This window comes from Austwickia sp. (genome assembly GCA_016699675.1).
GTDB lineage: Bacteria > Actinomycetota > Actinomycetes > Actinomycetales > Dermatophilaceae > Austwickia.
The window spans coordinates 1,324,976-1,382,646 of sequence record CP064985.1 but is presented as its reverse complement, the minus strand read 5'-3'; the positions used below and the strand labels follow the sequence as shown (position 1 = coordinate 1,382,646).

Annotated in this window: 44 protein-coding genes and 2 pseudogenes (1 of these 46 cut by a window edge); 21 read left to right on the top strand and 25 right to left on the bottom strand. The window is 71.9% G+C overall.

Annotated elements, in window-relative coordinates:
• Nucleotides 1-1,066: 1,066 nt before the first annotated feature.
• The 6 genes from IPK37_06370 (at nucleotide 1,067) to ligD (ending at nucleotide 8,602) form a co-directional block, all read left to right on the top strand.
• Nucleotides 1,067-1,543 (top strand): hypothetical protein, encoded by a 477-nt coding sequence (locus IPK37_06370; protein QQS01996.1) that lies wholly within the window; start codon nucleotides 1,067-1,069, stop codon nucleotides 1,541-1,543.
• Nucleotides 1,544-1,728: 185 nt separating this feature from the next.
• Nucleotides 1,729-2,442 carry a response regulator transcription factor gene (locus IPK37_06365; GenBank protein ID QQS01995.1) on the top strand — a complete coding sequence of 238 codons (714 nt, stop codon included), beginning with the start codon at nucleotides 1,729-1,731 and terminating at the stop codon, nucleotides 2,440-2,442.
• The gene (locus IPK37_06360) at nucleotides 2,439-3,581 is read left to right on the top strand and encodes a HAMP domain-containing protein (GenBank protein QQS01994.1); all 1,143 of its coding nucleotides are present in this window, start codon (nucleotides 2,439-2,441) and stop codon (nucleotides 3,579-3,581) included. The genes IPK37_06365 and IPK37_06360 overlap by 4 nt, the downstream gene beginning before the upstream one ends.
• A 277-nt stretch (nucleotides 3,582-3,858) precedes the next feature.
• A complete protein-coding gene (locus IPK37_06355) occupies nucleotides 3,859-4,365 on the top strand; it encodes a permease (GenBank protein QQS02712.1) in 507 nt (168 codons plus the stop codon).
• 327 nt (nucleotides 4,366-4,692) lie between these two features.
• Complete coding sequence (locus IPK37_06350; protein QQS01993.1) at nucleotides 4,693-7,503, top strand: GNAT family N-acetyltransferase; 2,811 nt, start codon at nucleotides 4,693-4,695, stop codon at nucleotides 7,501-7,503.
• A gap of 88 nt (nucleotides 7,504-7,591) precedes the next feature.
• Nucleotides 7,592-8,602, top strand: coding sequence for a non-homologous end-joining DNA ligase (gene ligD / locus IPK37_06345; protein QQS01992.1), 1,011 nt, complete (start codon nucleotides 7,592-7,594; stop codon nucleotides 8,600-8,602).
• 310 nt (nucleotides 8,603-8,912) lie between these two features.
• Here the strand turns inward: ligD and IPK37_06340 are convergent, their stop codons facing one another.
• From IPK37_06340 to IPK37_06285, 12 genes are all read right to left on the bottom strand, one after another.
• Nucleotides 8,913-9,773, bottom strand: coding sequence for a 3-hydroxybutyryl-CoA dehydrogenase (locus tag IPK37_06340; GenBank protein ID QQS01991.1), 861 nt, complete (start codon nucleotides 9,771-9,773; stop codon nucleotides 8,913-8,915).
• 164 nt (nucleotides 9,774-9,937) lie between these two features.
• Nucleotides 9,938-10,528, bottom strand: coding sequence for a nucleotidyl transferase AbiEii/AbiGii toxin family protein (locus IPK37_06335; GenBank protein ID QQS01990.1), 591 nt, complete (start codon nucleotides 10,526-10,528; stop codon nucleotides 9,938-9,940).
• Nucleotides 10,525-10,746, bottom strand: a complete 222-nt coding sequence (locus tag IPK37_06330) for a hypothetical protein (GenBank protein ID QQS01989.1) — start codon at nucleotides 10,744-10,746, stop codon at nucleotides 10,525-10,527. Before IPK37_06330 ends, IPK37_06335 begins: the two co-directional genes overlap by 4 nt.
• 109 nt (nucleotides 10,747-10,855) lie before the next feature.
• A complete protein-coding gene (locus IPK37_06325; GenBank protein ID QQS01988.1) occupies nucleotides 10,856-12,148 on the bottom strand; it encodes a hypothetical protein in 1,293 nt (430 codons plus the stop codon).
• Entirely contained in the window at nucleotides 12,141-15,554 is a 3,414-nt protein-coding gene (locus IPK37_06320; GenBank protein ID QQS01987.1) for an AAA family ATPase, read from the bottom strand. The genes IPK37_06325 and IPK37_06320 overlap by 8 nt, the downstream gene beginning before the upstream one ends.
• Nucleotides 15,544-16,320, bottom strand: a complete 777-nt coding sequence (locus IPK37_06315; protein QQS01986.1) for a DUF4194 domain-containing protein — start codon at nucleotides 16,318-16,320, stop codon at nucleotides 15,544-15,546. Before IPK37_06315 ends, IPK37_06320 begins: the two co-directional genes overlap by 11 nt.
• The gene (locus IPK37_06310) at nucleotides 16,317-17,816 is read right to left on the bottom strand and encodes a DUF3375 domain-containing protein (GenBank protein QQS01985.1); all 1,500 of its coding nucleotides are present in this window, start codon (nucleotides 17,814-17,816) and stop codon (nucleotides 16,317-16,319) included. Before IPK37_06310 ends, IPK37_06315 begins: the two co-directional genes overlap by 4 nt.
• Nucleotides 17,817-17,908: 92 nt before the next feature.
• Nucleotides 17,909-18,412 (bottom strand): hydrogenase maturation protease, encoded by a 504-nt coding sequence (locus IPK37_06305; GenBank protein ID QQS02711.1) that lies wholly within the window; start codon nucleotides 18,410-18,412, stop codon nucleotides 17,909-17,911.
• Between the two features lie 26 nt (nucleotides 18,413-18,438).
• Entirely contained in the window at nucleotides 18,439-19,905 is a 1,467-nt protein-coding gene (locus IPK37_06300; protein QQS01984.1) for a Ni/Fe hydrogenase subunit alpha, read from the bottom strand.
• 42 nt (nucleotides 19,906-19,947) lie between these two features.
• Entirely contained in the window at nucleotides 19,948-20,493 is a 546-nt protein-coding gene (locus tag IPK37_06295; GenBank protein ID QQS01983.1) for an NADP oxidoreductase, read from the bottom strand.
• Complete coding sequence (locus IPK37_06290; GenBank protein QQS01982.1) at nucleotides 20,490-21,272, bottom strand: (2Fe-2S)-binding protein; 783 nt, start codon at nucleotides 21,270-21,272, stop codon at nucleotides 20,490-20,492. The genes IPK37_06295 and IPK37_06290 overlap by 4 nt, the downstream gene beginning before the upstream one ends.
• A gap of 28 nt (nucleotides 21,273-21,300) precedes the next feature.
• On the bottom strand, nucleotides 21,301-23,085 hold the full coding sequence (locus IPK37_06285; protein ID QQS02710.1) for an NAD(P)H-dependent oxidoreductase subunit E: 1,785 nt from the start codon (nucleotides 23,083-23,085) through the stop codon (nucleotides 21,301-21,303).
• A gap of 379 nt (nucleotides 23,086-23,464) precedes the next feature.
• Between IPK37_06285 and bioB the strand changes: the two genes are divergently transcribed.
• Nucleotides 23,465-24,565 (top strand): biotin synthase BioB, encoded by a 1,101-nt coding sequence (bioB, locus tag IPK37_06280; GenBank protein ID QQS01981.1) that lies wholly within the window; start codon nucleotides 23,465-23,467, stop codon nucleotides 24,563-24,565.
• A 34-nt stretch (nucleotides 24,566-24,599) separates the two neighbouring features.
• Here the strand turns inward: bioB and IPK37_06275 are convergent, their stop codons facing one another.
• Nucleotides 24,600-26,651: an NADPH-dependent 2,4-dienoyl-CoA reductase gene (locus IPK37_06275; protein ID QQS01980.1), complete on the bottom strand. Its 2,052-nt coding sequence runs from the start codon at nucleotides 26,649-26,651 to the stop codon at nucleotides 24,600-24,602.
• Nucleotides 26,652-26,897: 246 nt separating this feature from the next.
• Between IPK37_06275 and IPK37_06270 the strand changes: the two genes are divergently transcribed.
• From IPK37_06270 to IPK37_06260, 3 genes are all read left to right on the top strand, one after another.
• Nucleotides 26,898-29,654 (top strand): glutamate--cysteine ligase, encoded by a 2,757-nt coding sequence (locus IPK37_06270; GenBank protein ID QQS01979.1) that lies wholly within the window; start codon nucleotides 26,898-26,900, stop codon nucleotides 29,652-29,654.
• A 2-nt stretch (nucleotides 29,655-29,656) separates the two neighbouring features.
• Nucleotides 29,657-31,438, top strand: coding sequence for an N-acetylglutaminylglutamine amidotransferase (locus tag IPK37_06265; GenBank protein ID QQS01978.1), 1,782 nt, complete (start codon nucleotides 29,657-29,659; stop codon nucleotides 31,436-31,438).
• Between the two features lie 89 nt (nucleotides 31,439-31,527).
• Nucleotides 31,528-33,351 carry a S9 family peptidase gene (locus tag IPK37_06260; protein ID QQS01977.1) on the top strand — a complete coding sequence of 608 codons (1,824 nt, stop codon included), beginning with the start codon at nucleotides 31,528-31,530 and terminating at the stop codon, nucleotides 33,349-33,351.
• 51 nt (nucleotides 33,352-33,402) lie between these two features.
• Here IPK37_06260 and IPK37_06255 read toward each other — a convergent pair whose 3' ends face one another.
• Nucleotides 33,403-33,540: a hypothetical protein gene (locus IPK37_06255; GenBank protein QQS01976.1), complete on the bottom strand. Its 138-nt coding sequence runs from the start codon at nucleotides 33,538-33,540 to the stop codon at nucleotides 33,403-33,405.
• A 239-nt stretch (nucleotides 33,541-33,779) separates the two neighbouring features.
• Between IPK37_06255 and IPK37_06250 the strand changes: the two genes are divergently transcribed.
• Nucleotides 33,780-34,229, top strand: a complete 450-nt coding sequence (locus IPK37_06250; GenBank protein QQS01975.1) for a hypothetical protein — start codon at nucleotides 33,780-33,782, stop codon at nucleotides 34,227-34,229.
• Nucleotides 34,230-34,454: 225 nt separating this feature from the next.
• Here IPK37_06250 and IPK37_06245 read toward each other — a convergent pair.
• Both IPK37_06245 and IPK37_06240 read right to left on the bottom strand, forming a co-directional pair.
• Nucleotides 34,455-35,847 (bottom strand): annotated as a pseudogene (locus IPK37_06245) (IS1380 family transposase).
• A gap of 164 nt (nucleotides 35,848-36,011) precedes the next feature.
• On the bottom strand, nucleotides 36,012-36,968 hold the full coding sequence (locus IPK37_06240) for a Fic family protein (GenBank protein ID QQS01974.1): 957 nt from the start codon (nucleotides 36,966-36,968) through the stop codon (nucleotides 36,012-36,014).
• Nucleotides 36,969-37,192: 224 nt separating this feature from the next.
• Here IPK37_06240 and IPK37_06235 point away from each other — a divergent pair.
• The 3 genes and pseudogenes from IPK37_06235 to IPK37_06225 all read left to right on the top strand — a co-directional run bounded on the left by IPK37_06235 (nucleotide 37,193) and on the right by IPK37_06225 (nucleotide 41,226).
• A pseudogene (locus tag IPK37_06235) lies at nucleotides 37,193-37,968 on the top strand (alpha/beta fold hydrolase).
• Nucleotides 37,969-38,140: 172 nt separating this feature from the next.
• Complete coding sequence (locus IPK37_06230) at nucleotides 38,141-39,427, top strand: citrate synthase (protein ID QQS01973.1); 1,287 nt, start codon at nucleotides 38,141-38,143, stop codon at nucleotides 39,425-39,427.
• 113 nt (nucleotides 39,428-39,540) lie between these two features.
• Nucleotides 39,541-41,226 carry an AarF/ABC1/UbiB kinase family protein gene (locus IPK37_06225; GenBank protein QQS01972.1) on the top strand — a complete coding sequence of 562 codons (1,686 nt, stop codon included), beginning with the start codon at nucleotides 39,541-39,543 and terminating at the stop codon, nucleotides 41,224-41,226.
• Nucleotides 41,227-41,241: 15 nt separating this feature from the next.
• Here the strand turns inward: IPK37_06225 and IPK37_06220 are convergent, their stop codons facing one another.
• Together IPK37_06220 and IPK37_06215 are read right to left on the bottom strand one after the other, a co-directional pair.
• Complete coding sequence (locus IPK37_06220; protein ID QQS01971.1) at nucleotides 41,242-42,108, bottom strand: hypothetical protein; 867 nt, start codon at nucleotides 42,106-42,108, stop codon at nucleotides 41,242-41,244.
• A gap of 201 nt (nucleotides 42,109-42,309) precedes the next feature.
• Nucleotides 42,310-43,323 carry a hypothetical protein gene (locus tag IPK37_06215; GenBank protein QQS01970.1) on the bottom strand — a complete coding sequence of 338 codons (1,014 nt, stop codon included), beginning with the start codon at nucleotides 43,321-43,323 and terminating at the stop codon, nucleotides 42,310-42,312.
• Nucleotides 43,324-43,567: 244 nt separating this feature from the next.
• On the opposite strand from IPK37_06215, the gene IPK37_06210 reads away from it, so the two are divergent.
• Nucleotides 43,568-45,436, top strand: a complete 1,869-nt coding sequence (locus IPK37_06210; protein QQS01969.1) for a long-chain fatty acid--CoA ligase — start codon at nucleotides 43,568-43,570, stop codon at nucleotides 45,434-45,436.
• Nucleotides 45,437-45,439: 3 nt separating this feature from the next.
• Here IPK37_06210 and IPK37_06205 read toward each other — a convergent pair whose 3' ends face one another.
• The gene (locus IPK37_06205; GenBank protein QQS02709.1) at nucleotides 45,440-46,039 is read right to left on the bottom strand and encodes a response regulator transcription factor; all 600 of its coding nucleotides are present in this window, start codon (nucleotides 46,037-46,039) and stop codon (nucleotides 45,440-45,442) included.
• Between the two features lie 238 nt (nucleotides 46,040-46,277).
• On the opposite strand from IPK37_06205, the gene IPK37_06200 reads away from it, so the two are divergent.
• From IPK37_06200 to IPK37_06175, 6 genes are read left to right on the top strand one after another with little or no spacing between them, the layout of a single operon-like run.
• The gene (locus IPK37_06200; GenBank protein QQS01968.1) at nucleotides 46,278-47,348 is read left to right on the top strand and encodes an acyl-CoA dehydrogenase; all 1,071 of its coding nucleotides are present in this window, start codon (nucleotides 46,278-46,280) and stop codon (nucleotides 47,346-47,348) included.
• Nucleotides 47,345-48,784, top strand: coding sequence for a bifunctional PIG-L family deacetylase/class I SAM-dependent methyltransferase (locus IPK37_06195; protein ID QQS01967.1), 1,440 nt, complete (start codon nucleotides 47,345-47,347; stop codon nucleotides 48,782-48,784). The genes IPK37_06200 and IPK37_06195 overlap by 4 nt, the downstream gene beginning before the upstream one ends.
• 8 nt (nucleotides 48,785-48,792) lie before the next feature.
• Nucleotides 48,793-49,608 carry a glycosyltransferase gene (locus tag IPK37_06190; protein ID QQS01966.1) on the top strand — a complete coding sequence of 272 codons (816 nt, stop codon included), beginning with the start codon at nucleotides 48,793-48,795 and terminating at the stop codon, nucleotides 49,606-49,608.
• Nucleotides 49,608-50,732, top strand: coding sequence for an iron-containing redox enzyme family protein (locus tag IPK37_06185; GenBank protein QQS01965.1), 1,125 nt, complete (start codon nucleotides 49,608-49,610; stop codon nucleotides 50,730-50,732). Before IPK37_06190 ends, IPK37_06185 begins: the two co-directional genes overlap by 1 nt.
• A complete protein-coding gene (locus tag IPK37_06180; GenBank protein QQS01964.1) occupies nucleotides 50,729-51,004 on the top strand; it encodes a CDGSH iron-sulfur domain-containing protein in 276 nt (91 codons plus the stop codon). The genes IPK37_06185 and IPK37_06180 overlap by 4 nt, the downstream gene beginning before the upstream one ends.
• 48 nt (nucleotides 51,005-51,052) lie before the next feature.
• Nucleotides 51,053-53,425 (top strand): glycogen-debranching protein, encoded by a 2,373-nt coding sequence (locus IPK37_06175; GenBank protein QQS01963.1) that lies wholly within the window; start codon nucleotides 51,053-51,055, stop codon nucleotides 53,423-53,425.
• A gap of 146 nt (nucleotides 53,426-53,571) precedes the next feature.
• Here the strand turns inward: IPK37_06175 and IPK37_06170 are convergent, their stop codons facing one another.
• The 6 genes from IPK37_06170 to IPK37_06145 form a co-directional block, all read right to left on the bottom strand.
• Complete coding sequence (locus IPK37_06170) at nucleotides 53,572-54,123, bottom strand: hypothetical protein (protein ID QQS01962.1); 552 nt, start codon at nucleotides 54,121-54,123, stop codon at nucleotides 53,572-53,574.
• Nucleotide 54,124: 1 nt separating this feature from the next.
• Nucleotides 54,125-55,879, bottom strand: coding sequence for an NAD(P)H-binding protein (locus IPK37_06165; GenBank protein QQS01961.1), 1,755 nt, complete (start codon nucleotides 55,877-55,879; stop codon nucleotides 54,125-54,127).
• 104 nt (nucleotides 55,880-55,983) lie between these two features.
• The gene (locus IPK37_06160; GenBank protein ID QQS01960.1) at nucleotides 55,984-56,124 is read right to left on the bottom strand and encodes a hypothetical protein; all 141 of its coding nucleotides are present in this window, start codon (nucleotides 56,122-56,124) and stop codon (nucleotides 55,984-55,986) included.
• Nucleotides 56,117-56,284, bottom strand: coding sequence for a hypothetical protein (locus IPK37_06155; GenBank protein QQS01959.1), 168 nt, complete (start codon nucleotides 56,282-56,284; stop codon nucleotides 56,117-56,119). The genes IPK37_06160 and IPK37_06155 overlap by 8 nt, the downstream gene beginning before the upstream one ends.
• 148 nt (nucleotides 56,285-56,432) lie before the next feature.
• On the bottom strand, nucleotides 56,433-57,161 hold the full coding sequence (locus IPK37_06150) for a DUF72 domain-containing protein (GenBank protein QQS01958.1): 729 nt from the start codon (nucleotides 57,159-57,161) through the stop codon (nucleotides 56,433-56,435).
• A 21-nt stretch (nucleotides 57,162-57,182) separates the two neighbouring features.
• Nucleotides 57,183-57,671, bottom strand: partial view of a glutathione-dependent formaldehyde dehydrogenase gene (locus IPK37_06145; protein ID QQS01957.1) — the 3' end only. It continues 708 nt past the right edge of the window; 489 of the gene's 1,197 nt are visible here — the last part of the coding sequence; the start codon falls outside the window, past its right edge — the gene reads right to left on this strand; its stop codon occupies nucleotides 57,183-57,185.

Sequence of the window (57,671 nt, the reverse complement as noted above, 5' to 3'; positions counted from 1 at the left end):
CCCGCCCGAGGGACCGGCCGGCATACCCGGTCGGGCCGGCGTCGCCTGGTGGCGGTCACCGCCCTCTGCGCTGCGGCCCTCGGGGCCTGCCTCGGCGCGCCGGCCGGGAGGGGTCCCTCCGCCGCGACGGCCCATGCGCCGGCTGCCGGGGGGTGGGAGTGGGAACGGGTGGGCCTGCCCGGCGAGGGTGTGGTCGTCACCGTGACCGCCGTGACCGCCGTGACCGCCGTGCCGCCGGGGCTGCTCATCGGCCGGTACGCCGGGGACACGGCCACGCCCGTCGGCCTGACCTGGTGGACCGATGAGTCCCGGCGGGACGGCACCAACCCCGCCGGACCCGCCGGGTCCGCCCGAGCTCGACAGAACGCGCCCGCGCGTCCGACGTCGCTCCCGCCGGTCCCGCTGCAGGCCATCTCCGGGCATGCCCCACAGGCCCGCTGGCAGGCCATGGCCGCCGCGGCCGGCGACGTCGTCGCGCTCGGGGGCGCCCGGGGCGGCGCGCACGGCAACGTCCGCTGGACCGTCTGGCGCGGCAGCACCGCCGGCCTGGTGGAGCAGCCGCAGCCCTTCGAGACGTTCGGTGGTCAGCAGGCGGTATCGATGAGCGGGATCGGTGTCCCCGCCGGAGCAGCGCCCCTGCTGGTCGGTACGTGGGAGGGTGCGGGCGGGCGGGGCAACGACATCGCACTGTGGCACCCCGAGGGAGCCCGGTGGGTCCGGGAGGAGCCGACCCGGCCGGCCCTGGCCGGCACGCCGACCGTGCTGCCCACGCCGGAGGGCGTCGCCACGTCAGGCGCCGCGGTCGTCATCGCCGGGTGGGTCACGGACCTCACGGACGGGGTGCGCAACCGGCCCGTTGCCTGGCTGCTCGTGGGGGCCACCGCCCGCGCGGTGCCGCTGCCGTTCGCGTCGCTGGAACGCAGCGGGGGGCCGGGGCCGGCGGCGGAGCGCGCGCAGGTCGATGGTCAGGCGCTGGCGGTGGGATGCAACACGGCGGCCTGCCTCCTGGTCGGCCGGGTCGGGGCAGGCCCGGCCGCATGGTGGCTGGACCTCGGGGGCGCGGTGGGTGTCTTGGGGGGGTGGAGTCGGCCCCCTGTCGGGCGGGGTCGGTGCCCCCGCGGTTGGGTCCGGCCTCGCGACCGGCCCCACGCCCGGCCTCTCGACCGGCCTCTCGACCGGCCTCGCGACCAACCTTTCGCCGGGGGCGCGAGCGCCGATCGTCCTGCCCGGCCTCGCGACGGATCGTGGGCCGGTCGCGGCGGCGGTCGCCGGAGCCGACACGGCGTACGCGCTCGTCCCCGGCGACGGCACCTCGGGCAGCGCGCTCTGGCAGGTGAATCGACGCTCCGCGGCGGTCGTAGGACGGTTTCCCGGCGCGCCGGTCGCCCTGGCCATCGTGGGCGACGGCGACGGCGACGGCGACGGCGACGGCGACGGCGACGGCGACGACGTGGTCGTGGCGACGGACGGCTCGGGCGCCGGCGTGTGGCGGGCCGCCCGGCCGCGGCCCGGCGACATCGCGGGACCGGCGGCGACACCCTGACCTGTCCAGCCGACGGGTTCATCTGACGGTTCATCCGATAGTTCATCCGAGGGGCCAGCCGACGGGGCCAGCCGACGGGTCCAGCCGACGAGGCCCAACCCGATGGGTCGAGCCGATGGGGTTCGGCCGCGCGCCGCCGACGGACCCGATGCCCGCCGGGGCCGGCCAGATGGCCACACTGGGGCATGACCGTCCCCACGCCCTCCCCGGCCCGGGTGCTCGTCGTCGACGACGAACCGGTCCTCGCCGGCACCGTCGCGGCCTACCTCGACCGGGCCGGATTCGTCACACGGACCGTGGCCGACGGGCCGGCGGCCGTGCGCGGCGCCCGCGAGTTCGCCCCGGATGTGGTCGTCCTCGACCTGGGCCTGCCGGGCCTCGACGGGGTCGAGGTGTGCCGCCAGATCCGCACCTTCAGCGACTGCTACGTGTTGATGCTCACGGCCCGCGACGGCGAGCTCGACACGTTGGTGGGGCTGTCCGTGGGCGCAGACGACTACGTCACCAAGCCGTTCAGCCCGCGGGAGCTGGTCGCCCGTGTGCAGGTGCTGCTGCGCCGCCCGCGGCGCGAATCCGCCGGTGCGGACGAGCAACCAATCCGGCGGTTCGGGGCGCTGTGCATCGACCCGGCTGCCCGCCGCGTCGAGGTGGACGGCCGGCCCGTCGAGCTGACCCGCACCGAGTTCGACGTGCTCGCCATATTGTCGGCCCGGCCGCGACTGGCCTTCGATCGTCGCCGGCTCGTGGCGGAGGTCTGGGGCCCAGAGTGGGTCGGCGACGAGCACCTCGTGGACGTTCATGTCGGCCACATCCGCCGCAAGCTCGGCGATGACCCCGCGCGCCCGCGGTACATCGTGACGGTCCGCGGGGTGGGCTACCGCATGGGGTCCGCGTCGTGAGTGCCCCCGACGCCTCCGCGGCCCGGCGCACCGACGGGCGGCCGCAGGTCACCCTCGCCGCTCGGCTCTTGGCCGGCCAGGCCGTCACCATCACGGCGACGGCGGTGACGATAGTGCTCACCGCTCTCGTCATGGGTCCGCCGATCTTCGACGATCACCTGCGCCGGGCCGGCCACGGAGACCAGCCCCTGGTGGTGCTGCACGCTGCCGAGGCCTTCCGCTCGGCCGGGCTTATCTCGTTGCTGGTGGGGCTGGTCATGGCGGGGGCGGGAGCGCTCGGTCTGGGGCTGTTCGTCTCGCGTCGGATCGCCGCGCCCTTGCGGGACTGCGCGCGGGCGGCCGCGCGCGTGGCCGCCGGCGACTACTCGGCCGCCGTCGCCGTGGCGCATCCCACCGCCGAGGTGGCCGTCGTGCAGCGAAGCCTGAACGACATGGCAGCGCAGCTCGCGCGCACGGAGGCGGTCCGAGCCCGGATGCTCGCGGACCTGGCGCACGAACTGCGCACCCCCATCGCCTCGCTGCGGGCGTTGCTGGAGGCCATCGAGGACGGGGTGTCGCGCCCCGACGGGCCGACCCTGGCCGCGTTGCGCCGGCAGACCGACCGCCTGGAGCAGCTCGCCCGGGACGTCGCCGAGGTGTCGGCCGCCGAACAGGGCCATCTGAACCTGCGGCCGACCGCCATGGACGTGGCCAGCTGGCTCGACGGCGTGGCGGTCGCCGCGCGAGAACGGGCCCGCGGCACCGGCGTACGCCTCGTTCTCGAGCTCGCTCCGGGGCTTGCCACCCTCCACGGCGATCCGTCTCGACTGACCCAGGCCCTCGACAATCTCCTGGCCAACGCGGTGCGGCACACGCCCGCGGGGGGTCAGGTGGTGCTGCGCGCGACGCGGGGCAGCGCGGGTCTGCGGCTCGAGGTGGTCGACACCGGGGACGGCCTGGCCGCCGAGCAGCTGCCCCACGTCTTCGACCGGTTCTACCGCACCGACGCCGCGCGCGACCGGGACCACGGCGGCGTGGGGATCGGCCTCACCATCAGCCGCGCCATCGTCCGCGCGCACGGCGGGGACGTCACGGCCTCGTCCGCCGGCCTCGGCCGGGGTGCGACGTTCGCGGTGTCCCTGCCGGCGCTGCCGCCCTGACGCGCATCTTCATCGTTTCTTCAGGGTTTGCCCGCCCCTACGGCCGGGGCCGGCCGGGGAGCCTGGGGACCGTATCCGCATCTGGCATCCCGCATCCACATGTCCCGGCTTGGAGGAACCCGCCATGACCGTCACCAGCCCACCCCAGGCGCGTCCAGCGACCGTGTCGCGCCGGGACTCGGGGCGCACCCGACTCGCCGTGGCGGTGGTGGCCCCCGTCGCGCTCGCGGTCGGGCTGCTGGCGCCCGACCGGACCGTCGGCGCCGGCGACGGTGGGATGCCCATGACGCACTACATGGGTCTGCTGTCGGTGTTCCAGCCCTGGAACCTGCTCATCTTCATGGCCATTCCGGTCATCCTGGCCGAGACCTTGGCCATCACGGAGCTGGCACTGTTGTTCGGGGCCGCCCCGCCCTGGGTCGCGCGGCTCAGTCGCGCCGCGGGCCTGCTCGTCGGGCCGGTGTTGCTGGGGATCGGGGTGCACCTGCTGCGGTACGCCGTGCTGCCGCTCACCCTCTCCGGGGGGTGGCGCGGCGCGGCCGACATCATCGCGGTGCTGGCCTACGTCGCCGGGGCCGTCCCCATGATCGGCATCACCCTGGTGGAGGTGGGCCTACTCGGCTCCGACGAACGAACGGCGCGCCGCCTGCACGTGATCTTCGTCGGGGTCTTCCTCGTGGTCGCGCACGTGGCCATGATCGTGGGGATGCTCGACCCCGGCGTCCTGGGCTGGCAGAACGGTCCGGCTGCACCGGCGCAGCCCATGCCCGGGATGCACCACTAGCCGGAGGCGCCGGGAGCCGGTGTGCGCGTGCCGCCCACCGCCCTGAGCCGTGCCCGCATGCTCCGCCGCCGTTAGCGCCCGCCTCTTCGGGGCGCCCGGTTCGCCGCGATGGCTGCCCGCCAGCCCCCTCGGCTCGCCCCGTTCGTCCCGTGCTCGTGACGGTCGGCGGCGTGAGCCCGTCCATCGACCGGTTGGCGCCGGCGCCCCGTGCGCTGCATAGCCCGCGCTGACCGGTCGGTAGGCTCGTATCGCGAGTGCCGGCGGGGCACCGACGGTGGGGCTCCCGCCGGCCCTCGGGGCGCGCGAGCAGGCGGGAGGGCGGAGCTGATGAGTCATCGGGTGGCCGACCCGGCGGGGGTTTCGGGCGGTCGAGGGGGCCGAGGGTTAGCTCCCCGCTGGGAGGCCGACATCCTCCTCGCCGACGGGCAGCCGGCGCGGCTGCGTCCGCTCCGCCCCGCCGATGAGGCCGCGCTGGACGGGTTCTGGGCGGCGCTGTCGGGTCGCAGTCAGTACTTCCGGTTCTTCTCCCCGCGACCCACCCTCAGCGCGATCGACAAGGAGATGTTCCTCCACGCCGATCACGCGGAACGCCGCGTGGTCCTCGGAGTCTTCCGTGGCGCGGAGCTGGTCGCGATCGGCGACTTCACCCGGACCCAGCCCACCGAGGCGGAGGTGGCCTTCGTCGTCCGCGACGAACTGCACGGGTACGGCGTGGGCGGCTTGCTCCTGGAGCATCTGGCCCAGATCGCCCGCGAACTCGGGGTCGCGATGCTGCACGCGGAGGTGCTTCCCGAGAACGACCGGATGATGGCCTCCTTCCGGGCCGCCGGCTACGCGATGCGCACCACGATGACCGGGGACTCGGTGCAGTTCGCCTTCCCCGTCGAGCCCACCGACACCTCGATGGCCGTCATGGCGGCTCGGGAGCATCGGGCCGAGGCGCGCTCCATGGGCCGCATCTTCGAGGCGCGCAGCGTCGCCGTGGTCGGCGGCAGCGCACGCCGTACGTCGACCGGGCGCCGACTCCTGCGCAACGTGCTCGACGGGGAGTTCGAGGGCCGGCTCTACCTGGTCAACCCGACGATCGACGCGGCGTTCGGGATCCCGGCGTACGGCTCGGTGCTCGACCTGCCGGAGCCCGTCGACCTGGCGGTCATCGCGGTGCGGGCCGAGCTCGTGCCGGGCGTCGTCGCGGACTGCGCCGCCAAGAAGGTGCACGCGGTGCTGGTCGTCTCGATCGGCTACGCGGAGGCGGGCAGCCAGGGCAGGCGCCGGCAGGCCGAGCTGCTGGAGCAGTGCCGATCGGCCGGGATGCGCCTGATCGGGCCCTGTGCGCTCGGGATCATCAACCCCGCGGGCACCTCGCTGAACGCCTCGATGTGTGACGTCCAGCCCCGCCCCGGTCCGGTCGGGTTCTTCTGCCAGTCGGGGCCCCTCAGCCTCACCTCGCTGCGGATGCTCGTCGACCGGGGTCTGGGGGTCTCCAGTTTCGTCTCCGCGGGCAACCGGGCGGACGTGTCCGGTAACGACCTGCTCCAGTACTGGGACGAGGACGAGCAGACCGAGGTCATCCTGAGCTACCTCGAGTCCCTCGGCAACGCGGAGAAGTTCTCGCGGATCGCCCGGCGGGTGAGCCGGCGCAAGCCCATCGTGGTGCTCACCTCGGGGCGCGGCGGGTTCTCGCTCGGCCTGCGCTCCGAGCTCGCGGCCCACGGCGCCCTCGCGGAGAGCCCCATGGGATCGGCGGACGCCCTCGCCGCCGCCGGCGCCGCCGCCGCGTCGAGCGCCGCCGCATCCGCAGCCGTGGTCGACGCGATGTTCCGCCAGGCCGGGGTCGTCCGGGTCGACCACATCGAGCATCTTTTCGACGTCGCTCAGCTGTTGGTGCGCCAGCCGTTGCCGCAGGGCAACCGACTGGCGATCGTGGGCGATTCCCCCGAGCTGACGATCATCGCCGCCGACGTCGCGATCCGGGCCGGCTTCCAGACCCGCGCCACCTGGCTCGGGCTGGCGGCGCTGTCGGCCTCGACGTACGAGCAGCGCCTCCGCGCCGCCATGAGCGACGACGACATCGACGCGGTGCTGGCGGTCTTCGTCCCGGCGCCCGCGGAGACCGAGGTGCGGCTCGACGACATCCGGGCGGCGATCGGGCGCCTCGGCGACCATCCGCGCAAACCGCTCGTCGCGGTGATCTCCGGCAACGGCGAATGCACGGGTGACGTGAACCGAGGGCCCGCCCGCCCAGGCGCCGTGCCCGAGCAGCCGCCGCATCGGGGAACGGTGCCGACCTACCCCGGGCCCGAGCGGGCCATCCTCGCGCTGAGCAAGGCGCAACAGTACGCCGCGTGGCGTCGGGCGGCCGACGCGACTCTGCCGATCCTGCCCGGGATCGACCCTCCCGGCGCGGCCGCCCTGGTCAGCGGGGCGCTAGCGGACCACCCCGACGGTCGGGCCCTGTCGGACGAGGAGGTCATCGCGCTCCTCGGCCACTACGGCGTACCGATCCTGCCCTACCGCCGCGTGAGCCAGCTCGAGGAGGCCGTCGACGCCGCGGAGGCGTTGGGCTGGGACGTCGCCGTGAAGGTGACGGACTTCTCGCTGGGTGACGCCTCCGACCAGCGCGTCTGGGCCCGGATCCGGGACGAGAACGAACTCGCGGTGGCCTGGCGGCAGCTCACCCAGACGTTCGGCGACGCGGCGCGGCACTGCGTGGTGCTGCAGAGTATGGGCCGGGCCGGGCTGCACCTGTCCATGCGGGCTTGCGAGGACCGCCAGCTCGGACCCGTGGTCTCGTTCCGGCTTGCGGGGGTCGCCGCGCGGATCCTGCACGATGCCAGCTATCGGCTCACCCCCCTGTCGCGCCACGATGTCGCCGCGATGGTCCGGGAGGTAAAGCTCGCGCCCATGCTCACCGGTGAGGCGGGCTTCCCGGCCCGGGATGTGCCCGCCGTGGAGGACCTCGTCATCCGCATCGCCCAGCTCAAGGAGAACCAGCCGGACATCGACCGGATCGACGTCGAGTTCCTCGTCCACGACCGTGGGGTCTCGGTGCTCGGGGCTCGCGTCTGGGTACGGCGCCACCCGCCCCGACCCGACCTCTACGCCCGCCGGCTCGGCTCCGCACCCGACGGGATCTGACGCGCCGGGCTGACGCGCGACGATCTGACGTGCCAGGATCCGCGCGGATGCCGCGTGCGGGAGGTCGCGGTCGGCGCACACTGGAGCGATGGACCGTGTCGATGAGCTGCCCGTGATCGCGCCGATGCTGGCCGTGGCCGGGTCCGCGGCGGATCTCGGGGCGCCGGAGCGATGGGCGTACGAGGTGAAGTGGGACGGCTACCGGGCCGTCGCGGCGGTCGTGGGCGATCAGGACGGTACGCCGGGGGCGGCGCGGTTTCGCAGCCGAGCCGGGAACGATCTGACGGCGGCGTACCCCGAACTCCGCGAACTGCCGAGCCTCCTCGCGGGGCACGCGGCGGTCCTCGACGGCGAAGTCGTCGCGCTCGACGCCGACGGCCGCTCCAACTTCGGCCGGCTGCAGAACCGCGGCGACCCCGGCGCCGGCATCCGGGCGCATTACATGGTCTTCGACGTGCTCCACCTCGACGGGGTGTCGCTGCTCGCGGAGCCCTACCCGCGACGCCGCGAACTCCTGCAAGCACTGCTCCCCGAGGGCGGCCACGTGCACGTGCCGACGACGTTCGGCAGTGACCTCGGCGTGGCGCTCGACGTGAGCCGGTCGCTGCGGCTGGAGGGGATCATCGCGAAACGACTCGACAGTCCCTACCTCCCCGGGCGTCGCGCACGCAGTTGGCTGAAGATCAAGCACGTCCGGACGCAGGAGGTGGTGGTCGTCGGCTGGACGGCGGGGACCGGGCGGCGGGCGGGCACGCTCGGGGCGCTGCTGTTGGGGCTGCCGGTTGCCGGAGCCGGGCCGGATGGGCCCCCCGGAGCGCCGCGGCAGTGGCGGTATGTCGGGAAGGTCGGCACCGGGTTCACGGACCGCGCGCTGGAGGAGATCCGCGCCGAGCTCGCGCCGCTGGAGCGCGCCACCCCCGTCGTACCGGACGTCCCCCGCGTCGACGCGCGCGGGGCACGCTGGGTGGAGCCGGTGCGGGTGGGCGAGGTGACGTACGGCGAGTGGACCGAGACCGGCCGGCTGCGGCACCCCGCCTGGCGCGGGTGGCGGCCGGACAAGACGCCGTACGACGTGCGCCGGGAACTCTCCGCCTCGTGATGACCACGCGTCGCTGTGAGCGCCGCTGTGGGCGCAGAACTCGTCGTGATGGCAGCACTCCGCGTGCCCTCAGCAGTGCCCACCCACGGCTTCCCGGCCCAGCGACCGCTCGTGACCTGCCCAAAGGGTGCCATGGCACCAAACGTGCAGGTCACGAGCGGTCATCAGCCACGGGGACGGTTGATTCCCCGCTGGCGATGCTCAGGCGTGGTGAGCACCGGGTGCGCGATGACCCGTTTGACTAGCGCTGCCCCACGTCGGTCGGCGGCGAGGGGTCCGAGCCGGCCGGGCGGATGGGGCGGGCCCGCCGTCAGGAGCTGTAGTCGTAGAACCCGCGGCCCGTCTTCTTGCCCAGGAAGCCGGCGTCGACGAGGCGGTTGAGCAGCGGCGGCGGGGCGTACATCGGGTCCTTGAACTCGTTGAACATCCCCAGCGTCGCCCCGCGGACCGTGTCGAGCCCGATGTTGTCGATGAGCTCCAGCGGTCCCATCGGGTGGCCACACCCGAGCCGCATGCCCTTGTCGATGTCCGCCGCGGTGGCGTGGCCGCCCTCGAGCAGTCGGATGGCGCTCATCATGTACGGCACCAACAGGACGTTCACGACGAACCCCGGCCGATCCGGCGCCTCGATGACCTCCTTGCCGAGGCCCTCGCTGACGAACGCGAACGCCCGATCCTTGGCTTCCGGCACCGTCGCCAGCGACGGGATGACCTCGACCAGCTTCATCAACGGCACCGGCGAGAAGAAGTGCAGACCCACGGTCCACTCGGGCCGCCCGGCCGCCGTGCCCAGCCGAATGATCTGCAGGGAGCTGGTATTCGAGGCGAGGATCGCGTCCTGGCGCTGGACGATCTCGCCGAGCTTGCGGAAGAGCGCGTCCTTGGCCTCGGCGTTCTCGGTGGCGGCCTCGATGACGATGTCGGCGTCTGCGGCCGCGTCGACGGACCCCGAGAAGGTCAGCAGCTGCATCGCCGCGTCGGCGTCCTCCTGGGCCAGCTTGCCCTTGGCGATCGAACGGCCCATCGACTTCTCGACGCGCCCTTTCGCCGCCGCGGCCGCCGCGTCGGAGATGTCGGTGACCACGGTGGTGATGCCGCGGCGCGCCGCGACCTCCGCGATGCCCGAACCCATCAGCCCGCCGCCGACCACCGCCAGCTTGTTCTCGCCCATCCCTGCCTCCTGCGGATCACCCTCGACTGCCCAGTTCGTCGAGCGCAAGCCTGCCCTGCCGAGGGGCGCCGCGGGGCGGGACGGGGCGTGGTCTTCGCCTCACGCGCGGCCTACCGGCTGCGAACCCAGCCAGGACAGGACCGAAGCCGCATGGCGCGCAACCGTCAGGGCGACTGGGTCAGGTACTCCTCGGCGAGCGCGATCAGGTCACGGTCGCGGTGAAATCCGCGGCTGGTGACCAGCGCAGCGAGCCGCCGGACCTCGTCCGCATCGCCCGGGGCGAGCACCGATCGCAGCGCGCGCAGGTCCATCGCGTCTTGGGGACGGTGGGCGTCGCGGGCCAGGAGCTTGAGCACCACCAGGTGCGCGGCTCGGGAAACCGGTACGACGAGCCCCGGCACCAGCTCCACGGCCTCGGCGGCCGCGACGATTTCCGCCTCGATCCCCGAGGACGCGAAGAGCAGGTCGACGAGTACCCCCCCGGGGATGGGGGACTCCAGTCGCACGGTGGCAAGCCGGTCGAGGTATCTGTGCTCGACGAGGGCCTCCACGCGGTAGCCGAGGGCGCGCAGCGCGTACGTCGTACGCTCGGCCCCCGCGTCATCCTCGACCCAGACGCAGACGTCCACGTCGCGCGTGAATCTCGGCTCGGCCCGAGCCGAGACGGCGAAACCGCCGATCAGCGCCCACTGCGCCTGCGCCTGGCGCAGATCCTGCGCCAGGCGGGTCAGGGAGGCCAGGAGATCGGTGCTCATCGGTCGGGTTGTTCGAGGCGTCGGGTCGAGCGTCGACCCGGACAGTCCCCGTGCGGCGCGTCGGGACGGTCGCGTCGCCAGCGCGCGGCGGACTCCCGAACACGGTGCTCATCGAGCTCCGGGTGGTCTCGCGCCAACCGTGCTCGCACCATCTGCTCGCCCAGGTCGGCCATCTGCAGGGCCATCAGGAGGCGGTCCCGCGGGGTGCTCGCCGGCATGCCCCGAGCCTAAGCGACATCGAGCGGCCCTCCCCGCACCGGGTGGTGCGTCGGGTCGCCGGGTCCAGGCGAGCCGTCGTACGGCGAGTGGAGCACCATGCCGAGGTCGTCACCTCTCGACGCGGACGTCGGCCGGGTCACCGCAGCGGCCGGGAGTCGGCCCGCCGAGACCGCGTGCCCCACCACGCCCGCGCCCGCCTGCGAGCCACTGCGCGTCGGCCGCGGCGATGAGCTCCCGCAGGTGGGCCCAGTCCAGGCGTTCCTGCTCCAAGCGAACGTGCGGACCGTAGGTGTCCTCGACCAGGTCTGCGTAGAGCTCGGCCTCGGCCGGCGTCAGATAGGGCACCCGGGCGGCAGTCGGGGTTGGTTCGGTCCCCCATCGATCCCGATGCGACAGCAGCGTTTCCCGGTCCATCGCCAGCGATTCGGCGTGGCAGATGCCGGCGCGCAGGCCGCTGAGGATCGCGAACCCGTGGGTGTCGAGGTCGCCGGAGTAGATGACCCGAGGGCAGTTCCGGGCCCAGGGCACCCGGCTCAGCCGCGGCGCGAGGTAGCCGGCGCCCCAGATCACCACGCCGTCGTGGGGCACGGGCCACGCCTGAAACGTCTGCAGGTTCTCGACGACGACCATAGTGCCGACGCTCACCCGCAGTCTCGCCAGCTCGGCCAGCCGGAACGTCCCTTCGCTCACCACGTCCGGCATGCCGGCGAACCCAGCGTCGAAGCGGAGGTGCACCAGCCGCTCGGGAGTGCGCAACCCGAATCGCTGCGCGAACGCCCCCACGGCTCCGGGCGCGCCCTCGACGGGCGATGGCTGGGCGCCGCCCGCGATGAGCAGCTCGGCCAAGAGGCCGCGTTGTCCCTCGACGAACTTGGTGTCGACCCCCGGCGCGGTGATCTCCCGTAGCCAGGCCCCCCGCGCCGCCGACGACCGGAGCCAGCGGTAGGCCGCTAGCGCCTGCGGCCAGATCTCGTGACTGCGCAGTGCTGTGCAGGGATGGCCGATCACCCACTCGAGGAGTTCGGGAGACTCCTGCCGGGTGCGGCGCAGCACCTCGCTGAAGGCGGATACGTCGGCCTGGACCCCGAGCAGCCGCCAGGCCTGTTCGTACGAGTCGAGCAGCGCCCGGTTCGGGAGGTGGTTGCGGCCGGCGACGCGCCCCCCGACCGCCCCTTCGACCAGCTCGTACGCCGTACCGCCCGCGCTCGCCCGCACCAGCTGCTCCCGCCACCGGCGGACGTCGTCGAGCCGGGCGCCGATCTCCGCGGCGCGCGGCCCGCGAATGGGCAGCGACAGGGCCGGGAACGGCTGCCCCGAGGCGTACGCCGTCAGGAGCGTCCCATCGGTCCAGCGCCGGCGGACGGCCGCCTGAAGATCGGCCACGGTGGTCCAGTCAGGCATGACGTCGCTGCACCGTGGCGGCCAGGTAGGCCTCCCGCTCCGCGTGGTATTCCTCGATCGTGAGGGTCCGGAGCCCGGACCGTTCGCCCGTCCGGTTGTCGACGTAGCCCACGGCCCGCACGTAGGGCTCGATGACATGGACCTTTTGCAGCGGGGTCACCACCAGGAGCTGCAGGCCGAGGCGCCGGAAGAGGTCGAGGGCATAGCGGGTGGAGGCATCCGAGCCGCGGCCGAACGCCTCATCGATCAGGGCGAACCGGAAGTCCTGCGAGTGCCGCACACCCCACTGCAGACGGAACTGGTAGGCCAGCGAGGCCGCGAGGATGGTGTAGGCGAGCTTCTCCTTCTGGCCGCCGGACTTGCCGTCGCTGTCGGCATAGTGCTCCCATTCGCGGCCGGTTTCCCGGTCCCGTTCGGAGGCGGCGAAGACGAACCAGTTGCGGACGTCGGTCACCAACGCGGTCCACCGCTTGTCGTGTTCGGCCTGGCCCGGCCGGCCCCGGAACCGCTCGAGGATCCGGGTGACCTGGAGGAACCGCTCCTCGGAGTACAGATCGTCGCCGACTAACGCGTCGTCGGTGCAGGCTCGAAGGTCCGCCCGGAAGTCTTTGACCTCCTGGACGGGGGTGGGCTGGTGCAGCAGCGTGATGGAGCGTCCCGGGTTGTACTCGATGGCCGCCAGCGATTCGTTGATGGTGGCGATCCGGCCCTGGATCTCGCGAGAAGACTGCCGCAGCCAGCTGTCGAACGACGCGATCTCGCGGATGGCGTTGGTGTTGAGCTGCTCCTTGAACTCGGCCTCGAAGCGGGGCAGGTCATCGCCTGCGACGCGATCGCGCAGCGCCCGGAATTCGTCGGCCGCCTCGATCGACGCATCGGTCTCGCTGGTGAGCGCAGGCCAGGCCTGCCGCACCTGGACCATCGCCGCCACGGCGCGGTTCGCCGTCGTCGTTTGGCTGTCGCGGGCCTTGTCGATGCGCTCCGTCAGCCGGTCCCGATGGCTACGCTCCGCTGCCTCGCAGCCGTCCTCATCGACGGGCGCGGGCAGGGTGGCGGTGAGATCGTCGTACGCCGGGGCGAACCGTGCCGCCTGAGCTGTGTCGACCGCCTCCAGCGCCGCCGCAGCCCGGCCCCGCCGCTCGGCCAGCCGCTCGAGCGCGCCGCTCAGGGCACCCATGCGCTCCCTGAGCTCGCCGTCGCACGCGCGCTCCCGGGCCAGGTCGCCGGCCACCGCCTCCAGCCGGGCCGTGAGCTGCGCCAGCTGCTCGTTGCCCTCCTCGATCTCGGCCTTCTCGCTGGCCAGGGTCGTCACGGCCGCCGCCGACGAGCTCCAGTCGACGTCCGCGAAGCTGGTGTAGACCTCCACCTTCGCCAGCGCGTAGCGGCGCCTCTCGACGGCGGCGAGCGGGCGGTGGACCGCCTCGATGCGCTGGGCGATGGCGTGCTGCTGAGCCTGACAGGTGGTGCCCCGCGTGACCAGGGCGTCGATCTTGTCGGCGTTGGTCCAGCCGAGCACCCAGCGGGTGCGGTCACGGATGTCGAAGCGATCGTCCTTCTCGTGGCGGTTACGGTCCTTGATCTGGCCGGCGCGGGTGACCGCCCGGCCGCGCTGCTGGCGCAGCGCGGCGACCGTGTCGACGCAGACGTGGTTGGCCCGTCGCAATCGCAACTCGTTGAGGAGCCACTGCTCGTGGGGCCCGGGCCGCACGTCGAGCAGGTCCGCGAGGATGGTATCGCTGGTCAGCGGGGCGTCCTCGCGGACGAACCGGGCGGGCACCCGGTAGTAGACGAGCCGGCCCCCGAGATGATTCGCGTCGATCCACGCCGTCGCCGCCTCGTAATGCTCGGCCGGCACGAGCACCGCCAGCGCGAAGCCCCGCAGCACCCGCTCGGCGGCGCCGCGCCAGTCATCGTGTGCGGCGCCCACCTGCACCAGCTCCCCGACGAACGGCAGCGTGTCCTCCGGTACGCCGATGCCGGCCGCGAGACCTTCCCGAATGCGCAGGCTTCGGGTGTCGATGCTGCTCTGCCTGCCTTCCAGGGATCGGATCTCCCGCCCGATCTCGTCGCCCTCCGACCGCAGCGCGTGCTGCGCGACGAGGAGCTCGGTGCGCTCGTTGTCGAGGTGGGACTGCTCGGCGTCGAGCTCGCCGGCCAGCTCCTGCGCTCGATGGCGGGCGGTGGCGAACGAGGCGGCGTCGGTGACGTCGGGAAGGCCCGCCGCGGCGAGGCTCTCGGCGAGGGCGCCGGCCCGCTTCCGGCGTTCGTCGCGCTCCTGCTCGATGCGGGCGATCGTGCGCTCCAGCTCGGCGAGCCGGCTGCCGCCGACACCGTCGCGTTCCCGTTCGAGGCGACGCTGCGTCTCCGCAAGCTCGGTGAGCCGGTCTTGGACCCGCTCGTGGTCGGCTCGCACCTCGTCCAATCGGGTCTGCTCGGCCGCCGCGAGGGTGTCGAGGATCCGGATCCGGTGGCTGGCCATCCAGGTGGGCAGCGCCTCGCGGGCCAAGGTGTCGACGGCGATCCGCTGTCCGAGCCGGTCGTGGGCGTCACAGTGGGCGACCAGCGGGTCGAGTGCGGCGATCTGATCGCGCGCCTCGCGGACAGCCTCGTGGGCCTGGGTCAGGTCGTCGAAGTGGCGCAGCAGGGTGTCGATGCGGCCCCCGACGTCGGCGCCCTCCAGCATGTGCTGGCGCACGAACTCGGTGAGATTGCCGACGGACTTCATCGAGATGGTCTGGTGCAGGAGCTCCAGCGCCTGGTCGGAATGGATCCGGAGCAGCTTGCGAAGCCGGGCGCCGTAGTCGGGGAACGCATCGCTGATCTGCGCCCCGCCCTCCCGCAGACGCCGCCGCAACGCCCCCAAGTCCTGGCCGAAGTCGGTGAAGTCCGCCTCGATGGACAGGTCGCGTTCGCTGGTCAGGTAGAACCGTTGCGGTTGTCCGCCGGCGCTGTCTCGCGTCCAGAACACCTGAGCCAGGGTGACTACGCTGTCGACCGCCTGGGGTCCCCGGTTGCGGAAGACGGCGAGCAACACGCAGTAGTGCCGGTGGTCGCGAAGCCCCACCGAGCGGCGGGTGCCGGTCGCCGCGTTCTGTTCCGCCTTGAAGTGGCCCAGCACGTAGGAGCGCAGCGACCGCTCCCGGGTGTCGGCGCCCGCCGCCTTGTTGTAGTTGATGCGCTGCGCCGGGAGCAGCAGCGTGGTCATGGCGTCCACGAGGGTCGACTTGCCGGACCCGATGTCGCCGGTCAGCAGCGTCGTCTCGCCGGCGAGGTCGAGGCGATAGATCCGCCCGTCGAAGGTGCCCCAGTTGTAGACCTCCAACCGATCGAGCCGGTAGCCGGGGCGGGCATCGTCGGGGAGGTCGAGGTCGAGCGCCGAGAACAAGCCCGCTGCGTCACCGGTCATCGTCCCCACCTTGCTCGTTGCCGCCATGTTCCTCCTGGCCGCCATGCCCGTCGTCGCCGCCATGTTCCTCCTCGCCGCCATGCCCGTCGTTGCCGCCATGTTCCTCCTGGCCGCCATGCCCGTCGTTGCCGCCATGTTCCTCCTGGCCGCCACGCCCGTCGTCGCCGCCGGGCAGTCGCAACCCGAGGCTGGCGGCGTACTCCTGCAGGCGGACGTCGAACTCGCTCAGCCACTGCCCGTCGATGAAGGCCTTGAGGATGCGGCGTACCTCGTATTCGGTGTCCGCCCCGCTGGTGCCCTTCACCTGGCGTAGGTAGCCCAGATCGACGATCTTGCTGATCGTGGCGTCGGCCTGGTCGACCAGCCGGGCCTCGTTGGGGCTGTCGGCGAGGAAGGTGCGCAGGTCGGCGACGATCCGTTCGCGGGACAGCACGAGGCGGCCCACTCCGTCGGTGGCGTCGAACTCCAGCAATGCCTTGCGCAGCAACGCGAGCAGCAGGCTCTGCGGCAGCGACAGCTTGTGCCGCGGGATCAGCCGGGGCAGCGGCTGATCGGGATCGTCGGGGCGGGCGCGCAGGTAGGCCCAGCCCTCGGCCTCGTCGAGATACACGTCGAGGCCGAGCACGGCCATGTGATCGGTGAGTTGGGGCCGCAGCCGCACGACGTGTTGCCAGACCTGCTCGTGGGTGTCGCGATAGACGACCCCCTTCATCAGCGCGATCGCCGCGATCGACAGGTTGGGGGTGGCGGGATCGGTCTGGTTCATGCGGACTCGCTCGTGTGTCGTCGGGCGCCGCCGTCCGGGCCCGCCGCCGAAGCCCGGACGAAGGTCACCTGGGCCAAGGTGAGCTGGCGGGGGAGGCCATCGTGGGTGAGGTAGGGGATGGTGACGCGGTGGTGGTCGTCGACGACCACGTCGATGTCATCCTCGGCGAGTGCCAGGTGGGCCACGATCTCGGCCAACCCCAGCGTCGGTGGGTGCTCGCGCAAGTGGGTGGCCAGGTCGACCTGACCACGGCGGCGCAGCGCGGCCCGCAGGGTCGCCGTGATCCTCGGCAGATCCACGAAGGTCTGCTCGAAGAGGCTGGTCGCGTCCATCTTGTCCGTGGCTGACGTGTCGGGCCCGGCGTCGCTGAGGACGTCGACCGGGGGCGGAACGTACAGTGGCCGCTCCATGGGCAGCGCCAGCCTGGGTGCCGCCGCGCTGAGCCACGTGAACGCGGCCGGGGCCGACGACACGGGCGAGCCGCGGACGGCTAAGGCAGTCCGTTCGATCGAGCGCAGGAGGTCCATCACGCGGCGGTTTTCGAGCCAGATCTTATCGTCCAGGAACCGGCGCAGCTGCTCGGAGAGTTGGCGCACCGTCTGTTGGGTGCGCTCGGCCGCCACCAGCCAGTCCTCGTGGATGTGCTGCAACCGGGGGTCCGCGCGGAGGTCGGGGATGGTCGGCAAGGCGTCCAGCAGTTCCGTGAGCTCGTCCTGGCGGCGGCGGCTGAGCAGGAAGTCGTGGAAGGCCTGGAAGCTGCGGCCCTGGTCGGAGGCGGCGATGGCGTGGCGGTCTCCGACGAGCAGGTCGAGCAGCTCGCCCTTGCCGCCCTCCCAACCGGTGATGAGTTCGCGGGCGCCCCGGTCAAGGGCGCGGAAGTTGTCCTCGACCTCGCGGAAGTCGCTGAGCAGCTCGCGGGCGGTGCGCTCGACGTGCTGCAGCCGGTCCAGCAGGGCTGAGGTGTCCAGCGGGGGGTTGTCGCCCGCCTCGGCGCGGGCGATCTCCAGGTCGAGCTCGGCGCGGCGACGGCGCAGCTGGTCGAGACGAACCGCCGGATCGGCGTCCGCACCGTGCACGATCTGCCGGAGCAGGTCCACGACGGTGTGCAGCCGCGACTCCGTGCCGACGAACGCTCTCTTCTCCAGCTCGCAGACCCAGCGGTAGGCGCGCTCGAGATCACTGGTGGCGTCGTAGGCCGCCTCGGTCTGGCCCTCCGGGTAGAACTTGCGCAGCAGCGCCACTTCGGGTCTGGCCCACGTGTCGAGATAGTCCTTGGCCGACCGCGGGTAGGCGGCGTCGGGCCCGCCGGCCGCCTGGTTCACCGAGTCGAGGAGCTCCTCCACCCTGGCCACCAGCTGGCTCTCCACGACCGTGCGATGGTTTTCCACGACGAAGACCTGCCCCAGGATCGCCAACACCATGGCCGCCGAATCGGCTCGCATCAGTCGCCAGGCGGCCGAGTGCTGCCTAAGCGCGGCGACGCGCTCGAACTCCATGACGGGAGTGTAGAGGCGTCGTCCGACAACGCCTGCGGCGCGCGACACCGCCTCCCGACGCCCGGTGCGGAAACCGCCACGCCACGCCCCGGTCAGGAGAGCGAGCCGCCCCCGATCCGCGACACGGCGGCCGGCAGGGGAGGAGCGGACGCATCGGCGAGCCAGCGATCGAACCATCCCAGCGCGGCGTCGAGGTTGGCCAGCGCGCCCGGCGTGGGATCCTCGCCCAGCTCCCAGCGGTAGCCGCGGATCCCCAACAGCCAGGCCGGCGGCGGTGGCGTGTGCAGGACGGTGCGGCAGACGTGCAGCAGGGCGGCGGGGGAGAGTTCGTGTGTGGTGTACGTCGGGTCCCACGCCGCGTCCAGGGGCGTCGCCGAGAACGGCTCCGGCCCGGCGCGCGCCGCGTCAACGAACAGCACCCGCTCGCGTCCGACCAGGTCGAGGGCGTATTCGACCTGGAGCTGGAAGTCCAGCACGCACTCGACGTACGGCTCCTGCGCGGGCTCCAGCACGCTCGCCGCCTGCCGCTGGACGCGGTCCACGAACAGCGGCCCGAGCGCGTCGTCGCCCCGCGAGAGGTTGCCCCACGCCAGCATCAGCACGGGCGCTCGCGCCCCCGCCCTCACTCCTTCACCCGGCGGTCCAGGACCGTCCCGTCCGGGGCGACCAGCGTGACCTCCAGCGGCATCGCCCCGAGCGCGTGCGTGGCGCAGGACAGACACGGGTCGAAGGCCCGGATCGCGACCTCGATGTGGTTGAGCAGGCCCTCGGTGATCTCGGTGCCGTCGAGGTACTGCCGCGCCACCTCCCGCACCGCGGTGTTCATGGCCTGGTTGTTGTTCGTCGTGGAGACGATGAGGTTGGCCATCGTGATGAGGTCGTCGTCGCCGACCCGGTAGTGGTGGAACAGCGTGCCGCGCGGCGCCTCGATCACGCCCACGCCCTCGCTGCGCCGCTCCCCGAGGTTGACCAGGTCCTCGCCGGTGATGTCGAAGTCGTCCAGCAGTTCGCGGATCATCTCGGCCGAGAACAGCATCTCCACCATCCGCGCCCAGTGATAGTTGAGCGGCGCCCCGTTGATGGCCCCGAGCATCGTCACCCGCTCCGCGTCGGCCAGCGGCGTGGGGATGTAGTCGCAGTTCATGACGCGGGCGAGCGGGCCGACCCGGTACCAGCCGTCGTCCGGCCCCAACTCGGTGATGTACGGGAACTTCATGTACGACCAGGGCTTCACCTCCTCGGTGAGCACCCGCTCGTACGTCGCGTAGTCCACGTGGTCGAAGATGACGTTGCCGTCGGGGTCCTTGGCGCGCAGCCCGCCGTGATAGAGGTCGAGCGCCCCGTCGTCGGCGACGAATCCCATGGTGTTGGAGCGGAAGTGGCCAAAGCTGGCGTAGAGGTCGGGGTTCTGCTCGTGGAGCTGCTGGACGAGCCGTACGGCGTCGCGGCTCCACGCGATCATCTGGTCGATGTCCGCGCGCAGCTCCTCGCGCTGCGCCGGCGTCAGCGACCGGTTCACCCCGCCGGGCACGGACCCGGTCCCGTGGATGCGCTTGCCCGCGGTGTGCCGGATGACCTCCTGGCCGTACTTGCGCAGCAGGATCCCCTGCCGGGCCACCTCCGGGTACGCCGCCGCCACCCCGACGATGTTGCGCCGGGACACCTCCGAGTCGAACCCGAACAGCAGGTCCGGGCTGGACAGGTGGAAGAAGTGCAGCGCGTGGGACTGCAGCTGCTGGCCGTAGTGCATCAGCCGGCGGATCTTCTCGGCGGTCGGGCTCAGCGTGGCGCCGACGACCACGTCGAGGGCCTTGCTCGCGGCGAGGTGGTGCGACACCGGGCAGATCCCGCACAGCCTGCTGACCAGCACCGGCATCTCCCAGTAGGGCCGCCCCTCCACGAACCGTTCGAACCCGCGGAACTCGACGATGTGCAGCCGCACCTGGTGGACGTGCCCGGCGTCGTCGAGCAGGATCGTCACCTTCCCGTGCCCCTCCACCCGCGAGACGGGTTCGAGGACGACGCGACGCAGGTCGCCGGGGTCGCCGGAAGCGGTTTCGAGGGTGTCCAGCTGCTCGGTGGCGGTCATCGCGGTTCCCCTTCTCCGTACGTCGCAGGCTCGGTCGAGACTTCAGTCGAAGTGGAGCATCGCGTGCCCCAGCGTCGGGGTCTTGCCCATGATCAGGTCGGTGAGGAAGGTCCAGATCGCGTCCCCGCTGGGCGGGCAGCCCGGCAGGAAGTAGTCGATCCGGACGATCTCGTGGATGGGGCGGACCCGGTTGAGCGGCAGCGGCAGCTCGGGGTCGTCCGGGACGGCGCTGCCCTGCGCCAGGCCGATGCCCTGCGTGTAGACGTGGCTGAGGATGTCGGCGATCGAGAAGTTGTTGCGCAGGGCGGGCAAGCCGCCGTTGCAGGCGCAGGCGCCCATCGAGATCAGCACGCGACAGCGGTCCCGGAAGGCCCGCAGCACCTCGACGTTCTCGGCGTTGCACACCCCGCCCTCGATGATGCCGATGTCGCAGGGGCCGACCTCTTTGATGTCGGTGAGCGGGGAGCGGTCGAACTCCACCAGCTCCACCAGGTCGAGCAGGCGCTCGTCGATGTCGAGGATCGACATGTGGCAGCCGAAGCATCCCGCCAGCGAGGTCGTCGCGACCTTGAGTTTCGTGGCGGTCATCGGGCGGCCTCCAGCTCGGTCGCGACCTCGCCGAGCGCGCGGCGCTCGTCCTCGGCCACGTCGGAGGCGTGATCGGCGCCGGAGGCCGTGGCCGCCTGCGAGCTGATCGGCCGCTCGTCGAACGTCCGGTCCCCGATGGGGGCGCCGTAGTTGCCCGTCCGCTTCAGGAACACCCCGACCGGGCAGACCCGCGCCGCATAGTCGGTGGCCTCGAAGTCGCTGTCGCCGAGGAGCCCCGACTCGCTGTTGACGATCAGGCGGCTGGCCATCCCACGGCCGGCCAGGGCGAAGACGTTCTTGCCGTCGATCTCCCGGCTGGCCCGCACGCACAGCTCGCACTGGATGCACCGGTTGAGCTCCAACACGATGTCGGGGTGGCTCGCGTCGACCCGCCGGTCGGGGAAGAAGTGGTCGTAGTGCGGGGTGAGCATGCCCATCTCGTACGCCGTGGCCTGCAGCGTGCAGTCGCCCGAGCGCTCGCAGCTCGGGCAGAAGTGGTTGCCCTCGACGAAGAGCAGCTGCAGGCTCGTGCGCCGGCCCTCGGTCATCTCGTGAGTGCGGTTGCGCACGATCAGCCCGTCGGCGGCCTTCGTCGTACAGGACGCGAAGTGCCGGTTGTTGATCTTCACCACGCACATCCGGCAGGACCCGTGCGCGGACAGGCCCTTCTTGTAGCAGAGGTGCGGGATGTACTTCCCCGCCGTGGTGGCGGCGTCCATGATCGTCTGGCCCGGGGTGAAGGGGATCTTCTCCCCGTCGAGGACGAAGAAATGTTCCATCGGGGGTCCTTAGCTGTGCGGCGTCGCGTCAGCGGCGGGCGTGGGCAGGGGCCAGGTGGGCCAGGGCGTCGTCGCGGCCGGTGAGGTCGCGGGCCTCGGACAGCTCGGCGTCCAGGTCGAACGCGGGCTCGAAATCCGTGGAGAGCAGCCGGCGTTCGAAGGCGGGCCGGAACTTGTTGAGGATGTCCCGCAGCGCCATCGTCGCCGTCGAGCCGAGGCCGCAGTGGCTGGCGCCCTGCATGTGGCGGTGCATCCGCTGCATCTCCTCGATGTCCTGCGGGGAGCCCTGACCGGCGGCGATCTTGTCCATGAGCCGCTTGTTGACGGTGGTGCCCACCCGGCACGCCGTACAGAATCCGCAGCTCTCGTGCGCGAAGAACTCGACGAAGTTGGCGGCGACCTCGAAGAGGTCGCGGGTGCGGTCGAAGACCATGAACGAGCCGGTGGTGCTCGCGTCCTCCATGGCGATCCGGCGCTCGAACTCGGTGTCCACCAGGCACTTTCCGGCGCCGACCGCGATCTGCACGGCCTGGGTGTCGGTGGCGCCCGCCGCGTCGAGGACCTCGTGGATGCGCACGCCGTACGGGTATTCGTAGATGCCCGGGCGCTCGACGTCTCCCGAGACGGAGAGCATCGTCGTGCCCACCGACGTCGGCGTACCGCGGTCCTTGAGCCAGTCGCCCCCGTGCGTGGTGATGAGGGCGGCGAGCGCGAGGGTCTCGACGTTGTTCACCGCGGTGGGTTGGCCCAGGAAGCCCTGGGTGACGGGGTACGGCGGGCGGATCCGCGGCTTGCCCGGTTTGCCCTCCAGCGACTCGATGAGCGCGGACTCCTCGCCGCAGATGTAGGCGCCGGCGCCGAGGTGCACCTCGATGTCGAAGGTGAAGCCCACACCCATGATGTTGTTGCCGAGCAGGCCGGCGCGGCGGCGCTGGGCCAGCAGCTCGGTGAGGCGGGGGTAGAGGAAGGCGTACTCGCCGCGCAGGTAGACCATGCCCTTGCGGGCGCCGGTGACCAGGCCCGCGATGACCAGGCCGTCGAAGACAAGGTCCGGGCAGGAGGCCAGCAGGACGCGATCCTTGAAGGTGCCGGGTTCGCCCTCGTCGGCGTTCGCAACGACGTAGTGGGCGTAGCCGGGGGCGTCGCGGCAGATGCGCCACTTCGTCTCGGTGCCGAAGCCGGCACCGCCGCGGCCGCGCAGGGCGGCCCGGCTCAGCTCGGCGAGCACCCCCTCCGGGCCCCGGTCGAGCGCGGCCTTGATGGGGGCGCCCGGGGTGAGTCCGTGACCGAGGAGCTTGTCGCGGCGGCGGATGTTCTCGTGGACGTCGAACCAGTCCGCGGGCCACTCCGCCACCGGCCGCCGGTCCCGAATCAGCGCGGCCATCGCGTCGATGCGCTCCGGGGACAGGTTGGGCATCGCGCGGGTGTTCACCAGGGCAGCGGGCCCCTGGTCGCACAGGCCGGTGCAGGAGGTCCGGTCCACGCTGACCAGCCCGTCCGCGGACACCTCGCCCGGCCGTACGGCGAAGGCCGCGCAGAGCCGATCGCGCAGCGCCAGGCTGCCGAGCATCCGGTCGGTGATGTTGTCAGAGAACAGGACTCGGTAGTGCCCGACGGGTTCGGCGTTGAAGAACGTGTAGAACTCGACGGTGCTCTGCACGGCCGCCCGGGGGCGGTTCACCGCGGCGGCGATCTGGGTGATCGTGTCGGGGGAGACCCAGCCGAAGACGGCCTGCACCTCCCGCAGGATCATCATCAGGCGCGTCGGGTCATGACCGTTGCGGGTCAGGATGTCCTCGACCACGGGATACATCGCGTTCGTCATGGTGCGCCCCCTCCGGCCATGGTGGTGCGCACACGTCGATCGCCCCACCGGCGGCGGGAGCCGTTTGGAGACAGCGGTTTCCGCGACCCGGTGGAGAGCAGGTCAGGCGTGTGACTGACTGTGTGGAGGCGACTTTGGCACGACTGGGCAATGTGCGCAGCACCGGTCGCCAAGCGGTCGTCGCGCCACGCCCGAAGGGCGACTCAGGTCGTGAGCGGTCGCTTAGTGCACACGCGTTCACACAACTTGCCTAATGCAACGGTGAGTGGGTGATCACTTGCGTCTCGATAGCGTGGACGGAGAGCGCCGGGCGCGCGCTAGCGCCGTACTTGAACGGTGTTCAAGCTGATCAACTAGGCTCGCCGACATGGACCTCAACTCCTTCGTCATCACCGCTCTCACCGGCCGTTCCATCGACCGCGAGGAGGCGCTCGCGCTCCTGGCGGCCGATGACGACGAGGTGTTGAGCATCGTGGCCGCCGCCGGTCGAGTGCGGCGGCAATTCTTCGGGCGCCGGGTGTTGCTCAACTACCTCGTCAACCTCAAGTCGGGGCTGTGCCCGGAGGACTGCCACTACTGCTCCCAGGCGATGGGGTCGACGGCGGACATCCCGCGCTATTCGTGGCTCTCGCCCGAGCAGATCGCGGTGGCCGTCGAGGCGGGCGTGTCGCAGGGGGCCAGCACGGTGTGCCTGGTCGCCTCGGGACGCGGCCCTTCGGAGCGGGAGGTGGCGCGGGTCGCGGAGGCGGTGGCCGGCATCCGGCGTACGCATCCGTCCGTGAAGATCTGCACCTGCCTGGGCTTCCTCGACGAGGACAAGGCCGCGACGCTGGCGGCGGCGGGCGCGGACCGGTACAACCACAACCTCAACACCGCCGCCGACAACTACCCCGAGATCTGCGGCACGCACACGTTCGCCGACCGGGTCGCGACGGTGCGCGCGGCGACCTCGGCGGGGCTGTCGCCGTGTTCTGGGCTGATCGTCGGGCTGGGGGAGAGCGACGAGCAGCTGGTGGACGTGGCGTTCGCGCTGCGCGACCTGGGGGTTGATTCGGTGCCGGTGAACTTCCTGCTGCCGTTCGAGGGCACGCCGCTGGGCGCGGCTGCGGGCGAGGGGGAGTCGGGTGCGCCGGGTACGCCGGCCGAGGCGGGGCTCACGCCGCTTCGCGTGCTGAAGGTGTTGGCCATGGTGCGGTTCGTTCACCCGGACACCGAGGTGCGCTGTTCGGCGGGCCGCGAGCACCACCTGCGGTCTCTGCAGCCGCTGGCGCTTGAGATCTGCAGCTCGATCTTCCTGGGGGATTACCTCACGGCGGGCGGCCAGCCCGGCGCGGCCGACCTGGCGATGATCGAGGACCTGGGCTTCGAGGTGGTCGCGGGCCGCCCCGACGGTGGCGAGGTCTGTTGGGGCCACGACGAGCGCGTCCTCGCGGCGGTCGGCCAGAGCTCCGCCGCAGCCGAGGCTTAGGGCGCGGCCGCCGGGAGCCGTCGGGTCGGCGTCGTCAGAGCGCGGCGGCCAGGCGGGTGCCTTGGTCGATGGCGCGCTTGGCGTCCAGTTCGGCCGCCACGTCGGCGCCGCCGATCACGTGCACCCGGGTCGCGCCGCCGGCCCCGAGACCCTCGACCAGCTCGTCGTACAGGTCGCGCACCGACTCCTGCCCCGTGCAGAGCACGATCGTGTCCACCTCCAGGACCCGCTGCCGGCCCGCCACCGTGATGTGCAGCCCCTCGTCGTCGATGCGCTCGTAGGTCACCGCCGGCAGCAGGCTCACCCCGCGATGGGCCAGCTCGGCGCGATGGATCCACCCCGTGGTCCGCCCGAGGCCCGCGCCCATCCGGGACGACTTGCGCTGCAGCAGCGTCACCTGCCGGGCGGCGGGTTCCGGCGCGGGGGCGCGCAGGCCGCCGGCCTCGGCGTACGTCGTGTCGATCCCCCAGGTCGCGTAGAACCGATCGGGGTCCATCGCGCCCGACGGTCCCGCCTGGGTGAGGAACTCCGCCACGTCGAAGCCGATGCCGCCGGCGCCCATGATCGCCACCCGCGGCCCCACCTCGGCGTGGCCGAGCACGACCTCCGCGTACGTCACCACCGACGCGTGCCCCACCCCCGGGACGTCGGGGACGCGCGGGACGACGCCGGTGGCCAGCACGACCTCGTCGTACGCCGCCGGCTCACCCGGCCCGCCGATCAGGTCGGCGACCCCCACCCGGTGGCCCAGCCGCAGCTCCACCCCGGAGTCGACGATCTCGTGCAGGAAGTAGCGCAGGGTCTCGGCGAACTCCTCCTTGCCGGGGATCTGCCGCGCGATCCGGAACTGCCCGCCGATCGCGTCGTCCGTCTCGAACAGCGTCACCGCGTGGCCGCGCCGCGCCGCCGCCGTCGCGCACGCCAGCCCGGCGGGTCCGGCCCCCACGACCGCCACCCTCTTCGGCGCCACCGCCGGCGCCAGCACCAGCTCGGTCTCATGGCAGGCCCGCGGGTTGACCAGGCAGGACGTGATCTTCCCGCCGAAGATGTGGTCGAGGCAGGCCTGGTTGCAGGCGATACAGGTGTTGATGGCCTCGGGCCGCCCGGCCGCGGCCTTCGCCACGAACGCAGGGTCGGCGAGGAACGGCCGCGCCATCGACACCATGTCGGCGCTGCCGCCAGCAAGCACCTCCTCGGCCACCGCCGGGTCGTTGATCCGGTTGGTCGTCACGAGCGGGATCGCCACGTGCCCGCGGAGCAGCTTGGTCACCCAGGCGAATCCGGCGCGCGGCACGGACGTGGCGATGGTCGGTACGCGGGCCTCGTGCCAGCCGATCCCGGTGTTGATCAGCGTCGCTCCCGCCGCCTCGACGGCCTGACCCAGCGCGATGACCTCAGCCAGGCTCGAACCCTCCTCGACGAGGTCCAGCATCGACAGCCGGTAGATGATGATGAAGTCCGGGCCGGTCGCACGGCGTACGGCCTCCACGATCGCCACCGGGAATCGCATCCGCGCCGCGTAGTCGCCGCCCCACTCGTCCGTGCGCTGGTTGGTGCGGGCGGCGAGGAACTGGTTGATGAGGTAGCCCTCGGAGCCCATGATCTCGACCCCGTCGTACCCGGCCTCGCGTGCCAGCGCCGCGCACCGCGCGAAGTCCTCGATCGTCTCCTGCACCTGCGCGGTGGTCAGCTCGCGCGGCGGGCACGGCGCGATCGGCGCCTGCAACGGGGAGGGGCCGACGACGTCGGCGTGGTAGCCGTAGCGGCCCGCGTGCAGGATCTGCATCGCGATCAGGCCACCGGCCGCGTGTACGGCTTCGGTGACGACCCGGTGCCGCGCCGCCTCCTCCGAGGTGTCCATCGCGGCGCTGCCGTCGAAGACCCGGCCGGCATGGTTCGGCGAGATGCCGCCGGTGACGATGAGACCGGCACCGCCGCGCGCTCGTTCGGCGTAGAAGGCCGCCATCCGCTCGTACCCGCCCGGCACGTCCTCCAGCCCCACGTGCATCGACCCCATGAGCACCCGGTTCGGGATGGTGACGAAGCCCAGGTCGAGGGGCTGGAGCAGGTGCGGGTACGCCGTCATCGTCGCCTCATCGCGTCGTCGGAAGGGCCGGCCTGCGGGCCGGGACGAAGCTATGTTACCGACCGGTTCGATCTCGCGGCGGTCGAGGGGCCCGCGTCCCACCGTGGTGACCCGCTGGTAACACGTTCGTCATCATGCCCGCTTAGCGTTGCCGGAAAGCCAAGCCGGGCGGGTTGCGCTGTCCCGTCTCGGAACTCCGGTCGACCGGCGAGCAGCCGGACGGCCCGCGGCGTGAAGCGAGGCGACATGAAACGGACACCCCCGCAGGGCCACCGGCGTGCCACGGACGGCGCGGGCGCCCCCGTGCGCGGTCCCCGTCCGCTGCGCGCTGAGCGTCCGATGCGCGCTGAGGGTCCGATGCGCGCTGAGGGTCCGATGGGCTCCGAGAGTCCGCTGCGAGCGATCGGGGTCGACGAGGAGTTCCACCTCGTCGACCTAGAGTCCCGCCGCTTGGCGCCGCGAGCGGCGGAACTGCTGACGCAGCTCGACGGCCCCTTCGTCGGGGAGATGCAGAACTGCGTGGTGGAAACCCACAGCGCGGTCGTCGTCCGGTTGGCCGACCTACGCGCGGAATGCCTGAGCCGCCGCGCCGAACTCGTCGGCGCAGCCGAACGCCTGGGCCTAGGGGTCGTCGCCGCCGGGACGGTGCCCCTGGCCGTGCCCGCCGAGCTCGACCTGACCCGCACGGCGCGCAACCGGCGGATGCTCTTCGACTACCAACTGTTGGCCCGCGAACAGCTCATCTGCGGTACGCACCTCCACGTCGACGTGCCTGATCGCGACGAGGCGGTCCGGGTGGCCGAACGGGTCGCGCCGTACCTGCCCACCTTGCTGGCGCTCAGTGCGAGCTCACCGTTCCGCGCCGACGGTTCGGACACCGGTTACGCCTCCTCCCGGACGCTGACCTGGTCCCGGTGGCCCACCACCGGCCCCTCTGCGGGCGTCGACCGGGCCGCGGATTACGACCAACTGGTGGCCGACCTGGTCAGCTGCGGGGTCATCACCGATCCCGAGATGATCTACTTCGACGTCCGGCCGGGTTGGCACACCCCGACGCTGGAGCTGCGGATCTGCGACGCCTGCCCCTCGGTCGACACCATCGTGTTGATCGCGGGGTTGTTCCGGGCCCTGGTGGATCGGACGGTCGAGGAGGTGCGCCGGGGAGATCCGGCCGCCCCCGTCCTGCCGGCGCTCGGTCGCGCCGCGACCTGGCGAGCGGCCCGATCCGGCCTGGAGGGCTCCCTGGTCGATCTGCGCTCGACCCGGGAGCGGCCCGCCGCTGACGTCGTGCGCGACCTCGTGCAATCCGTCGAGCCGCAGCTGCGCCGTACCGGGGACTGGGAAACGGTCACCACCCTGGCGGAGTCGGTCCTGGTGGCGGGCAGCTCCGCGGCTCGGCAGCTGCGCGCCTTCCGTCGCCGGGGACGGCTGGCCGACGTCGTTGACCTGCTGGTGGCCGAGACGTCGATGGCGGCCGCGAGCGGTACGGCGGGCGGCGGTGACGACATCTTCGCCGGGTACTCCCCAACGGATCAGGCGACCGCAACGGATGCATGTCGCACCGAAGTGTTCGTGGACGAGGCCTTCGACCCCGCGGGCGGGGTCCGGGAGGGATACCGGGGGCTGCTGGCGAGTCTGGGGGCGCTGGGACCCGCGGCGCTGCGGCAGCGGGAGACCGGCATCGCCACCGACGGGCTTGCCAAGGACGCCACGTTCAAGTCCCATGACGAGGCCCGGCCGCGGGTGCTCGCTGTCGACGTCGTACCGCGACTCATCGCGGCTACCGACTGGGCGACGATCTCCGCGGGGGCGGCCCAACGAGCCAAGGCCCTCGACCTGTTCATTCGTGACATCTACGGGCCGCGTCAGATCGAGTCCGACGGGGTCATCCCGCCGGACCTGCTTGATCGCGTCCCCGGATATCGGTCGACCGGACGGCTGGGGGGACGCTCGGTGCGCGCCCACGTCTGCGGACTCGATGTCGTGCAGCAGGAGCTCGGTTCCTGGCTCGTGTTGGAGGACAACGTCAGGATCCCCTCCGGTACGGCGTACGCCCTGGAGAACCGGGATATGGTGACGCGCCACCTGCCCGAGCTGACGGCCGACGGATCACCGCTGGATGTGGCTGCGGTCCCGGAGGCGCTTCTGGCGACGCTGCAGGCGGCGGCGCCGGCCCGCTGCGAGGCCGAGCCGGTGGTCGCCCTGCTGAGCAGCGGCCCCACCGATTCGGCCTATCCCGAACATCGGTACCTGGCCACGGCCATGGGGGTGCCGCTGGTCCTGCCGCAGGAGTTGGTCACCGACGAGCGCGGCGTACGGATCGTCCGGGGGGAGCACTCCAGCCGGGTGGACGTGCTCTACGCCCGCATCGATGCGGACATGGTGCTCTCCTCCCTCGCCGCGGACGGCCGGCGCCTGGGCGACGGGCTGGTGGATGCGTTGCACTCGGGGCAGGTGACGATCGCCAACGCCCTCGGCAACGGTGTCGCCGACGATAAGGCGGTCTATGCGTACGTGCCCGCGATGATCGAGTACTACCTCAACGAACGCCCGCTGCTGGCGTCCGTGCCCACCTACCTATGTGCGGATCGCGAGCAACGTGACCATGTCCTGAGCCGCCTGGACCGTCTGGTGACCAAACCCATCGACGGGTACGGCGGCGTCGGGGTGGTCGTGGGACCGGACGCCTCCGACGAGGCGCTGACGCTGCGCCGCCGGGAGCTCGCTGATCACCCGGAGGCGTTCGTCGCCCAGGAGGTCGTCTCGCTGAGCACCCACCCCACGTTCGACGGGGATTCGCTGCGCCCGCGGCACGTCGACCTGAGGGTCTTCGTGCACCTGCGCCCCGGGCCGGGGCCCCGCTCGGCAGGCACTCCCGCCGAGGCCGTCGTCCTGCCGGCGGCGCTCACCCGGGTGGCGCCGGCCGGCTCCCGGGTCGTGAACTCCTCCTCCGGTGGCGGCAGCAAGGACACCTGGATTCTGCCGACCGAGAAAGGCGCGTGATCATGTGTGGACTCTGCGGTGAGGTGCGTTTCGACGGGGCCCCGCCGGATCTGGCCGCGCTGGACCGGATGCGTGCGGCGATGGTCCCCAGGGGCCCGGACTCCGGTGGCGCGTTCGCTCAGGGCGCCGCCGCCCTCGGACATCGCCGGCTCTCCATCATCGATCTGTCGACGCGGGGCAGTCAGCCCATGGTGGACAGCGAGCTGGGGCTGGCGCTGGCGTTCAATGGTTGCCTCTACAACCACCGCGAGCTGCGCGCGCAGCTGGAGGCCGTCGGCTACCGGTTCTTCTCGGCGTCGGACAGTGAGGTGCTCCTCAAGGCCTACCACCGTTGGGGAGAGCGCTGCGTCGAACGGTTCGCCGGGATGTTTGCGTTCGCGATCGTCGAGCTCGACTCGGGCCGGCTGGTGCTGGGGCGCGATCGCCTGGGCATCAAGCCGTTGTACATCGATCAGCGCCCCGACCTGATCCGGTTTGCCTCCACCACTTCGGCCCTGCTGGCTGCCGGCGGGGTGGACACCAGCATCGACGTCCCGGCGCTGCATCAGTACCTGAGCTTCCACTCCGTCGTCCCGGCGCCGCGCACCATCCTCACCGGGATCCGCAAGCTCCCACCGGCGACCGTGCGGACGATCGAGCCCGACGGCAGTTCCACGGACGTGTGCTACTGGGAGCCGCAGTTCACCCGCCGCGAGGAGTTCGCCGCATGGTCGGATCGGGATTGGGGTGAGGCGCTGCTGGAGGCGTTGCGCACGGCGGTGCAGCGGCGCATGGTGGCCGATGTGCCGGTCGGTGTGCTGCTGTCCGGTGGGTTCGACTCCTCGCTGGTGGTGGCGCTGCTGGCCGAGCTAGGCCAGGAGAACCTCGCCACGTTCAGCATCGGCTTCGACGCGGCGGGCGGCGAATCAGGCGACGAGTACGCCTATTCCGACGCGGTCGCGAAGGCGTTCGACACCTCGCACCACCGCATCCACATCGGCGGCGAGCGCCTGGTGCCCGCCATCGCGCCCACCGTGGCGGCGATGAACGAGCCGATGGTCAGCCACGACTGCGTCGCCTTCTACCTGCTGTCGCAGGAGGTTTCGCGGCACGTCAAGGTGGTGCAGTCGGGACAGGGAGCAGACGAGATCCTGGCCGGCTACAGCTGGTACCCGCCGCTGGCAGGGGTGCCTCGCGACGGCGTCACTCCGGCGTACCGGCGGGTGTTCTTCGATCGTTCCCACGACGCGGTGAACGCCCTGCTAGCCGCGCCGTATCGGCGCGACGACGACCCGGCGCTGGACTACGCCACCGCCCACCAGGGGGCAGCCGGCGCGCAGACCGCGCTGGACGCGGCGCTTCGCCTCGACACCCAGGTGATGCTCGTCGATGATCCGGTCAAGCGCGTCGACTCGATGACCATGGCGTGGGGTCTGGAGGCTCGGGTGCCCTTCCTGGACCACGAGTTCGTCGAGCTCGCGGCGGCGTGCCCGCCCGAATTCAAGCTGTCCGACGGTGGCAAAGGTGTTCTGAAGCGGGCTGGCCGCCGCCTGATCCCCGACGCCGTCATCGACCGGCCCAAGGGCTACTTCCCGGTCCCGGGCATCCGACACCTGGATGGTCCGGTGCTGGAGATGGTCCGGGAGTGCCTGAACAACCAGGCCGCGCGGGATCGGGGACTGTACGACGCCGCGCCGGTGGCCACGTTGTTGGCTGCCCCCAATACGCACCGCACCACGCTGGATTCCAATGAGCTGTGGCAGGTGGCGGTGCTGGAGATGTGGCTGCAGGCGATGCTGCCGTGACCGAAACGCCAAGCGGAGGCCCGATCACCGCCCCCGGTGCCCCACCCTGGACACCCTCCGGGACGCCGCGGCCCAGCTTCGCCCCGAGTGTGTCCCCCGATGCGACGTCCTTCGCCCACATCGTCGATGACGGCGGATATCCCCGCGCCGTCCAGCGGCGGCTCGACGGCCTGACCCTGACGACATCGCGCCAGGTCAGACTCCCGGTCGAGGGCCCCGTCGACCGGGTGCTCTACTCCCCGGACGGCCGGTGGCTCGCGGTGCAGACGCTGCCGCATGCGGGTGCCCGGTCCCAGGTCTGGGCGGTGACGAACGACCCCGGCGATCCCACCGCCCGGCGCCTCGACGAGGCCGGGACGGTGAGCGCCGACCTCGTGGGCTGGGACGGTCCGCGGGTGGCCCTGACGTTCGAGCAGACCGACGGGGTGGGGGTGGCCGCCCTGGCCGACCCCGCGACCGGCGAGTTGACCGTCATCGATCGGCGCCTTGATGGCCGGCTGCTGGACTCCTGGGCCGGCACGGCTGTGGTGCGGGTCGGGCATCGCGGAGACCGGTCGCTCCGGGTGCTCAGCAACGGCCACGAGGTCGCCGTGTGCGCCGACGACCCCGGCGCGACCAGCGATGCGGCGCAGATCATCGACGACCATGGCCACCGCTGGCTGCCGCGGGCGGGGCGGCTGATGGCGCCTGGGCCCGGCGGGTACGTCCGAGTGCTGGTGCGGAGCGACTACGTCGCCGAGCGTATGCGCCTCCTGCTGGTGACGGTGTGCGCCGGGGACTACACCTACCGCGTGCTAGCCGAACGGTCGGACGCCGACCTGGATGAGTTCGTGGCCAGCGCCGACGGTTCGACCGTGGCGTTGTTGTGGAATGTGGACGGCGGGCGCAGCGAGCTGCAACTGCTGGAACTCAGCGACGGAAGCCTGCATGCCCCGACACCGCTGCCCGGGTCCGTGGCCGAGGAGCTGACCATCAGCGCGACCGGGTCACTTGTCGCGATGACCGTGCAGGGGCCGGGGCAGGAGCGTTCGGTGGAGCTGTTCGCCCCCCGCACGGGGGAATGGGTCGCTGCGGAGCGTCCCGTGCTGGACCGGGACGTGGAGCCGCCGCGCTCGCTCACGATGGCCGCCCGGGATGGGTTTGCGCTGCACGCCTGGTGGTATGTCTCCCCGATCGCGCAGGGGCCGGCGCCGGTGTTCGTGGACTTCCACGGCGGACCCGAGGGTCAGGCCCGCCCCACCTACGATCTCTTGACTGCCCTGCTGCTGGCCTGTGGTTGGCACGTGGTTCGGCCCAACATCCGGGGTTCGGCCGGGTTCGGGCGCGCCACCACCCACGCCGACGACGGTCCCCGGCGCTGGGCGGGGATCACCGATGCGCTCGACGTCGGGTCCTGGCTCGTCGCGTGCGGGATCGCCGACCCGGACCGGATGGTCATCGGGGGCCGTTCCTACGGCGGTTATCTCACCCTCGCCGTCCTGGCCTTCCATCCAGGTCGGTACGTCGCGGGGGTGAGCACCTGCGGGATGAGCGATTTCCACACCTTCTACGCCCAGACGGAGCCGTGGATCGCGCGGGCCGCGGTGACCAAGTACGGCGACCCGAGTCTCGACGGCGACCTCCTGCGCGCCTTGTCGCCGCTGGCTCGCGCGGACGCCATCGAGGTGCCGGTGCTCTTCGTCCACGGCGACCGAGACTCCAACGTGCCGCCTCAGGAGTCCGTGCAGATGGCTGCCGCGCTGCGAGACCGTGGGGTGCCGGTGGAGATGATCCTGGTGCCCGACGAGGGGCATGAGTTCTACAAGCCGGAGAATCGAGCCGCCGTCGCGCGAGCCACGCGAGACTGGCTGCTCGCCACGGTCGCGGACCGCGACGGGCCACGACGCCCGGCTGGAAACGGCCGAGCGACCTAGGCGTCCGGCACCGGACCGGTCGGATTCCGGTCTGCCGGACCGCGGCGGGCGTTACCTGGCCTGATAAACCGTACGCCGGGCGACGCGCGTGCGCGCTTCGTGCGGGGCGTCGGGGACGCTCTGATGGCGGCAGTGTTCGCCGGGGTGCGCCCGGCAGACCGGACAGGCGACGCGCAGTTCGAGGATCATCGGATCCTCCTTCGTGGTGGGGAGGCGCTGTCGAGGCGTCGGAACTCCGGCGCCGCCCCCCGAATCGGCCTGACGTGGTGCCTATTGAGCGGTCTCACCGCGTTTTGTGGGGCCGACCTGACACCATCGGTGGCATTCCGACCCGCCCGTCCCGGCGCACCGGCGCCGCGACCTGGCCTTGCTGCGCCGGGTGCGGGATCGGATGGAAAGCGCTGATGCCCAACCCGCGAGGAGGAATCATGGCGAAGGACGATTTCACGGCGCAGGAGAAGGCCGCAATGAAGGAGCGCGCCGCGGAGGCGAAGGCCGACAAGCGGGCGGGGACGAAGGCGGCCAAGGCGGCCGCGGACGCCGAGGCGGTCACTGCGAAGATCGCCGAGATGGGCGAGGCCGACCGGGTCATCGCCGAGGGCGTCCACGCGGCCGTCGCCGCGGCGGCGCCGGACCTGGTGCCGCGGCTCTGGTACGGCATGCCCGCCTACGCCCGCGGCAAGGACGTCGTCTGCTTCTATCAGGCGGCCGAGAAGTTCGGCACCCGCTACGGCACGCTCGGGTTCAGCGACAAGGCGGCCCTCGACGACGGGGAGTTGTGGCCGTCGGCGTACGCCGTCGCGTGCTGGACCCCCCAGGTCGAGGGACGGATCATGGAGCTGATCCGCCGCGCGGCCGGCGAACCGGGGGCAGACTGACGAGGTGAGCACCGCCGAGCCGACCGTCATCACCGCCGAGGAGGTGACCACCGCCTGCGACCGCGAACTCCCAGCGAACTGCTAGCCCCGGTCTTTCATGACGGTGCCGACGACGGCATCGCTGCGTGGGGTGAGTCGATGACGGTGCGCGGGTACGACGTTGGGCCGGCTGGCGCTGCCGGGCTGCGGTTCTCCGGGTCGTGATGTCGTGGGCGGACGGGGGGGTCAGGCTGGTTGGGGGATGGCGGCGATGTTCGCGAAGACCGCGACGATCGCGGCCGCCCATGGCCACGACTCGGGTATCCGCAAGCGTCGTCGGCGGGCGCTGTGAGTCAGCCGGGCTGGGACGTGAAGGGAAGCGGTAGCGCAGCGCTTTCGGCTCACACGCCGCCAGCGACTTCGCGTCTCCGGTCAGTGCGAGGAGCCGGGTCCATGCGGTCAGGTCGGCAGCGATCTGCACCAGCATCAGCCACACCCGGTTGATCTCGAACTCCCGCGACGGGAACCGCCCCAGCCCCGAGTCCTTGGCGTGCCGGATCCGGTCCTCGACCCGAGCGTGCGCCCGATGCCGGGCCTCGAGGAAAGCCAGTTGTCCGGTCGTGGTGTTGGTGACGAAGGCTTGGTAGCGCCAGCCGTCACGTTCCTCGAACAGCGACAGTTGGGCGCCGGGATGGGGTCGTTCGCGGCGCACGATGACGCGCATTCCGGTCGGCCAGCTGCTCAGGTCCAAGAGCCCGGTGAGCTCGGCGACGTCACCTCCTTCGCGGATCCCACCGTCGGCGTCGAGTGCCGGGGTCCAGACCTTCTTCGGGACCAGGTCGATGGCGTCGCGGATCTTCTCGGTGACCGCGAAACCCACGCTGTACTCCACGCTGCGGCCACGGACCCGGTTCTGCTCGGTAAGCCAGTCCAGCAGCTTGTGCGATGCGCCCGCGCCGTCGGAGCGGATGAGCAGCTTCTTGCGGTGCGTGCCGGGGATCTGCGCGATCGCGTCGGTGAGGACCTCGATGTGGTCGGCGGCGGTGTTCGAGCCGGCATTGCCAGCGCGGAGCTTGGCGGCGAGGAACTCACTCGTGTTGTCGCACCACACCCCGAGTGGGTGGAACCCGAAGGTCCGCTTGAACGTGGCCGCCGCGTTCTCCTTCTCGCTGTGGCTGATCACGATGGTCGCGTCGGTGTCGAGCACGATCAGATCGTCAAGATCGGTCCCGGCGACCTTGCTCGCCGGGACGCCGTCAGGCAGCTGGGACCAGACCTGGCGGCGGACCCGCGCCCGCGCGTTCTGGATCCTCTTCAACCGGCCAGGTGTGACCTCGTCCAGTGCCCGCCACACCGTCGGCGCCGACGCGACACGGCCCAGCACGCTGGACTGGTGGCGCAGCACGTCGATGTCGGCGATCGCCTCCCCGCCGTCGGCGAGCATCACCGCGACGTCGGTCAGCACCCTGCCGCGGTCGTGACCGGGGACGAAGTTGCGGCGGACCATCACCTTGGACAACTCGGACGTGAGGCCGACCCGGTCGGCCAGAAGGCGGGTGGCGACGCTGCCCGCATGGGCCACCACGCCGACACCATCGGAGGTCACGGACAAGCCGGTAGACCACGAAGTACGCTTCACCTACGGAGTGCCTTCCGGTTCGGAGATCTTGAGTCGTCGCAAACCAAGTTTCCCTTGCTGGACAGGCACTTCCGTGCTTCCACGCGCCGATCACACCCGAGTCTCGTGAACGATCCGGGCTAGTTGCAGCAAATCTCGAAGTTCCTGCCACCGAGCCGCACCCGTCAGGAGCGCTGAAGTCGCTGCGTGAGATCCGGCGCCGGCGTCCAGACAAAGCTCCGGCCGCGTTTGCCCTGCTCTAGGAGGCCCTGCTCGGCGAGGTGCCGTAGGTCCTGCCGAGCGGTTTCGATCGAGACCTGATGACTGCGGCGATGCGATTCCACGGTGTAGTTGCCCCCTGGCTCGCGGACCGCATGCTCAATCAGCGCCAGCTGGCGTTGATTGAACTCGCCAGGGACGGACCGGCCCGCGGCTCGTGCGGCCTGCAACTCGGCGTTCTTGCGTTCGAGGTAGCTGTCGAGATCGCGCAGGGCGCGCCGAATCACCCCGGTCTGGTGGAGGAAGAAGTGGGTGAGATCGCCCTCGTCGAGTTCGGTGCGAAGGAACGCGCGCGCGTACTGAGCCGGAGCCGTCTTCAGGATTCGCGAGATCGTCAGGAACTCGGTAAGCCAGAATCCCTGGTTGAGCATGGACCAATAGAAGACCGCTCGCGCCGTCCGGCCGTTACCGTCGGCGAAATAGTGGTCGTGGCCCATCATGAAATGCACGGCGATCGATCGCAGCAGGGGCGGCACGTAGACCTCGTCGTCCCCGCCGTTGGCAAAGGAGCACAGGCGCTGCAGGCGCGCAGGCAGCTGATCGGCTGGTGGCGCCTGATGCAGGAGGTCGCCGGCGTCGGAGAAGACCGCTATCCGATCATCCCCAGGCTCCTGAAGGCGACCGGCCTGAGCCCGCCCGACCAGTGTCCCGTCGGTGACGAGGGCGTGGATCTCCCGCACGAGGTCAGGGGTGAGCGGTCCGCGCCGGCGTTCGCTGACGAAACGCATGGCGGTGTAGTTGTTGAGAATCATGAGCTCGCCCCTGTCGCGCGGCGACCGACCGCGCCGGAGCATGTCCTTGGCCACCCGTCGGGTCGTCGCTGCGCCTTCCAGCTGGCTTGAGCGAATGGCTTCTTCGATCAACGAGCTGATGACGTACCGATCCCGGGTCGCCGGATTGGGGACCTGATCGCTGATCGCGATCTGTCCCGAAGCTCCGCGGTTGATCGCGTCGATATCCGCCAGGAGGCGATCCGGGAGGTTGAACGTGAAGGCCGAGGGCGCCGGCGGAAGGGGCGGGCCGGGGGCGGCCGGGTCGGGCAGAATGAGCCGGTCGCCTCACCGTCGAGACGCACCGGGAGCCCCTCATGGCCGTGTTCGAGACCCTGCAGCGGTCGCTCATGTACTTCCCCGCGCCGGGACCGGTCCCGTCCGCGACCCGGTACGCACCGGGGGCCCGCGATCTCGTCCTGACCACCGACGACGGGCTGCGCCTCGGGGCATGGTGGATTCCGCCCATGCCGTCCCCGACCAGGATTGATCGCGATACGGCGGTCCTGTTCACGCCGGGCAACGGCGGCCACCGCGGGGGCGGGTGCCGCTGTTCCTGGCGCTCGCGCGGCGCGGCTTCGGGGTGCTGGCGCTGGACTACCGCGGGTACGGCGGGAACCCGGGCACCCCCTCCGAGGCGGGGCTGGCCGCTGACGCCCGGGCCGCCGTCGCGTGGCTGGCCACCCAGGGCTTCGGCCCGGACCGCACGATCTACCTCGGCGAATCCCTCGGCACCGGCGTCGCCGTACGGCTTGCGACGACCCACCCGCCCGCGGGCATGCTGCTGCGCTCCCCGTTCACCACGCTGCTCGACGTGGCCCGGCACATCTACCCCTGGCTCCCCGTGGAGCGCCTGATCGGCGACCGCTACCCCACGCTCGACTACCTGGCCGCCTGCGCGATGCCGATCAGCGTGCTGCGCGGCGGGGCCGACGGCATCGTCCCCAACGCGCTGAGCGCACGCGTCGCGCACGCCGTACGGCGACTCCACGAGGACATCGAAGTGCCGAACGCGGACCACAACGACGCGATCTGGTATGGCCCGTTCCTGGCGGACGCGGTGGTCCGCCTCGCGGACGCAACCGCCGTTTAGTGAACGGTTGGCGAGCATCGGCGATCAGGTGGCCCTCGGCTGGGTGACCGGGCCGCGCCTCCGGTAGCTTGCGAGCACGACCAGGCACGCTTCGCCTTACCCCGGCCCGCCCGGCGGTCGGCCGCCACCCGACGGCAGGCCGCTCGGACCCCCACCCACAGGAGACCTGCCCATGGCCACCGACGGCGTACTCACCAGCGGAGACAAGACGCTCACCCTCGCGGGCGTGGAGGCGACGGAGGGCAACAACGGGTACGACGTGTCGGCGCTGCTCAAGGAGACCGGCAACACGACGTACGACATCGGCTTCGCCAACACCGCGGTCTGCCGGTCGGCGATCACCTACATCGACGGCGACGCCGGCATCCTGCGCTACCGCGGCTACCCGATCGAGGAGCTCGCGGAGAAGTCGAGCTTCCTGGAGACCTGCTACCTGGTGCTTTACGGGGAGCTGCCGACCAAGGAGCAGTTCGACACCTTCGAGAACACCGTCCGCAGGCACACGCTCGTCGACGAGCGGCTGCGCGAGTTCTTCCGCAGCTTCCCGCGCCGCAGCCACCCGATGCCGGTGCTGTCCGCGGGCGTGACCGCGCTGTCGACCTTCAGCACCGATACCGTCAGCATCTCGGACTGGAAGGCCATCGACATGGCCACCTTCCGGCTGCTGGCGAAGCTGCCGACGCTGGCGGCGATGGGCTACAAGAACTCGATGGGCGACCCGTTCATGTACCCGGACAACTCCCTGGGGTACGTCGAGAACTTCCTGCGCATGTCGTTCGGTTACCCCACGGAGCCCTACGAGATCGACCCCATGTATGTCCGCGCCCTCGACGTGCTGTTGATCCTGCACGCCGACCATGAGCAGAACTGCTCCACCTCCACCGTGCGGTTGGTGGGCTCGGCGCAGGCCAACATCTACGTCTCGGTGGCCTCCGGGATCAACGCGCTGTCCGGACCGCTGCACGGCGGCGCCAACCAGCAGGTCGTCGAGATGCTCGGGAAGATCCGCGAGGCCGGCGGCGACGTGGGCAAGTTCGTCGCGGACGTCAAGGACAAGAAGAACGGCGCCAAGCTGATGGGCTTCGGGCACCGGGTCTACAAGAACTACGACCCGCGCGCCGCGATCATCAAGAAGCACGCCGACGAGATCCTGAAGTCGCACAAGACCCAGGACGAACTGCTGGACATCGCGCTGCAGCTCGAAGAGGTCGCCGTCAACGACCCATACTTCGTGGAGCGCAAGCTCTACCCCAACGTGGACTTCTACACCGGGCTGATCTACGAGGCGATGGGCTTCCCGGTCAACATGTTCACCGTGCTGTTCGCGCTCGGCCGGCTGCCCGGCTGGATCGCCCAGTGGCGCGAGATGATCAGCGACCCGGAGACCAAGATCGGCCGGCCCCGGCAGATCTACACCGGCGAGACGCAGCGGCCATACGTCGGGATCGACGAGCGCTGACGCGCGCGGGGGACTGAGCTGGGCGGGCCGAATCACAGGACCTGCGGGAATACCGAACCTAACTGGCGGGTACATTCCTGCCCAGCGGGTCGGTTTGTCGGAAGGGTCCGGTCATGGGTCTTGCCTCGCCAGCGAACTACAGGACGTACGTCGATCTGACGCGCCTGCTCGTCAAGCACGGTCGCCGTGACCTGGTGACCGACGCGGGACTCGATGAGTTCCTGGTCGACGAGGGCCCGACGGTCGGCGACGCCGAACGGGCGGAGTCCCTGGCCGCCGACCTGGAGGACATGGGGCCCACCTACATCAAGCTCGGCCAGCTCCTGTCGACCCGCGTCGACCTGCTGCCGCAGGCGTACACCGATGCGCTGACTCGGCTCCAGGACAACGTCGGCGCGTTCGACGTGGCGCAGGTCGAGGAGATCATCGAGGAGGACCTGGGCGTCGCGATCCGGCACGCGTACGCGACCTTCGACCGGGAGCCGCTCGCCGCCGCCTCGCTCGGGCAGGTGCACCGCGCGACCCTGCGCAGCGGCCGCGAGGTCGTGGTCAAGGTGCAGCGGCCCGGGATCCGGGACCAGGTCCGCTCGGACATGGCCGCGCTGACGGCGCTGGCGGAGGCGGCCGATCGGCGTACGGATCTGGGACGCACCTATGGGCTCACCCAGCTGCTCGCGCAGTTCCGCCGCTCCCTCGCCGGGGAGCTGGACTACCGCCGCGAGGCCAGCAATCTGGAGCTGTTCCGCGGGCTGACCAGCGGCTACGACCGGCTCATCGTGCCGGACACGGTGCCCGAGCTGTGCAGCTCCCGGGTGATCACGATGGACTACATCGAGGGCCGCAAGGTCACCGACATCGGACCGCTGGGCCTGCTCGACGTCGACGCGAGGCCTGTGGTGGACCAGCTGTTCGCCGCGTACCTGCGGATGATCCTCGTCGAGGGCGTCATCCACGCCGACCCGCACCCCGGCAACGTGCTGCTCACCCCGACCGGTGAGCTCGCGCTGCTCGACCTCGGCATGGTCGCCACCGTGTCGGAGCGGGTCCGCGGGCGGATCGTCAAACTGCTGCTGGCGCTGTCCGACGGCGACGGCGAGACCTGCGCGGAGATCCTCGCGGGCATGGGGCACCCGCTGCGCGAGTACGACCCGGCCGGCTTCCGCGATCACGTGTCGCACCTGGTCAGCCGGGCCGTGGCGCTTGGCGGCGACGTACAGGCGGGGTCGGTCATCGTCGAGCTGTCACGGGTGTCGGGGCAGTTCGGGCTGCGGCCGCCGGCCGAGATGTCGATGATCGGCAAGGCGCTGCTCAACCTGGACCAGATCACGGCACACCTCGACCCGTCGTTCGCGCCGGCGGAGGCGATCCGAGGCAACGTCACGGAGATCATGAACTCCGGCCTGACCGCGTCGATCGGCGGCGTCGTCACCGCGGCGATGGAGACGAAGGAGTTCGCCGCGGCCCTGCCCCGGCGGGCCAACCGCATTCTCGAGGCGATGAGCGAGGGTGAGTTCTCCATCCGGGTGGACGCGTTCAACGAGGCCCGCGTGCTGGGGGTGGTCCAGCAGGTCACCAACCGGCTGACCATGGGCCTGATCCTGGCGGCGCTGACAGTGGGGGCGGCGCTCATGATGCGGGTGGAGACCAGCGCCACGATCTGGGGCTACCCGGCGATCGCCACCGTGCTGTTCCTCCTGGCGGCCGTCGCCGGTTTGCTGCTTGTCGCGTCCATCGCGGTGGGGGAGCGGCGCGCCCGCCGGGGCATCCGAACGAAGCCGCCGAGCTCGCTGACGACGTAGGACGCGCGGACGGCGTCAGGCCGGGGCGTGCTCGGCCAGGAACTGGACGGCGGGGCCCACGTGCGCGTCGAACCAGCTGCCCACGTGGTCGCCCTCGTCGAACAACGTCGTCGCCGCGGGGACGACCCGAGCGAACGCCTCGTTCCCCGCCCGGAACCGGTCCTTTTTGCCACACGCCAGGAACAACGGGATCTGGCCGAGCTCGCCCGCCCGGGCGAACACGTCATGCGCGGCATAGTCGGCCGGGCTGTCGAACCGCTCAGGGTACGTCCCGGCCCCCGAGGTGCGCAGCGCCGCCGCCAGGGTTGCGATCCCGAACACCCGCTCGGCGCCCAGTTTGGCCCCGACGTACAGGCTTCCGTACCCCCCCATCGACGCGCCTAACAGGCCGATCCGTTCCGTCGGCAGGCCCCGGCGCGCCAGGAGCGGCAGGAAGTCCTCGATGACCATGGAGGCGGTGTCGCTGCCGGCGTACGGTCCCGTTGCGCGGGGGTGCCAGTACGACGCCGCCCCGTCGATGGCCGCCACGGCGAGCCCGGTGCCGCGGACGGCCCGGTCGAGGTGTCGGCTGCCGAACCAGTCCTCCGCCTTGCCGCCCATGCCGTGGAGGGCGACGATCACCCCGCGGGGGGAGGCGGGGCGCGCGAGCATCCAGCCCACGCGCCGACCGGGCCAGTGCGCCGTCGTGAGGGTGCCGGATTCCCGAATCAGGGTGGGGCTGTGGATCGCCCCACCGGCGAGCCCGGCGACGACCAGGGACGCGACGCCGGCGAGTCCGGCGCCCAGGACCGCCCGGCGAGTCGGTTCGGCGCCGGGGGACGGGTAGATCGACCCGTCGGGGTGATCCCCCGGGGTCGTCCGGTCCGGCAGCCCGAGGCTCATTCCGCTCCGCTCGTCACGACTGGTGGTGGCTCAAAGAGCCTACGTGCGCAGAGGGGCAGCCGAAAAGAGGAGGTCCCGCAGGTGGGGGCGGGGCGGCCTACCCTCGTATCGGCACGGCGGGGGCCCACCTGCACGATCGTCCAACAGGCGAGGCCGGATCGTGATCTGGCCCCGCAGCCCGGCCACGGCCGCGGGCGGCGGTCAGCCCGTCGGCGACTGACCGAACAGGATCCGTGCCTGGGCGGTGACCATCGCCCGGGCTTGGTCGCGAGGGGCGTCCGGCAGGTGCATCGTGTAGATGGCGACGGCGTACCGGTTGCCGTTGACGAAGCCGATGCTCGGCGCGATAACGCCGTCACCCCCGGGGACGTCGCTGCCCCAGCCCTGCTTCACCGCCGCGCTGCGGTCGACGGCGAGGAGCCCGAACACCTGGTCCGTGCCGTCGGCCGCCTTGTCCTCGGTGCGCCCCATCGTGCGCAGCAGCCACGGCCCCACCTTCGGGTCGGCCTTGGCCGCGGCGAGGAAGCGGGCCATCCCCAGCGGGCTGACCTGCGTGCTGCCCCAGATGAGCTTGCCGTTCGCCGGGGGTTCGCCGAGTCCCGCGAGGTGGTACCGGTCGCTGGCCCACGCGATGAGGTCGTCGCCGCCGGTGGCGAGGTAGAGCTCCCCGCCCGCGTCGTCGTCGGAGCGGGTGATCATCGCGGTGGCCTTGGCCTGGGTGTCCCCGGTCATGCGGCCTCCGGCCAGGAGCCGCGCGGCGACCATCACCTTGACCGTGGACTCGGCCGAGAACATCCCGTGCATGTTGCCCGCGGTGACGACCTCGCCGGTCGTCGTGTCGACGACCGCGATGCCGGTGCGCCAGTCGCGTTCCCCGGCGTACGCCGCGGCGGCCTTGACGTTCGCCGCCAGCGCGTCACCCGTCGGCAGCGCGGGCGCGGGGCCCCGAGCGGCCTGGCCGGAGGCGGCATGCCGCCCGCCCGCTTCACCCTGGTGCCCGTTGCCAGCCGGGCCGGCCTCCGCCGCGTCGCCGCCGTCGGCCCGGGAGGCCGCCGCCGCGTCGGAGCGCAGCGCGCTCGCCGCCTCACTGGGGAAGACCTGCGGCGCGGCGAGTCCGACCACAGCGAGCGCGACGGCGCAGGCGCCGAGCCACGACGCGGGGGTGCGCGGGAGAGCGATCCGAACGCGCGGGGCGGGCCGCGCGGTCCAGGCCATCGGCCACCTCCTGTCCGTCTGCGAACCCTACGGGCAGTGAACCGCCCACCGGCCGCGGGTGCACGGCGCCACCCCGGGGACCACCCGCAAAATTGCCGGCACCGACAAGGACAACGCCGCAGTTCCCATCCGCAAGGAGAGATAGATAACGCGAGGTAAACGGGGACGCACCCTGGTTTCCGTTCGCGTCAGCCAGCATGCTGGCCACAGCCCACACTTGCCGAGTACAGGGGGAACGACCGTTATGCCGCTCTTGTCCCACGCCCAGGAGAAGCCGGACCAAGCGCGCTTGGACGACCAAGCCAGGAGCGTGGCGCATCTGTTCTTGCGCCGGGTCGAGAAAAGCGCGGACCGCGACGCTTTCCAGTATTTCGCCGGTGAAGAACTGCGGCACGTCTCGTGGCGCGAAGCGAAGGAACAGGTATACGACTGGGCCGCAGGCCTTCTCGCCCTCGGGATCGAGCCCGAGCAGCGCGTCGCGATCGCCTCGCAGACCCGCTACGAGTGGGTCATTGCCGACCTCGCCATCATGTGTGCCGGCGCGGCCACGACGACGGTCTACGCGAGCACGTCCGCGGCGGACGTGGCCTACCTGATGTCCGACTCGGGCTGCCGCATCGCGTTCGCGGAGGACGCCGGCCAGGTGGAGAAGCTGCGGGTACGTCGTAGCGAGACGCCGGACCTGGCGCACGTGATCGTCTTCGACCCCGCCGCGGCGGACGGCGACTGGGTCATCTCCCTCGACGACCTCGTCGCCCGTGGCCGCGCCCTGCTGGCGGAGCGCCCGGGCGCGGTCGACGAGCGGGTGGAGGGCCTGGGGCCCGACTCCCTCGCCACGATCATCTACACCTCCGGCACCACGGGGCAGCCCAAGGGCGCCGAGCTGACGCACCGGGCCTTCACCTACAAGGGCGCGGCGATCAACAGCCTCGACTTCATCGGCGAGGACGACACCCAGTTCCTGTGGCTGCCCCTGGCGCACATCTTCGGCAAGGTGCTGCTGGCGATCGCCATGGACTGCGGCTGCACCACGGCGATCGACGGTCGGCTCGACAAGATCGTCGACAACCTGGCCATCGTCAAGCCCACCTGGATGGGCGCGGCCCCCCGGATCTTCGAGAAGGCCCGCGGCAAGGTGATGGGCACCTTCGACGAGGCGACCGGGGTCAAGCGGGCGCTCATCGACTGGTCGCTGGGGGTGGGCCGCCGCGTGGCGGAGGCCGAGGTCGCCGGGCGGGCGGTGTGGCCGCCGCTGAAGGCTCAGCACGTCGTCGCGGACAAGCTGGTGCTCGGCAAGGTGCGGGAGCGGTTCGGCGGCCGGGTCCGCTTCTTCATCTCCGGGTCGGCGCCGCTGGACCCTGAGGTCGGCTGGTGGTTCGCCGGGCTGGGGATGATCATCATCGAGGGCTACGGCCTCACCGAGACCGCCGCCGCGACCTGCGTGAACCGCCCCTTCCCCGGCGCCTATGACTTCGGCACGATCGGCTGGCCCGCACCGGGCACCGACCTGCGGCTGGACCCGACCGACAGCGAGCTGCTGGTCCGCGGCCCCGGGGTCATGCGCGGCTATCACAACAAGCCGGACGCCACCGCCGAGGTGATGACCGAGGACGGCTTCTTCCGCACCGGCGACGTGGCGCAGATCGACAAGCGCGGCTTCGTCCGCATCACCGACCGGAAGAAGGACGTCTTCAAGACCTCGGGCGGCAAATACATCGCCCCGTCCCGGATCGAGGCGCAGTTCAAGGGCCTGTGCCCCTACGTGAGCCAATTCCTCGTCGTCGGCGAGGGCCGCAACTACGCCTCCGCGCTGGTCACGCTCGACGAGCAGGCCATCGAGGGCTGGGCGCAGGGTCACGGCATGGGCGGCGCGTCGTACGAGGACATCGTCACGTCCGAGGCGGCCCACGACATGGTGCAGGGCTACGTCGACCAGCTGAACTCCAGCCTCAACCGGTGGGAGACCATCAAGCGGTTCGAGATCCTGCCGCGGGATCTGTCGGTCGAAGGTGGCGAGCTCACGCCGAGCCTGAAGGTGCGTCGGGCGCGGGTGCTGGAGCACTTCCAGGACGAGTTCGCGGCCCTCTACGACGGCTCCGGGCCCGCCGAATAGCGCTCAGCTCGCCGGGCGTTCCAGATCGAGGACCGTCCGGCGGGTGCTGGGCCGCAGCCCGTGGTCCACGGCCCAGGCCACGGCCTGGGAGCGGCGCTCGACGCCCATCTTCCGGTACGACGAACGGATGTAGGTCTTGAGCGTGTTCGCGGTGATGTAGAGCCGGTGCGAGATCTCGGCGTTCGAGAGGCCCAGCGCGATGAGCGCCACGACCTCGGCCTCGCGGGCCGTGAGGCCGGCGTTGGGCAGCGGGTTGTCCAGCTCCTCGGCGTTGCGCTCGGGGCTCGGCGGCTCGCTGTCGCTGACGACCACCTCGCCGGCATGCACCGCCTCGACCGCGGCGACGAGGGCCGGCGCGTCGAGGTGCTTGGCGAGGACGCCGCGCACGCCCAGCGCGAGCATCCGGCGTACGTCATCCTCCGTCATCGTCCACGTGTAGACGGCCAGGGCCCCGATGGCCGGGTTGTGGAGGTGGGGCAGGAGGTGGGCCTCGCTCGTGTCGACGGCGAACGCGTCGTAGAGGGCGACGTCGACCGAAGCCACCACGGGCATGCGGCAGTCCAGCTCGACGATGCGGACGCGATCGGCGTAGGGCCGCAGCATGCTGGCGACCCCGTCGACGACCAGCTGGCAGTCGTTGACGACCGCGACGGAGATGGGGGGCACGCGGTCAGGATACGGGGCCGCCCGAAAGCCCCCGAAACCTGTCGAAGGACGGCCCGACTGCCGCTGGTCACAGCCCGCCGACCGCAGGCACCCCTGGGGGTGTAACTCGCCCGTAGCGGGTCGGGTAGGCAGGTGGATGCGGCTTTTGTCTCGTTCGCCGAACGCTGGAGGGTCTATGGCTGGGCACGTGCTGGACCACGGTCGCTTCGCGGGTGCCCGCGAGGCCGCCCGCGCGGTCGCCGCGGACCCGGACGCGGCCCTGGAGGTGCTGCCCGAACTCACCGCCGACGTGCCGATGCCCGGTGCCGGCGGCACCGGCGACTACCTGGCCGTGCTGGCCGGGCTGGGGGCCGGGGACCTCACGGTGGCCCGGGTCGTCGAACCGCACCTGGACGCGATGGCCATCCTGGAGCAGGCAGGCCTCGATCCGCGGGGACCGCTGGGTCTCGACCCGGTCCAGCGGCGCGCGACCGCCACCACTCGCCCGGGGAACCGCAGTTGGGGGGTGTTCGCGGCGGAAGGGCCGGGCGTGCGGCTGACCGCCGCGGCGGACTCCTCGGGGTGGACGCTGTCCGGCACCAAGCCGTGGTGCTCGCTCGCCGATCGGCTCTCCCACGCCGTCGTGACGGCGCACACGGGGCCGGACACCCGGCGGGCCTTCGCGGTGAACCTGCGCCATCCGGGCGTCCGCGCGGACGCGGTCCCGTGGGTCTCCCGCGGGCTGGCCGAGGTGGTCAGCGGCCCGGTGGCGTTCGAGGACGTCCCGGCGGTGCCGGTGGGCGAGGATGACTGGTATCTCACCCGACCCGGGTTCGCCTGGGGCGGCATCGGGGTCGCGGCGGTCTGGTACGGCGCCGCGTGCGCGCTCGCCGACCGACTGCGTACGGCGACCGGGGCGCGCACCCCGGACCAGGTGGCCCTCGCCCACCTGGGGGCCACCGACGCCGCGCTGTACGCCGCCGGGTGCGTGCTCCAGGACGCCGCCGCCGCGATCGATGCGGGCCGCGCCACCGGCCAGGACGGGAGCATCCTCGCCGTGCGCGTCCGGTCGGTCTGTGCCGCCGTCGCCGAGGACGTCCTCACCCGGGTCGGGCACGCCCTGGGACCGGCGCCGCTGACCTTCGATGAGGAGCACGCCCGCCGGGTCGCGGACCTGACGGTCTACGTCCGGCAGCACCACGCCGAGCGCGACCTGGCCCGGCTCGGCGACCTGGTCCTGGGCATGGCCCCGGCCGGGGATCGGTGAGCGCCCCGGTGTCGCCTCGCCCGTTCACACCGCTGGAGCCGGGGACCCCCGAGGCGGTCTGGCTCGCCGATCCCCGCTGGGAGGACGTGCCCGTCGTGGCGCCTGCGGCGCTGGGGGCGGAGCGCCTGGTGGTCCTCGCGGCGCACCCGGACGACGAGACGCTCGGCGTCGGCGCCCTCGTCGCGGACCTCGCCCCGGAGCTCGCCGCCGCCGCAGGCTCCCTGACGGTCGTTCTGGCGACCGACGGTTCGGCCTCGCACCCCGACTCCGCGCTGTGGTCGCCGCACCGGCTGGGCGAGCTGCGGGAGCGCGAGTTCCGGCACGCCGTGGACCTCCTCGCGCCGGGCGCCAGCATCGCGACCCTCGGGCTGGCCGACGGCACCCTGGCGGACGACCCGGGGCTGCTCCGGGAGCGGGTCGCCGAGGCGCTCGGCCCCGCCGACGCGTCCGGGCGCGCCCGCGAGGTGCTGCTCGCGCCGTACGCCGCCGACGGGCACCCCGACCACGACACGCTGGGCGCCGTCGCGGCGGAACTCGCTCGGGCCCGCGGGTCTCGGCTCTGGTACTACCCCATCTGGCTGTGGCACTGGGCCCACCCCGACGAGTTCCCGTGGGCGCGCGCGCTCGCCGTACCGCCGTCCGCCGCCGCTCTGCACGCGAAGGCCGCCGCCATCGCGGCGCACCGCAGCCAGGTCGCTCCGCTCTCGCCGTTGCCGGGGGACGAGGCCCTGCTGCCGCCGCACGTGCTCGCGCGGTTCGCGCGCGTCACCGAGACGCTGATCGCCGGGGACGACGGCCAGCGGCCCGACTCTGCCGGGGCGGAGGCCGACCGGCGAGACCGGCGCCGTTCGGACTTCGACGCGATGCTCGCGGACACGGACGATCCGTGGGACGCGGCGAGCTGGTACGAGCGGCGCAAGCACGCGCTGACGGTCGCCCTGCGAACCCGGGAACGGTACGCCGAGGTGCTCGAGATCGGCTGCGCCACGGGGGCCCTCACCACACTGCTGGCGGGCTGTGCCGACCACGTGACGGCCGTCGACGGGTCGGCATCCGCGCTGGCCGTCGCCCGGCGCCGGGACCTGCCCGGGGTCACCTGGCTGCAGGCGGAGGTTCCGTATGACCTCGCGGCCCTGGCTGGCCTGCCGGTGGGGAGCGCGGATCTCGTGGTGATCTCCGAGGTCGCCTACTTCCTCACCGGGACCGAGTTCCTGGCGCTCCTGCGCGCCGCCCGGCGGGCGCTGCGGCCCGGCGGGGAGATCGCCCTGATCGATTGGCGTCGTGGCTCCGCGGACCTGCCGCTCGACGGAGACCTGGCGCACGCCCAGGCGAGGACCGCCCTGGCCGACCTGCCCCATCGGCTGAGCTATCGGGACGACAGCATCCGCGCCGACGTCTGGGGCGGCGCGCCCCTCACCCCCGGAGAGCGCCGATGAACCGACCCATGCCCTCGTCTTCGGGCCTGTCCGGCCCGCGTCCGGGCCAGCCACCCGGCCCGCAACCGGCCGCGTCACCCGGTCTGACCCGGCTGACGCACGTCACGGTCGTCGTGCCGGCGCGCAACGAGGAACGGCTGCTGCCGCACTGCCTCGCCGCGCTCGGCGCCGCCGCGCGGCCCGCCACGACCGCGGGGCTGCACGTGCGAATCCTGGTCGTGCTCGACCGGTGCACCGACGGCACCGCCGACGTGGCCCAGCGCCTGGGGGCCGACACGCTGGTCGTGGCGCACGGGGCCGTCGGCGCCGCGCGCGCGGCCGGCGCCACCGAGGCGGTGCGGGCCTGGGCCGTCGCCGGCGTGCGCCCGGAGGCCGCGTGGCTGGCCTGCACCGACGCCGACTCCACCGTTCCCTTGGGGTGGCTCGCCCGGCAGGCCGAGCTGGCCGACGACGGCGCCGACTGCGTCGTCGGCACCGTGGAGCCGATGGGCGTGACCGAGGCGCTCGCCGCGGCCTGGCACCGCCGGCACCAGCTCACCGAGGGGCACGCGCACGTGCACGGCGCCAACCTGGGCGTCCGCGCCTCCGCCTATCTCGACGTGGGCGGCTTCGGGGGGCTGCGCGTCCACGAGGACGTGGACCTCGTCGCGCGCCTGCGCCGCGCCGGGCACTGCTGCGTCGCGACGGATCGCACCCGCGTCGCGACCTCGGGCCGGCTCAGGTCGCGGGTCGAGGACGGCTTCGCGGCGTACCTGACCAGGCTCTCCGGACCGGCCGCACCCGCGGCGCTGGCGGCGCCGGCACCGACGCCGGGGCTGCCGTGATGGCCGAAACGCCGCTGCCCACGCCGCGCGGCCCGGCCAGCGCGCTGCTCTTGGAGATCCTCACCGGGCCCGTGCCGGTCGCCCGTGAGGGCGAGGTAGGCGGCCTGGCGGATTGGCACGCGGCGGTGCTGGCGGCGGTGGCGCGCGCTTGGCCGGAGGCGCCGGCTTCGCCGGACGCCTCACCAGACGCGACTCCGGGCCACTCACCAGGCCAGGCGCCGGACCAGGCGGCGGCGTACGACGACGTCCAGCTCACCCTCTACCTGCTCTACGCGTTGCACCTGCACGGCCTCACCGGGGTGTGCGACGCGTGGGAGTGGGACCCGGGGCTGCTCGTCGGGGCGCGCGTCGTCGAGGCGGCGTTCGAGGCCGACCTGCGACGGCGTACGGCGCTGCTGGGCGCCGACCTCGGCCTGGCCGCAGACACCGAGCTGCGCCGCGCGCTGGTCGCCCTCACCGATGCCGACGTGGGCCCGGCGACCTCGACGTACGTGCGGGATCGCGCGACGCTCGCGCAGGCGCGCGAGTTCCTCGTCGTAAAGTCCATCTACCAGCTCAAGGAGGCGGACCCGCACACCTTTGCGCTGCCGCGGGTGAGCGGGCGCACGAAGAACGCCGCGGTGGAGATCCAGTCGGACGAATACGGCAACGGCTCGCTGCGGGCCATGCACTCGGAGCTGTTCCGGACCACCCTGCGGTGCGCGGGGCTGGACGAGCGCAACGGCGCGTACGTCGACGCGGTGCCCGCGGTCGTGCTCGCGAACGACAACGCCGCGGTGCTGTTCGGGCTGCACCGGCGGCTGCGGGCCGCCGCGCTGGGGCACCTGGCAGCGCTGGAGATGACCTCCTCGGCGCCGATGCGACGCTATGCCCAGGGGCTGCGCCGGGTGGGCCTGCCCGAGGAGGCGGTCGAGTACTTCCTCGAGCACGTCGGCGTCGACGCCGTCCACGAGCAACTGGCGATCCACGAGATGGTGCTGCCCTTGGTGGCGCAGACCCCGCAGCTGCGCGAGGACGCTCTCCTCGGCGCGGCCACGGCGACGCTGCTCGACGGCGACATCGCCCGGCACGTGGTCGGCGCGTGGGAGGCCGGGGCGTCGGCGCTGCGGGAGCCGCTGCGATGACCGCCGGGGAGCGCGCGAGATCCGGGGAGGACACGGCAGCCGAGGAGGGCATCGGCGACTCGCCGCAGGAGCCGGGGCCGGATCGGGCCGCCGTGATCGTCGTCTGCCCCGACGGGCCGCTGCTGGTCCGGGGCGACTTCGCCGTGGTCGACGCGACCGGTCGCGAGGTGCCCGGCGCACGCCGTACCAGCGCTTTGTGCCGGTGCGGAAAGTCACGCGAGAAGCCGTTCTGCGACGGATCGCACAAGGCGGCTCGCTTCCGGGCGCCCTGACCGGGGTTACGTTTTCGACCGTAAGCCGCACCGTAGGAGGAAAAGCACGTGACCCCGTACGTACCCCTCGAGCCGACGTCCTGGGCGGCGGCCACCTGGCCGCTGGGCCCGATCCCGTCAGGCGACGTGACGACCTTCGCCGTCCACGCGCCGAACGCGACGCGCGTCGTGCTGGAGTTCTATGACGAGCCGGTCGGCGTCAACGCGAGCTTCGAGGTCGAGTGCGCGCGGGGTGTGGACGGCGCGTGGCGGGCGAAGGTGGCCGGGGCGACGCACGGCACGCTGTACGCCTACCGCTGCTGGGGGCCGAACTGGCCGTACGTCGAAGCGTGGTCGCGCGGCGACTCCGGCGAGGGCTTCGACTCCGATATCGCCGCGGGGGGCGACCGGTTCAACCCCAACAAGGTGCTCTTCGACCCGTACGCCCGGGAGATCACCCACAACGGCCTGGCCGAGGTCATCGAGGAATGCGGCGGCGACCAGGGGGTGTTCGGCACCGGTTGCCAGGTGCACCGCGGGCGGCCCCGTCGCGAGCTGGACACGGGCCGCTACGCGCCGAAGGGCATCGTCATCGTCAACAGCGACCTGGTCGGCGAGCGGCCCAAGGCCCCGCCGGAGAAGGCGACCATCTACGAGGCGCACGTCAAGAACCTCACCATGCACCCGAGCGCGTCGCGGCTCTCCGAGCTGCTCGGGCATTGTCCCGGCTTTGAGCAGGTCGTCGACGTTCCGGAGCAGCTGCGCGGCACCTACAAGGGCGCGGGCATGCTCGCGCCGTACCTGCGCGCGCTCGGCCTGACCACCATCGAGCTCCTTCCCGTGCACGAGACCAATACCAGTGAGAAGGCGCAGCGCGACCAGACGGCGAACCACTGGGGCTACCAGACGCTGTCCTATTTCGCCCCGAACCGGGACTACGCCTACGACAAGTCCCCGGGCGGCCCGACCGCCGAGTTCAAGGCCATGGTCAAGGCGTTCCACGACGCGGGGATCGAGGTCTACCTCGACGTCGTCTACAACCACACCGCCGAGGGCGGGCACTGGGAGGGCGACCGGGAGGCGACCGGCTTCGTGAGCCTGGGCGGTTTCGCCACGACCGACTATTACGTGCTCGACGGCAACGACATGCTCATCGACGGCGCCACCGGCTGCTCGAACCAGCTCAACGCCTCCTCGGAGGCCACCCAGCGGCTGGTCCTGGACTCGCTGGCCTACTACGGCACCACGATGGGCGTCGACGGGTTCCGGTTCGACCTGGCGCCGGTGCTGGGCCGCCGTCCCGCGGACGCCCCGCGGGACGACTGGGACCTGCAGCGGCGCTTCTTCCCCGACCACGAGCTGCTCAGCGCCATCGCCCACCAGGCGGAGGACCACCAGGTCGAGGTCATCGCCGAGGCGTGGGACCTGTGGGGCTACGAGGTCGGCAACTTCCCCGAGGGCTGGGGTGAGTGGAACGGCCGCTACCGCGACGCCGTCCGCGACTTCTGCAAGGGCACCGGCGACGTGCACGAGTTTATGGACATGCTCAACGGCGACTACGCGCACTTCCACGAGGAGGGCGCAGGCAGCCCCGCGCGGTCCATCAACTTCATCACCGCGCACGACGGGTTCACCATGATGGACCTGGTCAGCTACAACGAGAAGAACAACGACATCGACCCGCCGTTCGGGCCGAGCGACGGCGGCTCCGACGACAACAAGAGCTGGGACTCCGGCGGCGACCACGGCCTGCGCCGCCAGCGGCTGCGCAACTTCCTCGCCGTCCTGTTCCTGTCCAAGGGCGTGCCGATGCTGGTGGCGGGCGACGAATACGGGCGCACCCAGAACGGCAACAACAACCCGTGGGCGCTCAACACGATCGGCATGTGGGCCAACTACGCCCAGGCCGCGTCGAACGCCCCGATGCGGATCCCGGTCGACCCCGAGCACCCGGACGACTGCGGGATCTACTACGACGTGTTCGGCGAGGCGGGCTGCTCGGCCGACATGAACCCGGTCTTCATGTTCGCGACGTACCTCTCCCACCTGCGGCAACGCAACCGGCTGCTGCGGCCCGACGAGTGGGGTTCGCTCAGCCGGCCGCGGGGGAAGGCGCCGTTCGAGTTCACGGGCGCCGACGGGGCTAACGGCCCGGTCGAGGGGGACCAGGCCCTGGGCTTCCGGATCCACGCCGAGGGGGCTCCCGGCAACCACGGCGATCTGTTCGTGCTCATCAACATGACGCCAGAGTCGGTCGACTTCGTGGTGCCGCCGGCGCAGGAGGAGCGCGAGTGGCGCCGGCTGATCGACACGTACGGCGCATTTGAGTGGTGCCACAACTGCTGGCGGCCGGAGGACTCCGAGGTGATCCACGACGCGTACGCCGTACAGGAGTGGTCCGTCGTCGTCCTTGAGGCGACGCCGGTGTTGGGAACCCCGTAGTTCTGAGCCGCCCCGCCTCGCCGCACTTCGCGCCGTATTGAGGGCCGAATTTGGCGACTGCCGCCCTCTTACTGCGACTGGCGCCCTACATGAAGCAGGGCGCCAGTCGGGGTAATGGGGCGCCAGTTGAGGAAGACGGGCGCCAGTCAGCGGCGGCGCAGGAGGCTCTCGGCGCTGCGCCGGTACGACTTGACCAGGCCCGACACGATGTCGCGGCCGATGTCCAGGGTCTCGTCGGGTCCGTCGTCGTCGGGGCACGGCGTGGGCGACCCCATGCCGCGCAGGAACCGCTCGATGAGGGGATCGGATGCCCGCTGCGCCAAGCCCGCGCCGAGCTGGGAGGGCAGCGCCCGCAGCTGCAGTTCGGTGACCATCTGCGCCAGGGTGTGCTGCGGTCCGCGATGGAAGAGCTGCACCTGGACGACGATGTGCGCCTTGCCCGGCCCGCGCCGCTGATGCCCGTCGGCGTCGATGGCGATCCGGTGCCGCTCCTCGTCGCGGGTCGTGACGGATCCGGCGCCGTCGAAGGTGAGGACCAGGGGCCCCAGGGTGCTCGTGATGACGCCCTCGAACGCGTCGCCGGTCACGGTGGTGACCTTCGCGCCCGGGAAGCACCGCCCCACCCGGTACAGGTCGTTGAAATTGTTCCAGACCCGCTCCATGGGGGCCTCGAGCAGCTGTTGGTGGCTCAGTCGCATGTCAGATCCTCGGGGTTCGGTCGCGGGAGGAACGGTACGCCGACCGGCGCAGCGCCGTGACCAGGGGGTGGGGGGAGGCCCCGGGTAGGGGGTGGGCGACCGCATCGAAGCGTTCCGCGGTGTCGCCGGCCGACCAGGTCACGGTCAGTTCGCCGAGGGGTGTCCAGTCCCCCGCCAGCCCCGACCAGGACAGGTCGTACGTCGCGGGCGGCTGGCGCGGCTCCGTCGGCTGGGTCGTGGGCGTCAGCCGCAGGATGAGCTGGCCGGCTGCGGTGCGGACCGGGATGAGCGTCGTCAGCTCGCCGAAGGAGCCGGCCGGGCGCGCCTGCACGGCGTACCGTCCGAGGTCCCCCGAACCGGTGGCGGCGAAGAGCAGGTCGGCGAACGGCCGCCGGCCGGGGTGATCGGCGCCCAGCGGCAGCCGCACCGCGACGCCCTCGACATCGGGGCCTGCCCAGGAGACGCCCAGCCCGCGGGACCAGCGCACGCGCACGGGCAGGTCCGCCGGGGCGTCCAGGATCGGCACGGAGGTGGCACCGCCGTTCAGCCGCAGCACGCCGGTGCCGGCGATCCCGAGATGGTGCAGGGCGCGGCCGCCCCGCCAGCGGGCGGCGGTTGCGGCGGTCCAGGCGAGCATGCGGGTGGGCGCCCAGGCGGCCGCCGCGACAGCGCCGGTCGGCGTGGCGAGGTCGGCGACGGTCGCACCGGCGCGCTGCGCCGCGCGCCGCGCCTCCCCGAGGGCGTCGGCGCGCAGCCGGTCCAGGTGTTGCCCCGCCGGCAAGGAACCCGACGACCAGGGCGGGTCGCCCGGCAGGGCGGCCATCGGATCGCGTTGGGCGACAGGAAGATCCAGCTGGGGTTCGGCCAGCGCACGCCGGATGGCCGCGTCGAGGGCGAGCAGCGTCGTCCCGGGCGGCAGCAGGTCGGTCCGGAAGTCGGTCTCGCCGCAGACCATGTCGTGATGCAGGCTCTGCACCAGCTCGCGCACCAGATCGGTGGGGACGTCGGTCAGCAGGCCGGCCATCGTCCCGGCGAGCGATTCGTCGACCCCGAGCAGGGGCACCTGGGCCCGCGGCAGCCCGGCGACCGCGCAGAACCGCGCCAGCAGTTCGGCGTAGCGCAGCTGCTCCGGGCCGCCGACGTCGTAGCTGCGGCTCGGCGCCCGCGCGGTCAGGCAGGCCACCAGCACCGTCAGCACGTCGACCACGGCGACCGGTTGGACCAGCGAGTTCATCCACGAGGGGATGGGGTGCACCAGGAGCCGGCGGCTGATCTGGCGCAGGATCTCGAACGACGTCGACCCGCTGCCGAGGATGATCGCGCAGCGCACCGTGTGGGTGGGCACGCCGGAGGCGGTCAGGATCTGCTCGACCTCAGCCCGCGACGACAGGTGGTCCGAGAGCTGGTCGGCGGGCACGTCGGGGACGAGGCCGGACAGGTAGACGATGCGCTGCACCCCGGCGGCGGCGCAGGCCGTCGCCATGTGGTGCGCGGCCGAGCGGTCCGCCCGGATGAAGCCGGGCCCGGACATGCTGTGCACCAGGTAGTACACGGCGTCGACGCCGTTCACCGCAGCAGCGACCAGTTCCGGCTGGCGCACGTCCAGGCGGATCACCTCCACCTGGTCGTGCCACCAGAACCGGGACGCCCGGGCCGGGTCCGTGAAGCTGGCCCGCACCTCATGGCCCTCTGCCAGCAGGGCGCCCACCAGCCGCGACCCGATGTACCCGCCCGCGCCGGTCACCAAGACCCGCACGCTCACTCCTTCTTCCGTCGTCCTGCTCGGCCCCTGCCGGACGCCATCCACCCGCTCGTCCGCTCGACCCACGCGCTTGCTCGACCCGCGCTGGGTCCAGCGGATTACTGCCCGGGGGGGCCCGCGACCTCGCCCTCGGTGGCGGCCGCGATCTCCTCGGCCGCCGGGTTGTCCTCCAGCTCGTGGGTCAGCTCGGCCTGCTTCTGGTCCAGCTCCTCGCCGGTGGGTGCGTTGCTGTCACTCATCGCCCATGACCCCCTCGCCGTACTCGCGCGGGCCGCCCTGCGCCTCTTGCTGCGCCGCGTCGGCCGGCGGGATGCCGTCGTTCGCGCCCGGCGGGTCATCCTGCGCGGCGCCCTCCGGGCGGGTCTTCTGGACTTCCGATATCTGGCCGTCGTCGCTCATCGGCTCTCCTGAATCTCGTCGCTTGTCATCAGTCGTGGTGCGGAACAGCTGCCCCCGCAGGTACCCCGCGGCGGCGGGTCGAAACCCTCGCTAACCACCGAAAACACGGACTCACCGGGGCAACTCGGGCGCGAGCCGGCGGTCGCCGCTAGCCGGCCAGCATGGCGCGCAGCGTCCAGGCGTTGCGGACCGCGTGGCCGCCGCCGTCGTTGTTGAAATAGGCGTAGACGTCCCGCCCCTGGCCGGACCATTCCCGGATCCGGTCGGCCCACCAGCCGAGGTCGGTGTCGCTGTAGCTCCCGCCGTACAGGTGCTCGTGATCGGGACCGTGCAGGCGCACGTACACGGTCGGTGCGGTCGCGCGCAGCACGCACGGCAGCTTGGCGCCGGACATCACGACGTACGCCGAGCGGCGGCGCTCCAACAGCTCGAACACCGGATCCGCCAGCCAGGAGTCGTGCCGGAACTCCACCGCGGTCGGACACCACGGCGGCAGCAGCGACAGGAAGTGGTCGAGGCGGTCGTCGTCGCGCGCCAGGCCCGGCGGCAGCTGCACGAGCAGCATCCCGCGGCGGTCGTCGAGCGCGACCCACCCCGCCAGGATGCGCTCGACCCACGCCTCGGGGGCCGCGAGCTTCCGGGCGTGGGTGAGTCCGCGGGGCGCCTTGACCGTCATGCGGAACCCGTCCGGGAGGCGCCGCCGCCAGGACGCGAAGGACGGTACGCCGGGCCAGCGGTAGTAGCTGGCGTTGAGTTCGACGGTGTCGAAGCTCTCGACGTACCGGGCCAGTCGGTCCCGCGGCGGCAGCCCCGGCGGGTAGAGCACCCCGGACCAATGGTCGTAACTCCAGCCGGAGGTCCCGACCCAGGTGGTCATGCGGCGCTGCGCCGGCGGCGCTCAGGCGCCGGGCTTGAGGACGACCTTGAGGCAGCCGTCCTGCTTCTTCTGGAAGGTGGCGTAGGCCTGGGGGGCCTGCTCCAGCGGCAGCCGATGCGTGGCGAGGTTCTCCAGGTCGAAGACGTCGTCGTCCCGGATGATCCCCAGCAGCTCGTCGGTCCAGCGGCGGACATTGGCCTGGCCCATGCGGACGGTGAGCTGCCGGTCGAACATGTCCATCATGGGCATCGGGTCGACCGCGCCGCCGTACACGCCGGACACCGACACGGTTCCGCCGCGGCGCGCGGCCAGGAGGGCCCCGTGCAGCGCGGCCATCCGGTCGATCCCGACGGTCTCAACGGCCTTGCGGGCCAACGGCCCCGGGAGGAACCCGGTGGCCGTGATCGCGACCTCGGCGGCCTTGTTCACCGGCCCGCCGTGCGCCTCCATCCCGACCGCCTCCACGACGCAGTCGGCGCCGCGGCCGTTCGTCATCTCGCGGATCGCCAT

Bases quoted from the DNA above. Each gene is read 5' to 3' on its own strand.
- IPK37_06170 (QQS01962.1), bottom strand. From the start codon at position 54,123: ATGCGACTGAGCCACCAACAGCTGCTCGAGGCCCCCATGGAGCGGGTC.
- IPK37_06230 (QQS01973.1), top strand. From the start codon at position 38,141: ATGGCCACCGACGGCGTACTCACCAGCGGAGACAAGACGCTCACCCTC.
- IPK37_06200 (QQS01968.1), top strand. From the start codon at position 46,278: ATGGCTGGGCACGTGCTGGACCACGGTCGCTTCGCGGGTGCCCGCGAG.
- IPK37_06295 (QQS01983.1), bottom strand. From the start codon at position 20,493: ATGACCGCCACGAAACTCAAGGTCGCGACGACCTCGCTGGCGGGATGC.
- IPK37_06270 (QQS01979.1), top strand. From the start codon at position 26,898: ATGAAACGGACACCCCCGCAGGGCCACCGGCGTGCCACGGACGGCGCG.
- IPK37_06320 (QQS01987.1), bottom strand. From the start codon at position 15,554: ATGACCGGTGACGCAGCGGGCTTGTTCTCGGCGCTCGACCTCGACCTC.
- IPK37_06225 (QQS01972.1), top strand. From the start codon at position 39,541: ATGGGTCTTGCCTCGCCAGCGAACTACAGGACGTACGTCGATCTGACG.
- IPK37_06325 (QQS01988.1), bottom strand. From the start codon at position 12,148: ATGCCTGACTGGACCACCGTGGCCGATCTTCAGGCGGCCGTCCGCCGG.
- IPK37_06315 (QQS01986.1), bottom strand. From the start codon at position 16,320: ATGAACCAGACCGATCCCGCCACCCCCAACCTGTCGATCGCGGCGATC.
- IPK37_06250 (QQS01975.1), top strand. From the start codon at position 33,780: ATGGCGAAGGACGATTTCACGGCGCAGGAGAAGGCCGCAATGAAGGAG.
- IPK37_06220 (QQS01971.1), bottom strand. From the start codon at position 42,108: ATGAGCCTCGGGCTGCCGGACCGGACGACCCCGGGGGATCACCCCGAC.
- IPK37_06355 (QQS02712.1), top strand. From the start codon at position 3,859: ATGCCCATGACGCACTACATGGGTCTGCTGTCGGTGTTCCAGCCCTGG.
- IPK37_06340 (QQS01991.1), bottom strand. From the start codon at position 9,773: ATGGGCGAGAACAAGCTGGCGGTGGTCGGCGGCGGGCTGATGGGTTCG.
- IPK37_06255 (QQS01976.1), bottom strand. From the start codon at position 33,540: ATGATCCTCGAACTGCGCGTCGCCTGTCCGGTCTGCCGGGCGCACCCC.
- IPK37_06285 (QQS02710.1), bottom strand. From the start codon at position 23,085: ATGTATCCCGTGGTCGAGGACATCCTGACCCGCAACGGTCATGACCCG.
- IPK37_06275 (QQS01980.1), bottom strand. From the start codon at position 26,651: ATGACGGCGTACCCGCACCTGCTCCAGCCCCTCGACCTGGGCTTCGTC.
- IPK37_06335 (QQS01990.1), bottom strand. From the start codon at position 10,528: ATGAGCACCGATCTCCTGGCCTCCCTGACCCGCCTGGCGCAGGATCTG.
- IPK37_06185 (QQS01965.1), top strand. From the start codon at position 49,608: ATGGCCGAAACGCCGCTGCCCACGCCGCGCGGCCCGGCCAGCGCGCTG.
- bioB (QQS01981.1), top strand. From the start codon at position 23,465: ATGGACCTCAACTCCTTCGTCATCACCGCTCTCACCGGCCGTTCCATC.
- IPK37_06150 (QQS01958.1), bottom strand. From the start codon at position 57,161: ATGACCACCTGGGTCGGGACCTCCGGCTGGAGTTACGACCATTGGTCC.
- IPK37_06305 (QQS02711.1), bottom strand. From the start codon at position 18,412: ATGCTGGCGTGGGGCAACCTCTCGCGGGGCGACGACGCGCTCGGGCCG.
- IPK37_06160 (QQS01960.1), bottom strand. From the start codon at position 56,124: ATGAGTGACAGCAACGCACCCACCGGCGAGGAGCTGGACCAGAAGCAG.
- IPK37_06205 (QQS02709.1), bottom strand. From the start codon at position 46,039: ATGCTGCGGCCCTACGCCGATCGCGTCCGCATCGTCGAGCTGGACTGC.
- IPK37_06300 (QQS01984.1), bottom strand. From the start codon at position 19,905: ATGACCGCCACCGAGCAGCTGGACACCCTCGAAACCGCTTCCGGCGAC.
- IPK37_06330 (QQS01989.1), bottom strand. From the start codon at position 10,746: ATGCCGGCGAGCACCCCGCGGGACCGCCTCCTGATGGCCCTGCAGATG.
- IPK37_06350 (QQS01993.1), top strand. From the start codon at position 4,693: ATGAGTCATCGGGTGGCCGACCCGGCGGGGGTTTCGGGCGGTCGAGGG.
- IPK37_06365 (QQS01995.1), top strand. From the start codon at position 1,729: ATGACCGTCCCCACGCCCTCCCCGGCCCGGGTGCTCGTCGTCGACGAC.
- IPK37_06210 (QQS01969.1), top strand. From the start codon at position 43,568: ATGCCGCTCTTGTCCCACGCCCAGGAGAAGCCGGACCAAGCGCGCTTG.
- IPK37_06310 (QQS01985.1), bottom strand. From the start codon at position 17,816: ATGGAGTTCGAGCGCGTCGCCGCGCTTAGGCAGCACTCGGCCGCCTGG.
- ligD (QQS01992.1), top strand. From the start codon at position 7,592: ATGGACCGTGTCGATGAGCTGCCCGTGATCGCGCCGATGCTGGCCGTG.
- IPK37_06215 (QQS01970.1), bottom strand. From the start codon at position 43,323: ATGGCCTGGACCGCGCGGCCCGCCCCGCGCGTTCGGATCGCTCTCCCG.
- IPK37_06155 (QQS01959.1), bottom strand. From the start codon at position 56,284: ATGAGCGACGACGGCCAGATATCGGAAGTCCAGAAGACCCGCCCGGAG.
- IPK37_06290 (QQS01982.1), bottom strand. From the start codon at position 21,272: ATGGAACATTTCTTCGTCCTCGACGGGGAGAAGATCCCCTTCACCCCG.
- IPK37_06190 (QQS01966.1), top strand. From the start codon at position 48,793: ATGCCCTCGTCTTCGGGCCTGTCCGGCCCGCGTCCGGGCCAGCCACCC.
- IPK37_06180 (QQS01964.1), top strand. From the start codon at position 50,729: ATGACCGCCGGGGAGCGCGCGAGATCCGGGGAGGACACGGCAGCCGAG.
- IPK37_06265 (QQS01978.1), top strand. From the start codon at position 29,657: ATGTGTGGACTCTGCGGTGAGGTGCGTTTCGACGGGGCCCCGCCGGAT.